This is a genomic window from Shewanella amazonensis SB2B (genome assembly GCF_000015245.1).
Taxonomy (GTDB): domain Bacteria; phylum Pseudomonadota; class Gammaproteobacteria; order Enterobacterales; family Shewanellaceae; genus Shewanella; species Shewanella amazonensis.
On sequence record NC_008700.1, the window covers coordinates 1,132,058 to 1,189,728 of the forward strand.

Genomic DNA, 57,671 nt, shown 5'->3' on the forward strand with positions numbered 1-57,671 from the left:
TCGCCTTTTCCCTTAGGATGTTTTCCAAGGTGTAGAAGGAACCGCATATTCGTTAGAAGCCTTTCAATCAACATATTGTTAACAAAAGATCTTTTGTTTTACCAACTCGCTGCAGCCTCGATGGCGACACACTTTTTTTCAACTCCCAGTTATTTTGTTGTGGTAACGCTGTTAATTATTGTGTAATGTTTGCGCTAGACATGACAGCGTTGTCATTCCTTCGGGAATGGTTATGGATGCAAAAACATAAAAAATAATATGGAAGGGAAACGAGATGCGACCATCTACCTTTAAAAAGAGTGTCCTCGCTACCAATATCGCAATCCTCCTCGGTGGTGCGGTATCAGTAGGTGCAGTGGCTGCCGAAGCTCCGGTTGATACTGCAAATATTGAAAAAATTGAAGTGCGCGGTATCCGCGCGTCCAACAAAGCCAACATCAATGAAAAGCGTTTTTCCAACGCTGTAGTCGATGCCGTTACTGCCGAAGATATTGGTAAACTCCCTGATTCCGATGTGGGTCAAGCACTTGGCCGTGTACCCGGTGTGACCGTAGGTCGCGCTTTTGGCCAGGGCAGTTCAGTATCTATCCGTGGTACTGATCCTCTGATGACGCTTACCACCCTGAATGGCCAAAACGTGGCTTCGACCGGTTGGTACGATCAGATGAACATCGACCGTTCATTCAACTACTCAATGCTGCCAGCAGAACTGATTGGCGGTATGGAAGTGTACAAAACCACCCAGGCCAACCTCGTTGAAGGTGGTATCGGTGGTACAGTTATTGTTAAAACCCGTAAACCACTGGATATGGAAGCTAACTCGATTTTTGGCTCCGTAAAGGGTGAATACGGTTCAATCAATGAAGAGTGGGCCCCCGAAGTATCGGGCCTCTACAGCTGGAAAAACGAAGCCGAAACCTTCGGTATTCTGGTTTCCGGTGCGTACGTAGACCGTGAATATCTGCGTGTGGGTACCGAGGCGGACCTCGATTGGGGTGGCCGCTCTTCTATCCAGCCTTCAAGCTTCCTGCAAAGCCAGGAGCGCACGGCGCTGGATGCCACCTTGCAGTATCGTCCTACTGACAACCTGGAGTTTGGTGCCCACATCCTGTCGCTGAAACTGGGCGCTGACAGCATTGGTGCCAACATGTACATCAATACCGACACCAACTGGGGTGCCGGTGATTCTCACTGCCAGCAGTTTAACGATGCTGGTGTATGTACTTACAGCGATACACCGGAAAGCGATCCATCAGACGTGTTCTTCCAGAACTGGGCACGTAAAGGTGAAATGACTTCTGATACCTTCGAACTGAACATGGAATACGATGGCGATGGTTATGCCATTGCTGCCGTAGCCGGTAAGACCAAGGCGGAAGGTGGTACTCAGATGAGTGCGAACTTCGGTTATGGCTGGTGGGGAGACAAGTTTAAAGATATCAAGTGGGCTGGTGTGGTTGATGCCACCGGAAAGCAAATTGATATCAACGGCCGTGACATGAGCTTCGGTATCGACAATCTTGACACCACAGTGGGCACTTCCCAGTGGACCGGTATCCAGGGCCCAAACACCGACGAAGAGTCTTACGTTCAAATCGACCTGGACTTCGATCTGGATCTGGGTGCTATCAACAAGTTTGAAACCGGTATCCGTTATACCGAGCACACTTTCGAGAAGAAAGAGTATCGTGCCGTGTATGGTACCTTGCCAAACGTGTTCAACAGCACCGATCTGTACAGCGGCACCATGAAGCTGGGCTATGACGAATGGACCATTCCAAAAGCCAACCTGGATGCCATGATAGATGCAACCGTGTCTCTGGTGGATGAGTTTGTCTACAGCCGCCCAGCCTACGGTAAAATCGATGAAGATAACCTGTCTCTGTACGGAATGTTCTCCTTCGAAGGCGAAGGTTTCCGCGGTAACTTCGGTTTGCGTTATGTTCAAACCGACGTGACGTCAAGCGGCCACGTCATCGATAACTCTCCGGCAGACAACCTGGGCATCAACGCCGGTTGGAGCGAAGAAGTTCAAAGCGTAAGCGACAGCTATCACGATGTACTGCCAAGCGTAAACGTGGCATTCGATCTGGCTGATGACGTTATCCTGCGTTTGGCAGCTGGTCAGGCTATCACCCGTCCAAACTACGACAACCTGTTCCTGTCGTCTTCATCTGGTTATCCGGATGACCGTCGTGGCAACGAGCAAATCACCTACGGTAACCCAGGTCTGGAGCCAATGAAGTCGTCTCAGGCTGATGTCAGCATCGAGTACTACTATGGTGATGGCAACCTGTTTGCTGCTACCTACTTCATCAAGGATATCAGCAACTTCATCGTTGCAACTGCCCCGGAAACCAAGGCGATTGGCGTAATCAACAATGACCTGGAAGTGCCTGCGGACAGCTGGATTGTAGACAGCTACATGAACGCCGGTGGTGGCTCTATTGACGGTATCGAACTGCAATTGAACCACGCTTGGGATAACGGCTTTGGTATCAACGCCAACTACACCTTTACCGATGGCACTGCCCCTGCAGAAGTGTACACCGATAATATCGGCGTATTCACCGAAGCGTCCAAGCACACCACCAACCTCGTTGGTTACTGGGAAAATGATACCTTCTCAGCCCGTGCAGCCTACAACTGGCGCAGTGAGTACATGGTGCGTGAATACGGCAAATATTACGGTAACCGCATGCACGATGACTTCGGTACTCTGGATGTGACACTGGGATGGAACGTGACCGAGAACATCGCACTGCGTCTCGAGCTCATCAACCTGACTGCAGAAGATGACGTTCAGTACGGCGCTGCCGGTGTGGGTACTGCCGTTAAGCCTGCGCTGCAGGATGGTTACCCAACCTGGTCGTTCAAAGGTGAAACCACTTATAAGCTGGGCGCAAGCTTCAACTTCTAAGATAAATGTGTAATAAAAAACCCAGTCTCGGCTGGGTTTTTTTATTGAAGGACAGGTCTGCAAATGAAAATAACGAAAATTGCTATCCTGGGTGGTGGTACTGCCGGTTGGTTGGCGGCCAACCATTTGGGGGCGGAGCTGTGTGCCGATAAGGAGGTTGAAATAACCCTTATCGAATCGCCGGAGATCCCAACCATTGGTGTGGGGGAGGGCACCGTGCCCTATATCATGAAAGGCCTCAAACGCTTTGGCATATCTGAGTCCGAGCTGCTGGCAAACTGTGATACCACCTTCAAGCAGGGCATTAAGTTCGTCAATTGGCTCGACCCTGAGCGCCACGGCGATAACCACTATTACCATCCTTTCGACTCACCTTATCCCGGTGGCATGGACATCAGCCATTACTGGCTGACCCAAAAAGATAAGCGCCCCTTTGATGATGTGGGTATACAGGCCCGGATTTGTGAAAAAAACCTGGCTCCCAAGCGTATCAGTGCTCCCGAATATCAGGGTGAACTGGCTTACGCCTATCATTTCAATGCGGTGAAGTTTGCTGCCTTGCTGGCTAAGAACGCCCGGGAGCGCTTTGGGGTCAAGTATCTGAGTGCCACAGTCGCAGGCGCGACGCTGAATGACGACGGCGCCATTGCCAGTCTGAATACCAAGGAAGTCGGTAGCTTGGCGTTCGATTTTTATGTCGATTGCAGCGGTTTTCACTCGGTACTGTTGGACAAGGTGCTTAAGGTGCCCTTTGTGGATAAAGGCAAAGAGCTGTTGACCGACTCAGTGATAGTACAGCAGGTTCCCTTGAAGAGCGGTGAGGCGCTTTCGCCCTATACCAAGGCGACTGCGCATAAGGCGGGCTGGATTTGGGATATCCCTCTAACCACCCGTCGGGGTACCGGTTTCGTGTATTGCAGCCAATACATGAGCGATGAAGAGGCCGTTTCCACCTTTGCCCAATACCTTGGCATGGACGTGAGCGAGATATCGCCAAGAAAGATCCCGATGAAGATTGGTTATCGGGAGAAGTTTTGGGCCAAAAATTGCGCCACCCTGGGGCTTGCTCAGGGCTTTGTGGAACCACTGGAAGCCACCTCGATACTGGTAACGGACTTTTCTGCAGAACTGCTGGCCAAAAACTTCCCCAGGGAAACCTCTGATATTGAGGTACTTAGCCCTTACTACAATGATGTCATTACTTATGTATGGGAAAGGGTCATCGATTTTATCAAGCTGCATTACTGTCTCTCAGACAGGGAAGATACCGGCTTTTGGGCAGCCAATCGCGATTCCGACACCTGGTCCGAGACCCTAAAATCCCGACTGGCAAAGTTTGCACTCAGGCCTCCTCAGCAATCGGACTTTTTAAGCCGTTTTGATTTATTCGATGATAAAAACTTCCTGTATGTGCTCTATGGAATGGGCTTTTCAAGCCGTATCAAGGCGCTCGACCCGAGGGAGATAGAGCAGAGCAGGCAGCTGTTGGAGAGTAACGACAAATTGGCTGACAGGGCGGAGGAGTTGTTGATGGAGCACGGAAAGTGGCTCGCAGGTCTGAAGGCGGCCATGGCACGGGCATCATAGCCGTGATGGTGTAGGTGCGTTAAATAAAAAAGCCGGGTAACCCCGGCTTTTTCTATGCCTTTTGGGATTATTCGCCCATCACCAGGTCGATTTGATTCAGTGATGCCAGGTGAGCATAAATGGCTGACAGGGCGCCCTTGTTGAACAGCTCAAGCTTGGCTTCATCGCTCAGCTCGTGCAGCTTCTTCTCATCAACCATGTAGATGCCGTCGTAGTTGGCTTTCTCGCCGTCTTTGCCATTCACTGTCAGGGTTTTTGGCTGCAGCAAGTCATGATCAGTCAGGGTTTTTACAAACTGCTTGGTCAACTCACGGAAGTCGAACAGCTGGCCGATAAATTTCACGCGGTCTTGCAGGAATTCAGTTTGTTCGCCGTTTTCATTAAACAGCGCGATGCCTTCTTCTTCGCTCAGCAGGGTACTGCTTTGATTAATACCAATCAGCAGCTTTTCCTGAGTTTCATCAGGGCCAGCGATAAAAGGCGCCACGCGCAGCTGCATAGGCACATAGCGCTGGGTCCATTTACCATCTTTGATAAATTTGTTGCTCTCTGGCTTCAGAGAGGTCACAGCCACTGGCTGATACTCACCGCTGTCGGTGTTTTTGGCAAAAATGATGGGGAAACTGGTGGCTGCGGGCATAAATTCCTGAACAACCAAGGGCAGCATGTGATGCTTTTCAAATTCAGCAAGTTCAAGGGCTTGCTTAACTTTCAGGTTTTTGTGAGCGGTATTATTGAGAGGAACGTACTGCGCAGTCATTTGTTATTATCCTTTATTTATAAATCTAGGGTCCTGGCCAACTCTGTACGTCACAGAAGGGCCGTTGAAGCTGACGCTACCGGACACCGAAGGCCCGATGTTATCAATGGTTTTGCAATATGTCACCACATGGTTAATGTTGGCGTGTGTTTGCATCATCGGGGATGTGGCGCGCTCAAATATTCAGTATGACAAGTCGCCAGTTAACCCCTTATTACCAGTTATCTTCCTGGCACAGAGCGTGGGGCACAGGCGGTATCATGGTATCTTTTGCACTCGGTTCTGGTTGGAGCGCTGCCTGGCGACAGTGTTGGGAAGTTAACTCCTTACCCAAACAAGTCACTGCAACGGCTCTTAATAGCACCAGTACCTATCACCGCTTATTAACACATGGGGGCACATAATCGGCAGTTCAATGGTTACATCGTTAAAATCTGGCCAATTTACGGAAAAGGACTTTCTCACGGGCACTGCGGCGGAACAGTGCCTCTGGTATCAGCAGGGCGTCCTGGGCTAGTTACAATCTAGCTGTGCTTTTCACATCAGTTACTTGCATGCTTAATCGACCTGACAGAGCATGCCTATTTCGTTTCCAATGCTAAGCCTCACAAGCGGCATGGGTTTGGCATTGAGTGTCCGCCTTTCTTATCAAAGACTCCGAATACACTGAAAAATAGCGGCCGTGATTGCCTACCGTATCGCTGCCGAAAAAATGTCAAAAAATTGTAGAAATCCTGAGCCACATTGTGTAATGTAGTTAATGACAGCGTTGTCATTTGCTTGTGTGGCTTTGTTGTCTTGTAAGGTCTGCATGAAAAGGATGAGGTCTCCTGTTTCATGTTTATTGGCAAGCGTGTGGCTGTCGGGCGGCTATACGCTTGTATTTAATCTTAAATAGTCTCTCCCCAGAAACTATGGTTGGCTGGGTGCTGTACGCAGTGCCCAGCTTTTTTTTGGGATGATTGAGCGTAAAGCCCGGGTATTGGCGGTAATAAAACAACGACAACCCCCATGGCGTTCGCCATAAAAGAGGGCTGCACAATGCGAACAAGGTCTTGGTTTTACGCACTGTTTTTTTCGGCTTCCTTTGCTGGCGCTTTGCCGTGCCAAGCGGCCGACGCATCGCTTATCACTACCATACCCAACAGCTGGCAATTCACCCTGCTTACTGAGGCGCTCAAGCGCTCGGGCACCAACTATCAGATATCCCAACTAAGCTCAGAGATGAACCAAAAGCGCAAAGTTGAAGAGGCGCTTGAGGGCAACATTGATGTCTTTTGGAGCATGACCTCAGCCGAACTCGAACGCACCGTTTTACCCATCAGGGTGCCCTTGTTCAAAGGGCTGCTGGGTAACCGGTTGCTTATCATCCGTGAAGCGGATCAGGGCCGTTTTGCCAAGGTTAAAAGCAAACAGGATTTCAGTGCTTTTCGAGCAGGTCAAAACCGTTACTGGCCCGACGCTACCATTATCGAATCCAATGGTTTGCCGCTGATTACCAGTTACAAGTACAAAAACCTTTACCCCATGCTCGAAGGCGGTCGTTTCGATTATCTGGCGCTGGGCGCTCAGGAAATCTGGGATGAGTTGGCCAAACATCCTGATCCGGCTCTGAAAGTCGATAGCCACGTCTTATTGCAATACCGCAGTCCTGCGTACTTCTTTGTCTCCCCCAAACGTCAGGCGCTGGCAGAAGATCTAAACCGTGGTCTAGAGGCCATGATTGCCGATGGCAGTTTCGATCGCATGTTCAATCAAGAGCTTAAAATCGATGAGCTTTATCGTATAGCCAAGTTCAATGAACGGGTCATCATCCGCTTGAATACGTCGGATTTGAGCCCACAGACGCCGGTACACCGGCCTGAGTTATGGCTCGATCTGTTCAGTATGGAGGGGGTGAAATGAATAATAATCTGGCACTTAAGGTGCAGATTGGCCTGGCATTGGCGCTGTCAGGCTTGATGGTGTTGCTGTTTGGTGCGACCTTTTTGTTTGAAAAGCAAAAGCTTGAACAGGCCTTTGCCGAATATGAAAAAGATACCCTCGCCAGTCTGGCAGTGACCATGGCTCAGCCAGTGTTTACCTATGATTTTGAACAGATAGAAGCAATTTTGTCGGTGACCCTGGAGCAGGAGCAAATCGCCGCGCTCAAGGTGTTCGATCATCGCGGTAAGCCCATGGCCAGTGTTGGCAGCAATACCGGCGAAGATGCGGGTCTTGAGCAAAAGAGCATTAGCTTTAGCGACAACGGCAAACCCACCGGCAAGATGGAGGTGACCTTTACCCGGGCGCCCATTGAGGCGAGACTCAGCTCCTTGTTGCTTGGGCTACTGGCCCAGGGCGCACTGATTTTGTTGCTGAGTATGGTGGTGATCGTCATTATTCTCAAAAAGTTGGTGATTACTCCCCTTGCTCACGTCGTTTCGGCCATGGAGGATGTAGCCAGCGGTGATGGCGACCTGACCCGTCGGCTGCCGGTGGAAAGTCAGGATGAGATTGGCCGTCTGGCATCGGCTTTTAATGCCTTTATTGAACAAATTCATGCCACCGTAACCAAGGTGCAGGAAACCGCTGCCCAGCTGATTGAAGGGGCGGGCACCCTGGGAAGCCTCAGCGGCGCCAATAATCTGAGGGTGCAGGAGCAGCGTCAGGAGACCGAAGCGGCGGTGACTGCGGTCAGCCAGCTGTCGGCCAGTGCTGCCGAGGTGGCTGGTAATGCCCTGCGTACCTCCGAAGCGGCGGCCGAGGCCGATGCCCAGGTGGATGAGAGTCAGCGCCGCTTCGACCAGAGTCTGGGGCTGACCCGCCAGCTGGTGGATGAGCTCAGCCGCTGCGCCATATCCGTACAGCAGCTGCAGCAGGAAACTCAAAAGATTGATGAAGTGGTAGTGGTGATTAACAGCATTGCCGAGCAGACCAATCTGCTGGCACTGAATGCCGCCATTGAGGCCGCCCGGGCGGGAGAGCAGGGCAGGGGCTTTGCTGTGGTGGCCGATGAAGTGCGCACCCTGGCAAGCCGCACCCAGCAAGCCACCGGCGAAATTCAAAAGATGATCCAGCAGGTGCAAACCCGGGTGAATGATACCGTTACCGTGATGGGGGCCAGTCAGCAGCTGTCGGATAAGTCGTTGTCGCAGGCCGAGGAAATCAAATCCATGCTTGCCAGCGTTACCCGCCTGGTTTCCAATATCAACGCCATGAATACCGAAGTGGCCCATGCTGCATCAGAGCAAACCAGCGTCACTGAAAATATTTCCAGAAGTTTGAACGATCTCGCCGGCATCTCAGGTTCGGCCTCAGCAGACAGTGCCTCGTTGGCGCAGTCCGGTGAGCGCCTGTTCCAACAGGGGGAAAGATTGCGGGCACTTGTAAACTCATTCAGGTTGTAGCCCTGAAAAAACAGGAAAAATGAGGACAACAATGAAATTTTCCTTAGCCGCATCTGCGATTTTTCTCGCCTTGGGTGTCAGTGGGTGCTCACAAGCCCCGGTCGAGCCCGCTGCCGTAGCCGCTGAGCCTTCGGTGTTAACCCAGGCCAGTTTACAGGCCTTCGCCGATGGGCTGGACGTGAAATACCGGGTGGTAACCAACAGACCCGATGAACAGTGCAAAAAAGACGCCGGTGAAGGCCGCTGCTTTCAGGCCGAAATTGTGCTGACATCGCCCATCGACTTCGACGGTCGCGATTTTGAAATCTATTACAGCCAGATGCGCCCGGTGCAGTCGGTGCAAAGCACAGACTTTGTGATTGAGCATGTTAAAGGCGATTTGCATCGCATCAAGCCAACCGGGAATTTCGGCGGATTCAAGGCCAACCAGAGCCAGACCCTGGCGTTTCGCGGCGAGCTGTGGCAGCTGTCCGAAACCGATGCCATGCCCAACTACTACATTACAGCGCCGGGGCTTAAGCCTGTGGTAATTGCCAGTACCAGGCTGGCGGTCGAGGCTGAAACCGGTCTTGAGCTGCGCCCTTACGTCGAAGCCTTTACCGATGCCGACAAGCAGTATCGTCGTACCGATAACGACAAACTGCCATGGGCAACGGCGCCAGTGCTGTTTGAGGCGAATCAGTCGCTTGTAGTTGACCCTGCCGCGGCGGCCCAGCGCATAGTGCCTGCGCCTGTGTCGCAAACATTTGAAGCGGGTCTTGGCACGCTGGACTTGTCCGGCGGTATTGCCGTTGAACTGCCACAGGGGCTGGATAAAGCCGCCATCGACGCTGCGCTGGCACGTCTTGCCCGCCTGGGTATTGAGGAGGACTCATCTGGTGCCAGGATTAAGCTGGTAAGTGATGACTCACTTGGTGCAGAAGCCTATCAGCTGGTTATTCGCCCAGAGGGCGCCGAGATTAAAGCCGCCACCGATGCCGGCTTTGCCTATGGTCTGTCGTCACTGGCAGCGCTTGTGCAGCCAGGCAAGCCAGCTATCAGTGCGCAAACCATCACTGATGCACCAAGATACGGCTTTCGCGGCATGCACGTGGATGTGTCCCGCAACTTCCACTCCAAGGCGTTTATGCTAAGCCTGCTTGACCAGATGGCGGCCTATAAACTTAACAAGCTGCACCTGCACATGGGCGATGATGAAGGCTGGCGCCTCGAAATTGATGGTTTGCCGGAGCTGACCGAGATAGGCAGCAAACGTTGTCACGACCTTGCCGAAGATACCTGCCTGCTGCCGCAGCTTGGCAGTGGGCCTGATGCCGATGTGAAGGTAAACGGGTTCTACAGCAAGGCCGACTATATTGAGATCCTGAAATATGCCTCAGCCAGACAAATTCAGGTGATCCCGTCCATGGACATGCCCGGCCACAGCCGCGCTGCCGTGAAAGCCATGGAAGTCAGATACCGCCGCCTGGCGGAAGTGGGTGATATCAAGGGCGCTGAAGAATATCGCCTTATCGATCCGGAAGATAAGACGGTTTACAGTTCTATTCAGTACTACGACGACAACACCCTCAACGTGTGCATCGAGTCGACTTACCACTTTGTTGACAAGGTAATCGACGAAATTGCCAAACTGCATAAAGAAGCCGGACAGCCGCTGACCCGTTATCACATTGGCGCCGATGAAACCGCCGGTGCCTGGCTTGAGTCGCCAAAGTGCGAAGCCTTTGTTGCAAATAACGACAAGGGAGTGACCAACAAGAGTGAGCTGGGTGCTTACTTTATCGAGCGGGTGGCCAACGTGCTGCATGACAAGGGCATTGAGCCAGCCGGTTGGAGTGATGGCATGAGCCACACCCGCCCGGAAAAAATGCCTGCCATGAACCAGAGCAACATCTGGGATGTGGTTGCTCACAAAGGTCATCAGCGTGCCCACAAGCAGGCTAACCTCGGCTGGGAAATCGTGCTGTCTAACCCTGAGGTGCTGTATTTCGATTTCCCGTACGAGGCCGATCCGAAGGAGCATGGCTACTACTGGGCGAGCCGCGCCACCAACAGCCAAAAGGTTTTCGGCTTTATGCCGGGTAACCTGCCGGCCAATGCCGAGCAGTGGCTGGATATTGAGAACAATCCCTTCGAAGCCGACGACACAAAGCAGCAGGATGAGGCGGGCAAGGTTCTCAGCGAGCCTATGCAGCCTGGTAAGGCCTTCTATGGCGTGCAGGGCCAGCTGTGGAGCGAGACCATTCGCAGTGACGAGCAGGCACAGTACATGATTTTCCCCCGCCTGCTGATGTTGGCGGAGCGTGCCTGGCACAAGCCGGGTTGGGAAGTACCCTACAACCATGAAGGCGCGCTCTATAACCAGAGCAGTGGCAGTTTCAGCGCCGAAGCCCGTGCGCTGCAGGCCGCAGATTGGCAGCAGATGGCCAACACCCTTGGCCATAAAGAGCTGGCCAAGCTGGATTTGGCCGGTGTGCACTACCGTGTCCCCACAGTCGGTGCCCGTATTGAGGATGGTAAGTTGTCGGCCAATATCGCTTTTCCCGGCCTTGGCATCGAATACCGTGAAGCCGATGGCAACTGGCAGCCTTATCTGGCGCCGGTAGTGGTAACCAAGTTACCGGTTGAAGTGCGAGGTATTGCCGCAGACGGTAAGCGTAAGGGCAGAACCCTGAAGGTGAAATAACCTCGATATAACAAAAGAGGCCTGATTTCAAAGTGAAAAACCGGGCCTCTTTTTCTCTGCTCAGGCCAGTGTTTCCGGGCATGAACGCTGATTTTCAATCAAGCTTAAAATTTAAATGACAACGCTGTCATTTTTGCTGTAACATGAGATTAACTTAGAAAATGCATAAGGCGTGGACCAGGCATCCACCCCAAATCCGAATGTGCGAAGAGGAAAGTCATGGCATTTGACCAGACCCTGGAAGGGCAGTTGTACCTGGGTATAGATGGCGGTGGCAGTAAGTGCCGAGCAACTCTGTACAACAACAAACTCGACGTGCTGGGCACTGGTGTTGCAGGGCGCGCCAACCCTTTGTTTGGACTGGAGCAAACTTTCGAATCCATCCTGGCATCAACCGAAATGGCGCTCAGGGATGCGGGGTTGAGCCTCAATGATGCATCCTTGCTGGTGGCCGGTCTCGGGCTTGCGGGTGTTAATGTGCCGCGCCTGCTTGCGGACGTACAGGCGTGGCAGCATCCCTTTAAGACCATGTACGTGACCTCTGATTTACATACCGCGTGCATCGGAGCCCATCAGGGTGGAGACGGCGCTGTGATCATCACGGGAACCGGCTCCTGTGGCTATGTGCATGTGGGTGATGAAAGTCTTAGCCTTGGTGGCCATGGTTTTGCGCTGGGCGATAAAGGCAGTGGCGCCTGGCTTGGGCTCAGGGCCGCTGAACATGTGCTATTGCAACTCGATGGTTTTGCCGAGCCCACCGCGCTAACCGAGCGCCTGTTCGCTAACCTCGGTGTATCCGATGCCCTGGGCATTGTTGAGAATCTGGCAGGCCGCTCTTCCAGCTGCTACGCCACACTCGCCCGAGAGGTGTTTGCTGCCGCCGATGAGGGGGACAAGGTTGCCGTGGGCATTCTGCGTGAGGGCGCGGCCTACATCAGTGAGATGGCGCGCAAGCTTTTTACCCTGGAACCTGCTCGTTTTTCCATGATTGGTGGGCTGGCCGAGCCACTGCAAAAATGGCTGGACGCCGACGTGGTTGCGCGTTTGGAGCCTTCCCTGGCGGCGCCTGAAACGGGCGCAGTGCTATTCGCTATTCAGCAACATAACAAACAATCGGCTGCCTGACGCGACCGAGGTTACTCATAATTGCGAGACTTAAGGTGACACAGATGACCAATACCATCATGGAGCAGGAAGCCCGCACGGCTCCCGCCAAAATCGCGGCCCAGCTGGCTGCCAACGCTCAGATCACAGCCGAACTCGGCGCCAAGCTCAGAGAGCTTAATCCCCGCTTTGTGATGATTGTGGGTCGTGGCAGCTCCGATCACGCCGGTGTATTCGGAAAGTACCTGTTTGAAATCGAAACCGGTGTGCCTACGTTCGCCGCCGCACCTTCTGTTGCCAGCGTTTACGGTAAATCGCTGAAACTCGAAGGCGCGCTGGTGATTGTGATCTCCCAGTCCGGTCGTAGCCCTGATATTCTTGCCCAGGCCCGTATGGCCAAAAACGCCGGTGCCTTCTGTGTGGCGCTGGTGAACGACGAATCAGCGCCCATCAAAGACATAGTAGATGTTGTGCTGCCACTGCGCGCCGGTGAAGAAAAGGCCGTAGCCGCTACCAAGAGCTACCTGTGCACCCTGTCTGCGCTGATCCAACTGGCAGCTGCCTGGACCCAGAGTGAGTCGTTGGCCAAGGCAGTTGACACCATGCCAACCGCGCTGGAAGCCGCAGTAAACGCTGAGCCTCAGCTTACTGCAGAAGGTATTGGCGCCGTGCGTAACCTGGTGGTGCTGGGCCGTGGCCTTGGTTATGCCGTCTCCAAAGAGATTGCCCTCAAGCTTAAAGAAGTGTGCTCTATCCACGCAGAAGCCTTCTCCAGCGCCGAGTTCCTCCACGGTCCTGTGACCCTGGTTGAGAAGAAGCTGACCATTGTGGATGTTTGCGTGGGCGATGAGTCTTATGCCAGCCATATCGAACAGATTGAGAACGTCAGCAGCCGCGGTGCCGATTTGGTTCACCTGAACCAAACCTCCACCGACATTCACCCACGGGTGGCACCACTTGCGCTGCTGCAACGCTTCTACATTGATGTGGCCGCCGTAGCCGTTGCCCGTGGCATCGACCCGGATGCACCGGCGGGCCTGAAAAAGGTTACCCAGACCCTGTAATTGATTGCCCGGAGCGTCCATGAAAACGACCCTTATCGCCGAGCGCCTGTTTGATGGCGAGCAGTTTCACCACAATGTGCCTTTGACTGTGGAAGACGGCCAGGTGTTGGCCCTCGATACTGTCGCCGGCTGCGCCGAGGTAAGATTGCAGGGCACCCTGGTGCCCGGTTTTATCGATGTGCAGGTTAATGGTGGTGGCGGTGTGCTTTTTAACGACACCCCAACCGTGGCTGCCATTGAGGCCATTGGGGCGGCGCATGCCCGCTTTGGCACCACAGGTTATTTGCCGACGCTCATCACCGATAAGGTAGAGACCATGGCCCGGGCCGCCGATGCGGCCGCAGAGGCTATCGCCAAAGGATCCACCGGGGTGCTCGGGGTTCACTTTGAGGGGCCGCATTTGTCGGTACCCAAAAAAGGCGTGCATCCCGAGTCGCACATTCGCCGTATCGGCGATCGCGAACTGGAGATTTTTGCCCGTCAGGATTTGGGGCTAAAGGTAGTGACCCTGGCGCCTGAGAATGTGTCTCCTGAGGTGATCTGCGCTCTGGTCGATGTGGGAGTCAAGGTCTGCTTGGGCCACTCCAATGCTGATTACGCGACCACTGTCGCGGCGCTGGAAGCCGGTGCCACCGGTTTTACCCACCTTTATAACGCCATGTCGGCGCTCACTTCCCGAGAGCCAGGCGTTGTCGGCGCTGCCATCGACAGTGATGAAGCCTGGTGCGGTTTGATTGTTGACGGTCACCACGTGCATTCGGCGGCGGCCCGTATTGCTATCAAGGCCAAGCCCCGCGGCAAGGTGATGTTGGTGACCGATGCCATGCCTCCGGTTGGCATGGATGATAACGCCAGCTTTGAACTCTTTGGTATTCAAGTGGTACGTCAGGGGGACAAGCTTAATGCCCTGACCGGAGAGCTTGCCGGCTGCGTGTTGGACATGGCTGGTGCAGTGCAAAATACAGTCGACATGCTGGGACTGCCTCAGGCCGAAGCCATTCGCATGGCATCACTTTATCCTGCCGCCTTCCTTGGTATCGACAACAGGGTGGGAACCCTGAGTGTCGGTAAGCAAGCCGATATGGTACTGCTCGATGATAACGGCCGTTGCCGCGGAACCTGGATTGGCGGTAGGCAGGTGTTTGGCCTGTGACCCACACTAGACGACTACCGGCCCTGGTGGAGTCAGCTCCTCCGGGGCCTGTTTTTATCTGTAAAAAACTGAAAGACTGAACAGATAACAAAAATAAAGGATAGAAGCATGCAAGCAACACAGACCAAGGCCGCTAAGCCGAGGTTAATGTCACTGGACGCCCTGAGGGGCTTTGACATGTTCTGGATCTTGGGTGGGGAGAAGCTGTTTATTGCGCTCTTTGCCCTGACAGGATGGTCCTTCTGGCAGCTCGCCGATGCCGAGATGCATCATAGTGAGTGGCATGGCTTTACTTTTTACGATTTGATTTTCCCTCTGTTTATTTTTCTCTCCGGTGTGGCGCTGGGACTGTCGCCCAAACGGCTCGATAAACTGGCGCCAGCCGAGCGCAATCCAATTTATCGTCACGCGGTAAAGCGCTTGTTTTTGTTGCTGGCGTTGGGCGTGCTCTATAACCACGGCTGGGGAACGGGCATTCCGGCTCATTCAGACGAAGTACGTTATGCCAGCGTGCTGGGCCGCATTGCCTTTGCCTGGTTCTTTGCTGCGCTTTTGGTTTGGCATACCAGCCTGCGTACTCAGATAGCGACCGCCCTGGCTATTTTGTTTGGGTACGCTGCCATTCAGCTGTGGTTGCCGGTTCCCGGAGGTCAGGCAGGTGTGTTGACACCAAGTGGCTCCATCAACGCCTGGGTAGACACCCATTTTCTGCCGGGGATCACCTATCAACACCGTCCCTACGATCCTGAAGGTATTCTTTCCACTCTGCCGGCAATAGTGAATGCGCTGATGGGCGTGTTTGTTGGTCGCTTTATTGTGAAGCCAGACGCCAGGGGCGACTGGGCAAAGGCGGGAATTCTGACCGGGGCAGGGGGACTGTCGCTGGTGCTCGGTTGGAGTCTCGACTCGGTATTGCCGGTGAACAAAGATTTGTGGACCTCCAGCTTTGTATTGGTGACCACCGGCTGGAATTTGTTGTTCCTCGCTCTCTTTTATGTGCTGGTGGATGTGCTTGGTGCCAAGCGTCTGGCATTTCCGTTTGTGGTGATTGGGGTGAACTCCATCATTATTTATCTGGCATCCAGCCTGATGAACTGGGAATACCTCAGTAAGAGCCTCTTTGGTGGAGTTATCCATGCCTTACCTATGCCTGCCCAGGCGTTGGCGGCAGCCATCGGATTTTTGCTGGTACAGTGGGCCCTGCTTTATTGGATGTACCGTAAAGGCATATTCATCCGGATTTAATTCAAGGTTGTTAGCATGTTGGCGATCCGATGTGCATCTGGCAGCCCTGTTACATGTATTTTAATAAAATGACAGCGTTGTCTTTTTGGGCTTGGTGCTTTAACATCGGTGAAACATCAGACTAAAAGCCGCGCCAGATTGGCACAATGGTGCGGTGATATAACGAGTGCCGTTGGATGGATGGGATTGGGCTTACCCTGATCTTGATAAGAAACTATTAAAAGAAGCAGGCATATGAACATGACAGTTGCGAGCGAGGCTCAGGTGAGCCGCAGAAGCAGCGTACTGCCGATGACCATTATCGGCATACTCTTCTTCATCTTTGGATTTGTGACCTGGCTGAATGGTTCACTGATCCCTTTTCTGAAGGTTATCTGTGAGCTGAACGAGTTTCAGGCACTGTTTGTCACTTTTGCCTTCTACATAGCCTACACGGTAATGGCCTTGCCTATGTCCTCCATTCTACGCCGTACCGGTTACCGTAATGGTATGGCCATTGGTTTGGGCATCATGGTGGTGGGTAGCCTGGCTTTTATTCCAGCCGCATACAGCGCCAACTTCCTGCTGTTTTTGGGTGCCCTGTTTATTCTGGGAACGGGTTTGACCATTCTGCAAACGGCATCCAACCCTTACGTGGTTCATATCGGTCCCAAAGAAAGTGCGGCCATGCGGATCTCCATCATGGGAATTATCAACAAGCTCGCTGGTGTAGTGGTTCCGCTGCTGTTTACTGCGTTGGTGTTGTCGGGGCTTGAAAACTTCGATGAAGCTCACCTGTCGGCATTGAGCGACGCAGACCGAGCGGTGCAGATAACCGAGCTCTCAAGCCGCCTGGTGATGCCTTATATCTATATGGCCGTGGCGCTGCTTGCGCTGATCGCGCTGGTGAAGTTCTCTGGTCTACCAGAACTTGAATTTGAAGAAGCCGAATCCGCCGAAGGCGAGAAGGGCAGTATCACCCAGTTTCCTCAGGTTATTCTGGGCGCCATAGCACTCTTTGCTTATGTGGGTATCGAGGTGATTGCCGGCGATACCATTGGTCTGTACGGTCAGTCGCTTGGGGTGGCCAATTTCGCGTCGCTTACTTCATACACCATGGTATTTATGGTGATTGGTTATGCCATAGGTGTGCTCTGTATTCCGCGTTTTATCAGTCAGGAAAGGGCGTTGCTTGCCTCCGCCATTGCTGGTGGTCTGTGTGTGCTTGGTGCTGTATTTGGTTCTACCGAAAGCACCACACTGGCCTCAGCCCTCTGGGGATGGATGGGGGTGCCTTTGGTCCCCAACTCGGTAGTTTTTGTTGCCATGATGGGCCTAGCCCACGCGCTGGTGTGGCCTGCCGTTTGGCCTTTGGCATTGGATGGCTTGGGCAAGTTTACCGCCCAGGGTTCGGCGTTGCTTATCATGGGGATTTCCGGTGGCGCCATTTTGCCCCTGCTCTTTGGCAAGGTGGCCCATTTCAGCGGTGAGACTCAGCTGGGTTACTGGGTAGGCCTGCCATGCTATCTGTTCATCCTCTTCTATGCGGTGAAAGGACATAAGATGCGTAGCTGGAAATAACCGCGGGTATCTGAAATATTGTCGGTTAAAAGGAGGCTAAGGCCTCCTTTTTGATGGGCGAGTTTTCCCCTTAAGCTGATAAGTGTCTGAGTTTGGGTGCATAAAGGCGGGGAATGAGATAGAAATGCCAAAACGAAAAAAGCCACTCAAAGAGTGGCTTTAAACTTTTTATGGTGCCGGCACCAAGAGTCGAACTCGGGACCTACTGATTACAAGTCAGTTGCTCTACCAACTGAGCTATGCCGGCCTTAAAGGTGGTGCCCGAACCCGGAATCGAACCAGGGACACGCGGATTTTCAATCCGCTGCTCTACCAACTGAGCTATTCGGGCAACTAAGCTGAGCGTTAGTCGTCTACTTCAGACCGGGTCATTGTGCCCGTCTCGTCTGGAGTGCGCGTATAATATAGCGGTCGTTTTTTTCCTGCAAGCGCTTTTTCCTGAGTTGCAGCGTGTCTGGCCAGATAATCACCAAACCCCATAAAAAAGCCACATAATTGCCGAATTAACCAACAAAATGACGGCGTTGCAGCGCTACTCTTTGGCTGATTCGCGCCGGTTTAATGCATTGGGCCTCTGAAACTCTTGTCTCTTCCTTTCTTATTTCTAAAAAATCGAACCATATGGGCGATTTTTAGCGATTTTATTATTTCTGACACCGATTAAGATGAAAACCATTCTCGTTAGTCGGTGTGTTGATGATATGTGGCGAAATCGCGCGTCAGGTTATGGCTGGATTGCTATTGGAATTCACTGGATGATGGCCGTCCTGATCCTGGGGCTCTTCGCTTTGGGGTTGTGGATGGTGGAACTTAACTATTACAGCCAGTGGTACCAAGTCGCCCCATACTGGCACAAGGGCTTGGGAGGCGTTGTATTTGCCTTATTGTTACTGAGGCTGGGGATTCGGTTGGGGGACCAACAGCCCAGCGCCTTGGGGAAAGGCGCCGAAGTGGTGCTTGCCAAAATAGTGCATCTCGCGCTGTACCTGTTGCCACTGGGATTGGTGATAAGTGGCTACCTAATTTCGACAGCCGATGGCCGTGCCCTGGAGCTGCTGGGGCTGGTATCCATTCCATCGCTTGTGTCATTTCCGGGTCAGGAAGATACGGCTGGACAAATCCACGGTGTGCTTGCGTGGCTATTAATCGCCCTGGTGAGTGCCCATGCGCTGGCTGCCATCAAACACCACCTTATTAACAGAAACGCCACTTTATTAAGAATGCTAAGGCCCCAAAAGGAAATCTGAACATGAAAAAGACTCTACTTTCTGCCCTGTTTGTTACGTCACTTATCGCTGTGCCAGTCTCGGCTGCAGACTATGTGATTGATACTCAGGGAGCACACGCTTCCATCAACTTTAAAGTCAATCATCTGGGCTACAGCTTTGTGGTTGGCCGCTTTAACGACTTCGGTGGCGAGTTCAGCTTTGATGGCAAGTCACCTGAAACTGCCAAAGTAAAGGTGACAGTAAACACCCAGAGTCTGGACTCCAATCATGCCGAGCGTGATAAGCATTTAAAGAGTGCCGACTTTATCAATGCGGGTAAGTATCCTGAGGCCGTGTTTGAGTCTACATCTGTGAAGGCGGGCAGCGACGGCACTTTGGTTATCGAAGGTAACTTTACCCTTAACGGCGTAACCAAGCCGTTAACCATAGATGCCGTTGCCATCGGTGAAGGCAGCGACCCCTGGGGTGGCTACCGCGCGGGCTTTACCGGCAGTACCAGCTTTGCCCTCAAGGATTACAACATCAACTATGATTTGGGGCCAGCCTCTACCCATGTGACCCTGGACCTGGTAGTTGAAGGCATTCGTAAATAACGCGATATACACCTGTTAAGACGCCCCGAAAGGGGCGTTTTTCATGGGGAATTGTCGTGCATCGGCGACGGATTTCAGGGTACACTAGCGCCAATTTCACGCATCGTTTTCCTGTGCTGGTAGATTACCGGCATCAGGTTGCTTTTGTTTTAAGGAGACGAAAGACACTATGAATAAGGTGCCTATGACGGTGGTTGGAGCCGAGCAGCTCCGCAAAGAACTGGACATTTTGAAGTTTGACCGCCGCCCTAAAATCACTGAAGCCATTGCTGCGGCAAGAGAGCTTGGCGATCTGAAGGAAAATGCCGAGTATCACGCTGCCCGTGAAGAGCAGGGGATCTGCGAAGCCCGCATCCGTGATATTGAAGGCAAGCTGTCCAATGCCCAAATCATTGATGTCACCAAGATGGCCAACAATGGCCGCATTATCTTCGGTGCAACTGTCACTATTTTGAATCTGGATACCGATGCTGAAGTGACCTATCGCATCGTGGGTGACGACGAGGCCAACATCAAAGAAAACCTGATTTCGGTGAACTCCCCCATTGCCCGTGGCCTGGTGGGTAAAAACCTCGGTGACGAAGTTAACATCACCACTCCTGCCGGCGTGACTGCTTATGAAGTGGTGGAAGTGCAATACATCTGATTGCTTTCGGTGCTGACAAAACAAAAAAGCCGCTATTTAGCGGCTTTTTTGTTGATGCTCTTAATTAAAAAGAGCGAAAGATTATCGCGCCTTTGGCAGGGCAATCTTTTGTTCTTCGGACTGGCGATACAGCACCAGTACGTGACCGATAAGCTGCACCTTGGCGGCTTGGGTTTCACGTACAATGGCGTCAACGATGGCGTTTTTCATTTCACGATCGCTGCTGGCCACTTTCACCTTGATAAGTTCATGGTGACTCAGGGCTCCGTCGATTTCAGCCAGTACTCCCTCGGTCAGGCCATTGGCCCCGAGCAGCACCACCGGCTTTAAATCGTGCGCCAGTCCTTTGAGATGCTGTTTTTGTTTGGTGGTCAGATTCATTTGTACCAACTTTTGCTGAGTTACTGTTGAAAGTTGGGTATTCTACCCTTATATAGCCCTTGTGTAACTCTCATTGTCGCGGATTTTTAATGACAGCTAAAAAACGTTCGGCCAGCTCCACCCGTTGGATGCAGGAGCATTTCGATGACCACTATGTGAAATTGGCACAAAAACGGGGCTTACGCTCTCGTGCCGCCTTCAAGCTCGAAGAATTACAGGAAAAGGATCATCTGATAAAGCCCGGCATGACGGTGGTGGATTTGGGAGCAGCCCCCGGTGGCTGGTCTCAGGTTGCGGTCAAACTCGTGGGTGATAGGGGTAAGGTGATAGCCTGTGATATCCTGCCTATGGACCCCATTGTTGGCGTTGATTTTCTGCAGGGTGATTTCCGCGAAGATGCCGTGCTTAACGCATTGCTCGAGCGGGTGGGTGACGAGAAGGTAGATGTTGTGCTGTCTGATATGGCACCCAACATGAGTGGTTCTGATGGGGTCGATCAGCCCCGAGCCATGTATCTGGTGGAATTGGCACTGGATATGTGTCATCAGGTATTGGCGCCCAATGGCAGCTTTGCCGTAAAAGTCTTTCAGGGGGAGGGCTTTGACGAGTACATGAAAGCGGTCAGAGAGGCGTTTAAGGTCGTTAAGACACGTAAACCGGACTCATCACGGGCACGTTCCCGTGAGGTCTATCTGGTGGCGACCGGGTATAAGTTGTAGTACCCTAACGCTTAGCTTCGACAGACTTTAAAGAGGTCTATTAATTTGAGTGATATGGCAAAAAATCTCATTCTCTGGGTCGTCATCGCCGTTGTGCTGATGTCGGTATTCCAGGGTTACTCCCCCTCTTCTTCCTCATCGCAGAAGATGGAATACTCCACGTTCCTCGAAGAAAACAAAGCCGATCAGATCCTGTCGGTTGAATTCAAGAGTGACCAACGCACGATTGAAGGGCAAAAACGTAGCGGTGAAAAGTTCACCACTATCATGCCCATGTATGACCAGGACCTGATCAATGATCTGGTACGTAAAGGCGTTGTGATTAAAGGGGAAGAAGCGCAGGAATCCAGTTTCCTGACTCAAATTTTCATCTCCTGGTTCCCCATGCTGCTGCTTATCGGCGTGTGGATTTTCTTCATGCGCCAGATGCAGGGCGGCGGCGGAAAGGGCGCCATGTCCTTCGGCAAGAGCAAAGCCAAGCTGATGAGTGAAGATCAGATTAAAACCACCTTCGCCGATGTCGCTGGCTGTGATGAAGCCAAAGAAGAAGTGAAGGAAATGGTTGACTATCTGCGCGACCCGACCAAGTTCCAGAAACTGGGTGGCCGTATTCCTACCGGTGTGCTGATGGTTGGTCCTCCAGGTACGGGTAAAACCCTGCTGGCCAAAGCCATTGCCGGTGAAGCCAAGGTACCTTTCTTTACCATTTCAGGCTCTGACTTCGTCGAAATGTTTGTGGGCGTGGGTGCGTCCCGTGTTCGTGACATGTTTGACCAAGCCAAAAAGTCGGCTCCCTGTATCATCTTTATCGACGAAATCGATGCCGTGGGTCGCCAGCGCGGCGCTGGTCTCGGTGGTGGTCACGATGAGCGTGAGCAAACCCTGAACCAGATGCTGGTTGAGATGGATGGCTTCGAAGGCAACGAAGGCATTATCGTGATTGCCGCGACCAACCGTCCTGACGTACTGGATGCCGCGCTCTTGCGTCCAGGCCGTTTTGACCGCCAGGTGGTGGTGGGTTTGCCAGATGTTCGTGGTCGCGAGCAAATCCTGAAAGTGCATATGCGCAAAGTGCCGCTGGCTGAAGACGTAAAAGCCAGCGTTATCGCCCGTGGTACGCCCGGTTTCTCCGGTGCTGACCTGGCCAACCTGGTAAACGAAGCCGCACTCTTTGCCGCACGAGGCAACCGCCGCGTGGTGAGCATGGAAGAGTTTGAGCGCGCTAAAGACAAGATCATGATGGGCGCCGAGCGCCGCTCCATGGTGATGTCCGAAGCTGAAAAGGAAATGACCGCATACCATGAAGCGGGTCACGCCATCGTGGGTTATCTGGTACCCGAGCACGATCCTGTGCACAAGGTCACTATCATTCCCCGTGGCCGTGCACTGGGTGTCACCTTCTTCCTGCCAGAGGCTGACGCCATCAGTCAGAGTCGTCGAAAGCTCGAGAGTAAAATTTCGGTTGCCTACGGTGGCCGCCTGGCCGAAGAGCTGATTTACGGTACCGAGCAGGTATCCACTGGCGCGTCGCAGGACATCAAGTATGCAACTTCCATTGCCCGTAACATGGTGACCCAGTGGGGCTTCTCGGAAAAACTCGGTCCGCTGCTTTATGCCGATGAAGAAGGCGAGGTGTTCCTCGGCCGCTCCATGGCTAAGGCCAAGCATATGTCCGATGAGACAGCTGCGCTGATTGATGCAGAGGTCAAAGTCATCATTGACCGTAACTACGAGCGAGCCAATCAGTTGCTGGTTGAAAATATGGACATCCTGCATGCCATGAAAGACGCTCTTATGAAGTACGAAACTATCGACTCACGTCAAATTGAAGATTTGATGGAGCGCCGTGAAGTCCGTCTGCCCGCTGACTGGCAGAAGGATGAACAAAATGGTGATAAAGGTGACAAGGGTAATAAAGGCGTTGAAGCTGCAGCACAAGATAATGAGCCTGCAGAGCCTACCGATCTGAACCCTGATGAACCTGTGATCAAACATTGATAGTGCTTAGCGATTGATGTTACTTAGAAAACCCCGAACCCGGGGTTTTCTTGTTTAAGGAGTATCCGTGTTTACGCTAACTGCCAGAGAGAAAACCCTCGACCTGAGCCGCCCCGTGGTGATGGGGATTTTGAATGTGACTCCGGATTCATTTTCCGACGGAGGCCAATTCGCCGCTTTTGAACGTGCCTGTGAACATGCTGACCAGTTGGTAACAGAAGGCGCGGCCATCATCGACATCGGTGGCGAGTCTACCCGCCCCGGCGCTGCCGAGGTATCGCTGGATGAAGAGATCAGCCGCGTCATCCCGCTGGTAGAGTATGTCAGCAAGACACATGATGTATGGGTGTCAGTGGATACCAGTAAAGCCGGAGTGATGAGTGAAGCCGCCAAGGCAGGTGCCCACTTAATCAATGATGTGCGTGCGCTGATGGAGCCGGGAGCGCTTGAAGCAGCCGCGGTTTCGGGATTAGCCGTATGCTTGATGCATATGCAGGGTCAGCCGCGCACCATGCAGCAAAATCCGGAATATGACAATTTAATAGAAGATGTATGCACGTTTTTTGAACATCGTATTGCTGCCTGTGTTGACGCGGGGATCCCACGGGCGCAGATTATCCTTGATCCCGGTTTTGGATTCGGTAAAACAGTTTCGCACAACTATGAGCTGCTCGCCCGATTTGCAGAGTTTGAGCGATTTGGTTTACCGCTGCTGGCAGGCTTGTCCCGAAAGAGCATGCTTGGCAATTTGCTTGGCCGTGATGCAACTTCGCGTCTTGCTGGCAGTCTTGCTGGTGCCTTATTGTCGGCGCAGCAGGGCGCAAACATAATCAGGGTGCATGATGTCGCAGAGACGATAGATGTCCTCAAGGTGCTTGAGGCCACCCGGGAATATAAACACCTGTAATGATATTGGAGCAGGGACCAACAAACGCTCTTCAGTGAGTGTGGATGTGAATGGGGTAGAGAGTGTCACAACGTAAATTTTTTGGAACTGACGGGATCCGCGGCAAAGTGGGCGCGGATCAGATGACGCCCGAATTGGCATTGAAGCTCGGGTGGGCGGCAGGCAGGGTACTGGCACGAACCGGGACTAAAAAGGTCATCATCGGTAAAGATACCCGTATCTCGGGATATATGTTCGAGTCGGCGTTGGAGGCGGGCTTTTCTTCCGCTGGGCTTAACGTGCTGTTAATGGGACCCATGCCCACACCTGCCGTCGCGTATCTTACCCGCACTTTCCGTGCAGAAGCGGGTGTCGTTATCAGCGCTTCCCATAATCCATATTACGACAACGGGATTAAGTTTTTTTCCAATGACGGCAGTAAGCTGGATGATGAAATCGAGCTCGCCATTGAAGCCGAATTGGAAAAACCGCTGATCTGCGCCGAGTCCCAGTTTTTGGGCAAGGTATCCCGCATCGATGATGCCCGTGGTCGTTATATCGAATATTGCAAAGGGAACTTCCCGGCAGACCAAACCTTGAGTGGCCTGAAAATTGTGGTGGATTGTGCCCACGGTGCGACTTACCACATAGCGCCAGCAGTATTTCGTGAACTCGGTGCTGAGGTAGTGGCCATAGGGGTTGAGCCCAATGGCATGAACATCAACGATAAGTGCGGTGCGACCTCGATGGGCGCTATTCGTGACAAGGTGCTCGAAGTCAACGCCGATCTTGGTATCGCCCTGGATGGCGATGGCGACCGGATCATGATGGTTACCCAGGAGGGTGACATCATAGATGGGGACCAAATTCTCTACATACTGGCACTGGATGCAAAAGAGCGGGGTCTGTTAAAGGGCGGTGTCGTGGGTACCCAGATGGCAAACCTAGGCCTTGAATTGGCACTGAAAGACGAGGGTATACCCTTCGCCCGCTCTAAAGTGGGCGACCGCTATGTGATGGAACTTCTGAAAGAGCTGGGTTGGCGCATCGGTGGGGAAAACTCCGGGCACATTCTCAATCTTGACCACGGCACTACCGGTGATGGCATTGTCGCCGGCATTCTGGTGCTCGCGGCAATGCGCCGCAGCGGAAAAGGTCTGCAACAGCTGATTGCCAAGCTCAAGATGTTCCCACAGGTGCTTGTGAATGTGCGCTTTGAAGGCGATAAAAATCCGCTGGAAGCGGATACTGTGACTGCAAAAGTGGCTGAAGTGGAACGAGAGCTCGGTGAACGCGGCCGGGTGTTGCTGCGTAAGTCCGGTACGGAGCCGCTGCTGCGGGTGATGGTTGAGGGTGAAGATAAAGAGACGGTGACGCGTCTAGCCAACGCCATTGCCGATGCAGTAAAAGCGGCCACTTGAAAGCGTAAATGTATAAATTTTAGTGGCTTAGCGCGCATTTTAAGCAAAAATGGGCTCGCTGGAATAAAAAAGCAACAGTCGGGCCTGTTTTTGCCAAAAAGTCGAAAATAGGTGTTGTAACTTAAAACGCGGTTCGCTATTATTCGCTCCGCTTTCAGAGGAGATGGAGATGGCACTCAGACGTCCAATGGTAGCAGGCAACTGGAAGATGAATGGCAGCGCAGCGCTGGCACAGGAACTCTTCAAAAAGTTTGCCGTTAAGCTCCAAAACGATTCAGCGGAAGTTGTCCTGTGTCCGCCGACAATTTACCTCGAGAGCGTCAGGCAGTTGCTCGAAGCGAATAAAGAAGCCCTAAATGGTTGTCTTGTTCGAATGGGGGCTCAGAATTTGAGTCAACATGACTTCGGTGCTTACACCGGGGAGATTTCCGGGCAGATGCTGAAAGATTCCGGATGCCGATATGTGATTGTCGGGCATTCAGAGCGGCGAAGAATGTATGGTGAAACCAGTGATATAGTTGCTGAGAAGTTCGCCGCCGCCCAAAAGCACGGCTTGACTCCAATACTTTGTGTTGGTGAGTCAGGCCCAGCTCGAGAAGCCAGAAGAACCTTTGAGGTGATAGCTGAAGAGCTGGACGTGGTAATCGAAAAGAACGGTACCATGGCTTTTGATAACGCCATTATCGCCTATGAGCCCCTGTGGGCAGTAGGGACAGGTAAAAGCGCTACACCAGAGCAAGCCCAGGAAGTTCACGCGTTTATTCGCAGGAGGCTCTCTGAAGTTTCTCCCTTCATTGGGGAGAATGTCAGGATTCTGTATGGCGGAAGTGTAACGCCAAGCAATGCGGCGGATTTATTCGCCCAACCTGATGTTGACGGTGGACTGATTGGCGGAGCCAGTTTAAACTCGACCGAGTTTTTAACTCTGTGTTCCATAGCAATGAGCGCATAATATGTACGAAGTACTGATAGTTATCTACTTGTTGGTTGCACTTGGCCTGATTGGTCTGGTTCTCATCCAGCAAGGTAAAGGGGCTGACATGGGTGCGTCATTTGGCGCAGGCGCTTCAGGCACCCTGTTTGGTTCCAGTGGTTCAGGCAACTTTTTGACCCGTTCCACTGCAATCCTGGCTGTGGCCTTCTTCACTCTAAGCCTGATCATTGGCAACCTGAGTGCGAACCACATCAAGCAGGAAGATAAATGGAACAACATCGGTTCTGAACCTACTGCAGAGGAAGTTCAGCAAACCGAAAAGTCAGAAACCAAAATTCCTGACTAAAAAGCAAGATTAGCCGAGGTGGTGAAATTGGTAGACGCGCAGCCTTGAGGTGGCTGTGTCCTAACGGACGTGCGGGTTCAAGTCCCGCTCTCGGCACCAATTAAAATGATTGTAACCAGTTAAACAGGTGGCAATCATTGCAAGTAAGTTGCTAAGTCAATATACTTGCAGCAGTTGACGCGGGGTGGAGCAGCATGGTAGCTCGTCGGGCTCATAACCCGAAGGTCGTCGGTTCAAATCCGGCCCCCGCAACCAGCTCCCAGTTTCGAATTTATGGAAGAATTCGCTACTGTAAACAGGTTCTTATAAGCAATGGCCTCGTTATTACGGGGTTTTTTGTTATATGGACTTTCAGATCCACCGCAGTATTTTGCGGTACAGTTACTGGGGCTTTATAGCCCTTTTTTGTTTTTTCGGGGGTCACTTTGGCGACATTGGAAACCAGACTGGCAGAAATGCTGACACCGGCTGTCGAAGCCGCTGGCTATGTGGTGTGGGGCATTGAATACGTGCAGGCAGGAAAGCATTCAATCCTGCGTGTTTATATCGACAGCGAGCAGGGTATTTCCGTTGACGACTGTGCTGATGCCAGTCGCCAAATCAGTGCAATCCTCGATGTGGAAGACCCAATTTCCAACGAATACACTCTCGAAGTGTCTTCTCCTGGGCTGGACAGACCGCTGTTCAACGCAGCCCAATACGCCCGCTATGTGGGTGAAGATGTAAAAGTACAACTGACCATGCCTGTTGAAGGCAGTCGGAACTTGAAAGGTGTTATCGACAAGGTTGAAGGCCAGATGCTGACCATCAAAGTCGATGGCAAGACATTGGTCGTTGCCCTGGACAATATCCGCAAAGGCAACATTATTGCGAAGTTTTGATGGTTTCAAGGTGAACGAGGCAAGACAATGAATAAAGAGATTCTGCTGGTCGCTGAGGCGGTTTCAAACGAGAAAGCCGTTCCGCGTGAAAAGATTTTCGAGGCGTTGGAGACAGCTCTGGCCACGGCAACCAAGAAAAAGTACGAAGGTGATATCGACGTTCGTGTAGCCATCGATCGCAAGACCGGTGACTATGAAACCTTCCGTCGCTGGATGGTGGTAGAGGATAACGGCGAAGCGCTGGAAAATCCTTACCGTGAGATCACCCTCGAAGCCGCCCAATATGAAAATCCTGAAATCCAGGTGGGCGAGTTTATTGAGGACGAAATCGAGTCTGTGGTTTTCGACCGTATCACTACCCAAACTGCCAAGCAGGTTATCGTGCAAAAAGTGCGCGAAGCCGAACGTGCTCAGGTTGTTGAACAGTTTTACGACAAAGAAGGCGAAATCATCACTGGCGTGGTGAAGAAGAGCAATCGTGACAGTGTCATTGTGGATTTGGGCAACAACGCCGACGGCGTGCTGTACAAAGAAGACCTGATTGCCCGCGAATCTTTCCGTCCAGGCGATCGCGTTCGCGCACTGCTCTATGCTGTGCGTCCTGAGGCCCGCGGTGCTCAGTTGTACCTGACCCGTACCAAGCCTGAAATGCTGATTGAGCTCTTCCGTGTGGAAGTGCCTGAAATCGCAGATGAGATGATCCAGGTGATGGGTGCTGCCCGTGATCCAGGCAGCCGCGCCAAGATTGCTGTGAAGTCTAACGACCGTCGCATCGATCCTATCGGCGCCTGTGTGGGTATGCGTGGTGCCCGTGTTCAGGCCGTGTCCAACGAACTCGGTGGTGAGCGCGTGGATATCGTGCTGTGGGACGATAACCCAGCGCAATTCGTGATCAACGCCATGGCGCCAGCCGATGTGGCTTCTATCATCGTGGATGAAGATAACCACTCTATGGACATCGCCGTGGAAGCTGATTCTCTGGCCCAGGCTATTGGCCGTAATGGTCAGAACGTGCGTTTGGCCACTCAACTGACCGGTTGGGAGTTGAACGTGATGACAGTGGCAGACATGAATGCCAAGCACCAGGCAGAAAGTGCCAAGGTGGTTGCGCTGTTTATGGCGTCACTGGATGTAGATGAAGATTTTGCTCAGGTGCTGGCCGATGAAGGCTTCACCTCACTGGAAGAAGTGGCTTATGTACCGGTTGCCGAACTCTTGGCAATCGATGGCTTCGACGAGGACATCGTTGAAGCGCTGCGTGAGCGCGCCAAAGCGGCCATTTCTACCCGTGCGTTGGCGTCTGAAGAAGCGCTGGACGGTGCAGAGCCGAGTGAAGAATTGCTGAATCTTGAAGGCATGGATCGCCACCTCGCGTTTGTACTTGCAAGCCGTGGTGTAGTGACGCTGGAAGATTTGGCCGAACAAGGCATTGATGATTTGATCGAAATAGAAGAATTGACAGAAGAGAAAGCCGGTGCGCTGATCATGGCTGCCCGTAACATCTGTTGGTTTGGCGAAGAGTCTTAAGTCGATCAACAGGGGAGGTAACCTATGACGGAAATTACGGTAGAGAAACTAGCCACAGAAGTCGGTAAAACTGTTGACAGACTTATTGAACAGTTTGCCCAGGCCGGTATCAAGAAGGCCAAAGCTGACACTGTGTCTGAATCAGAAAAGCAGCAACTGCTGGACTTTTTGAAGAAGCAACACGGCGCTGACGCCCAGCCAACCAAGATGACACTCCAGCGTAAGACTGTGTCTACGCTTAGCGTGTCCAGCGGTGGTGGACAGTCTAAAGACGTGAAAGTGGAAGTGCGCAAGAAGCGTACTTTCGTGAAGCGTGACGGTAACGAAGCAGCCCTGAAGGCTGAAGAAGAAGCCCGTGCTCAAGCCGAAGCCCAGGCAAAAGCCGAAGCCGAAGCCAAGGCTAAAGCTGAGGCCGAAGCCAAGGCAAAAGCAGACGCAGAAGCCAAGGCAAAAGCCAAGGCTGAAGCCGAAGCCAAAGCAAAAGCCAGCGCCAGTGCTGCCAAAGAGCAACCAAAGCCAGTTGAGTCAGAAGAAGCCAAGGCTGAAGCTGCTCGCCTGAAGTCGCAGCAGGAAGAAGCTGCCAAGAGCAAGGCTGCCCAGGAAGAAGCCGCTGCCAAAGAAAAGGCGCGTCTGTTGGCTGAAGAAAACGCCGCTCGTTGGGCTGAAGAAGAGCGTCGTCGTATCGAGGCTGAGCGTTATGGCGATCACCATGTAACCACTTCCAAGGTAGCCCGTGCCGCTGAAGACAGTGCCGACCTGGATGATGAAAAACGCGGCCGTCGCAACCGTAACAAGACTCAGACCAAGAGCAAGCGTGGTGGTAAAGACGCTCGCGAAGGTCGTGAGAAGCACATGAAATACAAGAGCACTCCCGAGTCCATGGCACACGGCTTTAACAAGCCAGTGGCCGCTGTGACCCGTGATGTGCGCATTGGTGAGACTGTGACTGTGGCCGAGCTGGCGCAGAAGATGGCAGTCAAGGCCACCGAAATCATCAAAGCCATGATGAAGATGGGCTCCATGGTAACCATCAACCAGGTACTGGATCAGGAAACTGCCCAACTGGTTGCTGAGGAAATGGGTCACAAGGTTGTACTGCTGCGTGAAAACGAGCTGGAGCATCAGGTTCTGGCAGATCGTGACGATGAAGGTACCACCAAGCTTGAGCCTCGCGCTCCTGTGGTAACCATCATGGGTCACGTTGACCACGGTAAGACCTCGCTGCTCGACTACATCCGTCGCACCAAGGTTGCGGCTGGTGAAGCCGGTGGTATTACGCAGCACATCGGTGCCTACCACGTAGAAACCGATAACGGCATGATCACCTTCCTGGATACCCCTGGTCACGCGGCCTTTACCGCAATGCGTGCCCGTGGTGCCAAGGCAACTGACATCGTTATTCTGGTTGTGGCCGCCGACGACGGCGTAATGCCACAGACCATCGAAGCTATCCAGCACGCCAAGGCCGGTAATGTGCCTTTGATTGTGGCTGTGAACAAGATGGACAAGCCAGAAGCCGATATCGACCGCGTGAAGAACGAACTGTCTCAGCATGGCGTAATGTCAGAAGACTGGGGCGGAGAGAACATGTTCTGTTACGTGTCTGCCAAGACTGGTCAGGGCGTTGATGAACTGCTGGAAGCTATCCTGCTTCAGGCTGAAGTTCTCGAACTCAAAGCTGTCCGCGATGGTATGGCGGCTGGTGTGGTTATCGAATCTCAGCTCGACAAGGGCCGTGGTCCGGTAGCGACCGTTCTGGTTCAGGAAGGTACGTTGCGTCAGGGCGACATCGTTCTGTGTGGTCTCGAGTACGGTAAGATCCGTGCCATGAAAGATGAAAACGGTCGCCCAATTATGGAAGCCGGTCCATCTATTCCTGTGGAGATTCTCGGTCTGTCAGGTGTGCCTTCTGCCGGTGACGAAGCGACTGTGGTGCGTGACGAGCGTAAAGCCCGTGAAGTGGCCCTGTACCGTCAAGGCAAGTTCCGTGATGTGAAGCTGGCGCGTCAGCAAAAGTCCAAGCTCGAGAACATGTTTGCCAACATGACCGAAGGCGAAGTGCAGGAACTCAACATCGTGCTCAAGGCCGACGTACAGGGTTCTCTGGAAGCCATTACCGACTCGCTGCGTAAGCTGTCTACCGATGAAGTGAAGGTGAACATCATTGCTTCCGGTGTAGGTGCACTGACCGAAACCGACGCGACTCTGGCTGCAGCCTCCAACGCCATCATGGTTGGCTTTAACGTACGTGCCGACGCCCAGGCCCGTAAGACCATTGAATCTGAAGCCGTTGATCTGCGTTACTACAGCGTGATCTACGACCTGATTGACGAAGTGAAGTCTGCCATGAGCGGTATGCTGTCACCTGAGTTCAAGCAGCAGATCATTGGTCTGGCCGAAGTGCGTGACGTGTTCAAGTCGCCTAAGCTTGGCGCTATCGCCGGCTGTATGGTGATTGAAGGTATCGTGAAGCGCAGCGCGCCAATCCGTGTACTGCGTGAGAACGTGGTAATCTACGAAGGTGAGCTGGAGTCTCTGCGCCGCTTTAAGGACGACGTGAACGAAGTCCGCAACGGCATGGAGTGTGGTATCGGCGTTAAGAACTACAATGATGTTCGCGTAGGCGATCAAATTGAAGTGTTCGAAACTATCGAAGTCGCACGAACACTCTAACAACCAAAAAAGGGCGGCTCAGGCCGCCCTTGTTGATTTTATGGTAAGTAATCATGGCAAGAGAATTTAGTCGTACCCGCCGCATCGGTCAGCAGCTGCAACAGGAGCTGGCCTTTGTACTGCAGCGGGACATGAAAGATCCTCGCATCGGCATGGTAACCGTCAATGACGTGGATGTATCCCGCGATCTGAGCCACGCCAAAGTATACGTGACCTTTTTCGAGGAAGATCCTCAAGTTATCGAAGCCAAGCTGGCAGCCCTGAATACGGCTGCACCTTATGCCCGTACTCTGGTGGCTGGTCGCATGAAGCTTAGGGTCATGCCTGAGCTGCGCTTTATCTACGATGCGTCTCTGGTTGAAGGTATGCGCATGTCAAACCTGGTGAGTAAGGTCATTCGTGACGATGAGGCCAAGAAAGGTCACATTGGCGATGAACCCCAGGAAGGGCAGCGCGAGGAAGACTGATGGCAAGACGCACCAAAGGGCGCAATATCGACGGTATCGTCCTGCTGGATAAACCCACGGGCATGAGTTCCAATCATGCCCTGCAGCGGGTTAAGCGCATTTACAATGCGTCCAAAGCAGGCCATACAGGCGCGCTCGATCCTCTGGCGACCGGCATGTTACCCGTGTGCCTGGGTGAGGCAACCAAGTTTTCTCAGCACCTGCTGGATGCGGATAAACGTTATCTGGTTACTGCCAAGCTTGGTCAGCGCACTGACACCAGCGATTCCGACGGCGAAGTGGTCAGTGAGCGGCCATTAAACTTCACCCAGGAAGCGCTGGATGCTGCCTTGGACAGTTTCCGTGGTGATACCCTGCAGGTACCTTCGATGTTTTCGGCGCTTAAGTATCAGGGCCAGCCCCTGTATAAGTATGCCCGTGAAGGTAAGGAAGTTCCGCGGGAAGCCAGACCCATCACAGTGTTCGAGCTTAACTTCATCAAGCTTGAAGGTGATGAGCTGACGCTGGATATTCACTGCTCCAAGGGTACATACATACGTACCATCATTGACGATCTCGGTGAGAAGCTTGGCTGTGGCGCCCATGTGATTATGCTCCGACGCACCGCCGTCGCCGGTTACCCCTACGAGCGTATGGTGACCATCGAAGCGCTTGAAGCATTGCTGGAGCAGGCTGAAAAGGAGGGCGTTGAACCCAAGACCTTGCTCGACCCGCTGCTGCTGCCGATGGATACCGCTGTCGCCAATTTTCCGGAGGTCAATATTCCGGATGCGGTTGCGCCTTATTTGATGAACGGTAACCCGGTGCGCGTCGCAGGCGTGTCCAGCGATAGCCTGTTGCGTATTACCCTTGGTGAGGCGCGACGGTTCGTTGGTGTGGGCGCCATCAATGACGATGGCCTGCTGGCGCCCAAGCGCCTGGTTGTCTTTTACGACGATGAAGCCTAAAGCGGTTGCTACGGCAGTCGAATGTGGCTAAAATATCGCGTCTTCTTGGCTGAGTTAGTGATCGGCTGAGACAATTTACTGATATTTTGGAGATATTCATGTCACTAAGTACTGAAGCTAAAGCAAAAATCCTGGCTGAGTTTGGCCGTGGTGAAAACGACACTGGTTCAACTGAAGTTCAGGTAGCTCTGCTGACTGCTCAGATCAACCACCTGCAGGATCACTTCAAGACTCATATTCACGATCACCACTCACGTCGTGGTCTGCTGCGTATGGTTAGCTCTCGTCGTAAGCTGCTGTCTTACCTGCAGCGCACCGAGAATGAGCGTTACAACGCTCTGATCCAGAAGCTGGGTCTGCGTCGCTAATCCAGCGAAGCAAGAAAAAAGGAGGCATTTGCCTCCTTTTTTCGTTTTTGGGATCAGCTTTTATTGGTTAACCGTGGAGGTTTTGTATTTCTGCTGTCTGTGAACGAATGTATTTCTCTTCAAACTCTTCCATGGGTAATGGCGGGCTGAAGTAAAAGCCCTGACCGATACCGCACCCGGCAGTTTTTAACCACTGCAGCTGCTGTTCATTCTCAATACCTTCCGCGACAATACGAAGATCCAGCTGTTTCCCCAGCATCAGGATGGTCGAAGCGATGGCACTGTCGTTGGGCAGGTCGGTCACGAAGCAGCGGTCAATCTTCATGGTGGTAATCGGCAGGTGTCGCAGGTAAGAAAGCGACGAGTAGCCGGTACCAAAGTCATCTACTGCAATACCAAAACCGGCATTTTTAAGCTGCTCCAGTTTGCTGATAGCCGTTTCGACGTCGCTCATCAATGAGGTTTCGGTAATTTCGATTTCCAGTAAATCTGGTGATATTTGATAGCGTAGCGCCATCTGCTTGATGTCGGGCACCAGGCTGGCATCGGCAAATTGCTGTGATGCCACATTGACTGCGATGGGAATGGCAAAGTTGTACTGCTTTTGCCAGTGGCGCAGTGTTTTACAGCTTTGCTCCAATACCCAGCGGCCTATGGGAACGATAATGCCGGTTTCTTCGGCGACTGGAATAAACGACATGGGGCTTATCAGGCGGCCATCTTTTTGCCAGCGGATAAGTGCCTCGCAGCCCATGACTTTACCTGTGGTCAAATCCAGCTTGGGTTGAAAGTGCAGGACAAACTCGTCGTTTTTCAGCGCATCGTGCAAAGACGCTTCAGTGCGTAAGCGCACGGCAGCACGCTCTGTCATTTGCTGTTTAAAGAAGGCCCACTGGTTCGAGCCGGAGGCCTTGGCGCTGTACATGGCGATATCGGCGTGTCGGATAAGGTCCTCCGCACTGTTGCCATCTTCAGGGTAGAGGGATATCCCCACAGAGGCAGCAGGGTGGATGGAGTGATCACCAAGCTGGATTGGGTTGTTGAGTTGGACCAATAGCTTATCTACAAAGTCTGCTGCCATATCGGCGCAGTGGATTTCGTCCGCCAGGATCACGAACTCATCACCACCGAGGCGCGCAACCGTGCCTTTATCGCCCACCACCCGCTCCAGTAGCCGCGCGATACGGGCAAGAAACTGATCGCCCAGAGCATGGCCCAGGGAGTCGTTGACGTTTTTAAAACGGTCCAGGTCGATAAACAGCAGGGTGAATGAACGCTTGTGAACCCTGGCGCGCTGTATGGTCACTGCTATGGTCTCAAGCAGCAAGGTACGGTTTGGCAGGCCGGTGAGGGGGTCTCTGGTCGCCATCTTACGCAGCTTGCTTTGTGTCTGGCCGAATTGCAGCAGAATTTGATTCAGCTTGGTGCTTACCAAGCCGAGTTCGTCGTCCTTGTGGGCGTCTGAAATAGGCAGCAGGTTTTCATCGGGTGACTCGGGCTCAATCTTGTCGATGGCTTCACTTATTCGGGCAATCGGCTGAGTGAGAAAGCGGTGAAACACGATGGACAATACCAGCGTCAGAAACAGTGCTCGCGCCAGGGTTGCCAAAAAACCCACTTTCAACTGGCCGAACAGGGTATTGGCCAGCTCCTGGGTATCGTAAAAGATGGTCAGGCTACCAATCAATTGCTGTTGTCTTGAGCCTTCAAAGTAAAAAGGGCGGTACAAAGGACGGGAAATTTCCCGTAAATCCCCGAAGAGTTCTTCACTTAAACTATTAAAAAAATTTGAGTAGGTGTTCTTGCCGTTGGTGACTGAGACGAACATCGAACCATCGTCCAGTTCGATAACCGAGGCGCCCACATGTTCGACTTTGAGCACCCCTTCAAGAGTTTGGCGGGCGAGGTTGTCGTCTAACGCCCACACGGCATTGGCTGCAGGTTGTTCAACCGAATCAAGCAGTTCCTGCTGGCTGGAGGTCAGGGCTTCCCGGGTCGACATTACCATTAGAGCCAGCTCGATGATAAAAATCGCAACAGCAAAAAACAGCGCTGTGAAGACAACGAGATTGGTTTGTTTCCAGGTAAGTGATTTGAACCGAATCGCCATCAATCAGTTTCCGGGCTAATAGAAGCGTTAGGGCAGGTCCGTTCAGGGACGGATTTCGCCAGTCCGATAAAAGCCACTGTAGTGAAAAGTTAAAGATTTGTCACCAGATTCCACTCTTTAACTATCTACTTGACTTGCAGTATACTTACGCGCGTATTTCAAGGTCATTAATTAAGGAATGGGTCACGTGAATCCTATCGTAAAAAGTTTTGAGTATGGTCAGCATACAGTCACTCTGGAAACAGGCGTAATCGCTCGTCAAGCCGATGGTGCCGTAATGGCAAGCATGGGCGACACAACTGTACTGGTTACCGTTGTGGGCAAGAAGGAAGCAGACCCAGGCCGTGACTTCTTCCCACTTACCGTAAACTACCAGGAAAAAACTTACGCAGCTGGTAAGATCCCCGGTGGCTTCTTTAAGCGTGAAGGCCGTCCATCTGAAGACGAAACTCTGATTGCCCGATTGATCGATCGTCCAATCCGCCCCCTGTTCCCTGATGACTTTACCAACGAAGTACAGGTCATCATCACAGTGGTCTCGGTAGACCCTCAGATTGAGCCGGACATTGTTTCTATGATCGGTACTTCTGCTGCCCTGGCGATTTCAGGTATTCCATTTAACGGTCCTCTGGGTGCTGCCCGCGTGGGTTATGTGAATGGCGAATACGTGTTGAACCCAGGTGCCGCTGAACTGGCTGGCAGCGAACTGGATCTGGTGGTTGCCGGTACCCAGAGCGCCGTACTGATGGTGGAATCTGAAGCCAAATCTCTGCCAGAAGAAGTCATGCTGGGTGCCGTAGTGTACGGTCATGACCAGCAGCAGGTTGTTATCAATGCCATCAACGAGTTTGCTGCCGAAGCCGGTAAGCCACGTTGGAACTGGACTGCACCTGTTAAAAATGAAGCCCTGGTAGCACAAATCAAAGAGCTGGCCGAAGAAGGCCTGACTGCGGCTTACCAGATCATGGCCAAGCAAGAACGTTACGAAGCCGTTGGTGAAGTAAAGAAAGCCACTATCGCCAAGCTGCAGGAAGCCAATCCTGACGTGAACGTACGTGAAGCTGCCGATCTGCTGGGTAGCCTGGAGAAGAACGTCGTTCGCGGCCGCATTATCGCTGGCATGCCACGTATCGACGGCCGTGAGCCAGACATGATCCGTGCCCTGTCTGTCATGGCAGGTGTACTGCCACGTACCCACGGCTCTGCCCTGTTCACCCGTGGTGAAACTCAGGCGTTGGTAACCTGTACTCTGGGTACCGAGCGTGATGCCCAGAAGATTGACTCCATCATGGGCGAGCGCACCAATCGCTTCATGCTGCACTACAACTTCCCTCCATACTCTGTGGGTGAAACCGGTATGGTTGGCTCGCCAAAGCGCCGCGAAATCGGCCACGGTAAGCTGGCATGGCGCGGTATCAACGCGGTAATGCCATCTGCCGAAGAGTTCCCATACTCTGTACGTGTGGTATCTGAAATCACTGAGTCCAACGGTTCTTCTTCCATGGCCTCTGTGTGCGGTACCTCTCTGGCGCTGATGGATGCCGGTGTACCTATCAAGACTTCTGTGGCCGGTATTGCCATGGGTCTGGTGAAGGAAGGTGACAACTTCGTGGTTCTGTCTGACATCCTGGGTGACGAAGACCACCTGGGTGACATGGACTTCAAAGTAGCCGGTACCCGTGATGGTGTTACTGCACTGCAGATGGACATCAAAATCGAAGGTATCACCAAAGAAATCATGGAAATCGCTCTGCAGCAGGCTTACGGCGCCCGCGTTCACATCCTGAACGTGATGGACCAGGCCATCGGTAGTGCCCGTCCAGATATCTCTGACTTCGCGCCACGTATCACCACCATCAAGATCAACCCAGAGAAGATCCGTGATGTTATCGGTAAAGGCGGCGCCGTTATCCGTGCGCTGACTGAAGAAACCGGTACCACCATCGAGCTGGAAGATGACGGTACTGTGAAGATTGCCTCTAACAATGGCGACGCTACCCGCGAAGCTATCCGCCGCATCGAGGAAATCACCTCAGAAGTGGAAGTGGGTCGTCTGTACACAGGTAAGGTTATCCGTATCGTTGACTTCGGTGCCTTCGTGAACATCCTGCCCGGCAAAGATGGTCTGGTACACATCTCGCAAATCAGCGATGAGCGTGTAGCCAACGTATCTGACCACCTGCAACTGAACCAGGAAGTGACCGTGAAGGTCATGGAAGTGGATCGTCAGGGTCGTGTGCGTCTGTCTATCAAGGAAGCTCAGGTTAAAGAACCTGCTGCCGAATAACAGATAGCCATAACGGTTAATTAAAGGAGACCTCAGGGTCTCCTTTTTTATTGGACAGTGAAAACCGGGCGGACAATTTATAATAAATATCAATGGCTGATGGCGGGCTACAGTATGGATTGCTATGATGGAGCGACACAGGGCCCATTAGGGTTTCTAAGGTCGAAAGGTGAGAGTTGGATGGAGCTAAAACTCAGAACATTGTTGGTGTCGGCCCTGATTGGGGCAAGTATGATGTCTGGCGGCTGTGCGTCGACCAGTGGCAACACCTCGCTCAATGATGCAGATGGTCGCTTGGTAGTGGCCCCTCTGTTGCCGGACTACAAGCACGAAGTCAGCCTTGCTCGGCTGAACGAAGTACTTTCCACCATGGACCTCAACGAAGAGCAATTGGCTCGGGTTTATTACGAGCGCGGCGTGCTTTACGATACTCTGGGGCTGAGGTTGATGGCGCGACTCGATTTCCATCAAGCACTGAAAATCCTGCCTAATATCGCTGATGCTTATAATTTTCTGGGTATTTATTACACCCAGGAAGGCGATTTCGATAATGCTTACGAAGCCTTTGATGCCGTACTCGAGCTTGAACCCAATTATGACTATGCCTATCTGAACCGCGGTATCGCCCTTTACTATGGTGAGCGCAGCGATTTGGCCGTCAGTGATATGGACATGTTCTTAAGACGCGACCCCTCGGATGGTTACCGGGCGCTTTGGTATTATTTAATTGATACCGAGCTTGACCGACAGAATGCGCTGAAGAATCTTGCCGAACACAGGCAGTTGCTAAAAGATGACTGGGCCGCCGCCATCGCCGATTTTTATTTGGGTAATGTGAGCAAAAAAGCCCTGTTTGAAAAGGCGAAACTTGGCCTTAACCATCCGCGTGAATACGCCGAAAGGTTGTGTGAGGCTTACTTCTATGTTGCCAAGGCGGAAGAGTCGTTGGGCAACAAAGATGCTGCTGCCAACTACTTCCGTTTAGCGCTGGCGACCAACATCTACGACTTTGTCGAACACAGATATGCCAGGGTCGAACTGGCACGTATGGCCGAGCAGGCTCAGACATCAATTGACAAGCCTTAAGCGCTGTCGTTGTACTCAAGGCCAATTTAGGCGAAAATACCCCCCAATTTAGTGCCATTCGAGTCGCCGCCTTCGGGCGGCGACGCTACTTGAAAGAAAGCTATCCATGTCAAATACATTGCTTGCCGAAGTGGCTTCGCGCCGCACCTTCGCCATTATTTCTCACCCGGACGCCGGTAAAACCACCATTACCGAAAAGGTATTGTTGCACGGCCGCGCCATTCAAAGCGCCGGTACTGTAAAGGGGCGGGGCAGCGGTCAGCATGCCAAGTCTGACTGGATGGAAATGGAAAAAGAGCGGGGTATTTCGGTTACCACCTCTGTGATGCAGTTTCCTTACAACAGCTGCCTGGTGAACCTGCTCGATACCCCAGGTCACGAAGACTTCTCGGAAGATACCTACCGTACCCTGACGGCGGTAGATTCCTGTTTGATGGTGATTGATGCCGCCAAGGGTGTGGAAGACCGTACCCGCAAGCTGATGGAAGTCACCCGTCTGCGTGATACGCCCATCGTGACCTTTATGAACAAGCTTGACCGTGATATCCGCGATCCCATGGAGCTGCTCGACGAGGTGGAGACAGAGCTTAACATCCTCTGCGCCCCCATCACCTGGCCTATTGGTTGCGGTAAATTGTTCAAGGGCGTTTATCACCTGCACCGTGATGAAACCATCCTGTATCAGACTGGCCATGGCCATACCATTCAGGAACTGCGCATTGTAAAAGGCCTGGATAATCCGGATCTGGATGCTGCTGTTGGCAGTGACTTTGCCGAGCAGTTGCGTGAAGAGCTGGAGCTGGTGCGCGGCGCCTCCAATGAGTTCGACAAGGAACTGTTTTTGAGTGGTGAGCTGACACCGGTTTATTTCGGTACCGCCCTGGGTAACTTTGGTGTAGACCATATGCTTGATGGCTTGACCGAATGGGCGCCTGCACCCATGCCACGTGAGACCAGCGAGCGCACCGTGGAAGCCGGGGAGGACAAGTTCTCGGGCTTCGTGTTTAAAATTCAGGCCAACATGGATCCCAAGCACCGTGACCGTATCGCCTTTATGCGCATAGTGTCGGGCAAGTACACCCAGGGCATGAAGATGAAGCACGTGCGCATTGGCAAAACCGTGAACATCTCAGATGCCGTGACTTTTATGGCCGGTGATCGTGAGCGCGCCGAAGAAGCCTTTGCGGGCGATATTATCGGTCTGCACAACCACGGCACCATCCAGATTGGTGATACCTTTACCCAGGGTGAAGATCTCAAGTTCACCGGTATTCCCAACTTTGCACCTGAAATGTTCCGCCGTATTCGTCTGAAAGATCCGTTGAAGCAAAAGCAGCTGCTTAAGGGCCTGGTACAACTTTCTGAAGAAGGTGCCGTACAGGTGTTCCGCCCGCTGGACACCAACGATCTTATCGTTGGGGCTGTGGGGGTGCTGCAGTTTGAAGTGGTAGTTGCCCGCCTCAAGTCCGAATATAACGTTGAAGCTATCTACGAGGCGGTCAACGTGGCGACAGCGCGTTGGGTCTATTGTGAAGATGGGCGTAAACTGGAAGAATTCAAACGTAAGTGTTCCACCAATCTGGCATTGGATGGTGGTGACAATCTCACTTACATTGCCCCCACTATGGTTAATCTGAATCTGTCGATGGAACGTTATCCCGACATTCAGTTTGCCAAGACCCGCGAGCATTAATCGCGGAACCAAAAGGCGGGGATACCCGCCTTTTTTATTGCCTGTTGTCTGGAGGTGAGTATGTTGTCCTGGATAAAGCGTGGTTGGAAAGCGTATACGGATTGGTGTGACCGCATGGGACTGACACCGGAAAATCGACGCTGCTGTGCCCCCAGGTTGGAAGAGCCCGAACTCGCGTCAAAGCGCGCAAGACATTCCGGGGCAGAACATTCAGGGATGTCCCATGTCACGGTCGCATCTGACGAGTGCCTGACAAAAAACACTGCAAAGAGTGACAGAAGCAGTGAATAAGGTTTTAGAGGGCTGATTTACTGCGCTTATCTGACTACAAGAATTACTTCATCATGAGTACCGGAGGAAAAACCTTTGACGGCATCCCTGAGGCTCATTGACAGCCATGCACATCTGGATTTTCCTGAGTTTGACTCCGACCGAGACGCAGTGTTTGCGGCCATGTCAAAGGCTAACATCTCGAGCTGCATTATTCCCGGTGTTTCTCCTGCCCATTGGGACAGGCAGCTTCAGGTTGCCCATCAATATGCCTGTTCTTATGGATTGGGTCTGCATCCCTGGTATGTGGATGCCAATTGGCAGAGCGCCATAGACGATTTATCAGAACGATTGGACCGCCACCGCAGTGATAAGAAGTTGGTTGCTGTGGGTGAATGTGGTCTCGATAAGATCCGCGATAATAACTGGCAATGGCAGCTGCAGGCGTTAGAAGCCCAGTTGTTGCTTGCCAGCAAACATCAATTGCCGGTTATTCTCCATAGCGTTAAATCTCACGAACCACTGATTTCCCTGCTTTCCAGTCATTCGTTACCCCGCCGCGGTGTGATACATGGTTTTTATGGCAGCGTTGAAGTAGCCAAGCGCTATATTGAGCTGGGATATCTACTGGGGATTGGTGGCTTATTGTTGAATGAGGATGCAAAAAAGCTGCATAAAGTTGTTGAAACATTACCGATAGAAAGTTTCATTTGCGAGACAGATTCGCCCTCAATGGCACCCAAAAGTGCTAGAGGAAGTCGTAATTCTCCCCTTTTAATTGGTCAAATTGTCACCAAAATGGCCCATTTGCAAAAAAAATCCAATGTTCTAATATCAGAACGACTGTTAAGCAATGTGTCGCAACTGTTTGAGCTATAGGTTTTTTCACTTAAACAGGTGTTTGTCGCAATGTTTATTGTTGCTAAGCATTTGAAATTTAAGTTCAAAAATTTGATCAAAACGACGATTTTCAGCAAGGGCTAAGGTATAATCTTGCTCGGAAATAGGTTGGTTAACAACATAACTAAAAAGTGTTAACAAAAGGGTGATGGTTAATGAGTATATTAATGAGCTTGGTAGGCGTTGCAGTCCTACTTGGAATAGGTTTCCTCCTTTCCAATAACAAAAAGGCGATCAGTGTACGTGCCGTTGGTGGTGCGCTGGCTATTCAGGCTGCCTTCGGTGGCTTCGTTCTGTATGTACCTTGGGGTAAAGACATCCTGAAGACTGTGTCTGACGGTGTATCTGCCGTTATCGGTTACGGTCAGAACGGTATCAACTTCCTGTTCGGTGATCTGGCTCAGTTCAAAGTTGGCTTCATTTTCGCCATCAACGTGCTGCCAGTTATCATTTTCTTCTCTTCTTTGATTGCTGTGCTTTACTACCTGGGCATCATGCAGTGGGTCATCCGTATCATCGGTGGTGGTCTGCAAAAAGCTCTCGGTACAAGCCGTACAGAGTCCATGTCTGCTACTGCGAACATCTTCGTAGGTCAGACAGAAGCGCCTCTGGTAGTACGTCCATTCATCCCAACCATGACTCAGTCTGAACTGTTCGCCATCATGGTGGGCGGTCTGGCTTCTATCGCGGGTTCTGTACTGGCCGGTTACGCCTCTATGGGCGTTAAGATTGAGTACCTGGTAGCTGCATCATTCATGGCTGCTCCTGGTGGTCTGTTGATGGCCAAGCTGATGCACCCTGAAACTGAAAATACCAAGAACGAAATGGATGAGCTGCCAGAAGATCCTGACAAGCCAGCCAACGTTCTGGACGCTGCCGCAGCTGGTGCCTCTTCCGGTATGCACCTGGCTCTGAACGTAGGCGCGATGCTGATTGCCTTCGTGGGTCTGATTGCCATGATCAACGGTATCATCGGTGGCGTAGGTGGCTGGTTCGGTGTTGAAGGTCTGACCCTCGAGCTGATCCTTGGTTACATCTTCATGCCACTGGCATTCCTTATCGGTGTTCCATGGAACGAAGCGTTGGTTGCCGGTTCTTTCATCGGTCAGAAGATCGTTGTGAACGAGTTCGTTGCTTACCTGAACTTCGCTCCTTACCTGAAAGACATCGCTGACGGCGGTATCGTGGTAGCTGAGACTGGTGCTGCTATGTCTGACCGTACCAAGGCTATCGTGTCCTTCGCTCTGTGTGGATTCGCTAACCTGTCTTCTATCGCTATTCTGCTGGGTGGTCTGGGAGCGATGGCGCCTAACCGTCGCCACGATCTGGCCAAGCTGGGTATCCGTGCCGTTATCGCCGGTTCTCTGGCTAACCTGATGAGTGCGACTCTGGCAGGTCTGTTCCTGGCGATTTAATCGCGCAGAGGGGCCCTGATATCGGGGCCCCTGTTAATACAACCATTTTCCAACGAATCGTCTGAAACTTATCCATCACTGTGATACAGAGCGATGGGGCTTGATGTAAACCAATTGTAAAAATGGTTAATTGGGCTAAGGGGTCGTTTCACGACGTTGTTCACAAATAAGAATTTAATGTTCGTGTTTTCTGCCAATGATATTGTGCTTTCGCACGGGCAAGGTAGAATACCCGGGCAAAATAAAAACGCTGCCTCGAGCAGTAAACCTAGATAAATGGGGTTGATGATGAAAAACGTTAAAATGATGGCTGTTGCCGCCGCTACTTTTGCTGCTCTGTCTACCGGTGCCGCTCAAGCTGAACAGTTCTACGGCTTCTCTAACATGTCTGTTAACTACCTGGATTGGACTGCCAAAGCTGAAGAGCGTTCCAATGGTGGTTACGGTGGCGCCAAAGAAGATTTCGTATACCTCGAAATCGAAGGCGGTGCTGGTTACTCTTGGGGTGACGTATACGGCTTCGTCGATCTGGAAAACCCAGAAAACATCAACAAGAGCGAGCGTGACTTCAGCGGTAACCCAGTTACTGACTCTTTCCGTATCGCTGCCAAAGGTTCTATCGCTGCCAACATCGGTAGCAGCAACTGGAACGTTTACTCTCACCTGTACAGCCTGACTGTTGCCGGCGAAGGTTTCTTCGACCAGAACCTGGTTGTGGGTGTGAGCTACGACGTGTTCACTGATTCAGGTTTCTGGATCAAGCCATTCCTCGGCGTACACTACGAAAACCAAACCTTCGCTGGTTCAGGCTTCAACGGCTACATGGCTGGTTGGGTTCTGGGTTACAACTTCGAACTGGGTGGCCAGAAGTTCATGGTTACCAACTGGCACGAAACTGAATTCGCCCGTGAAGACCAGTTCCGTGGCAACGGTACCCAGTACACTCTGAAGTCTACCGGTCAGAACGGTGCAGTATCTCTGTGGTGGAACGCCACTCAAGAGCTGACCTTCGGTCTGCAGTATCGCTATGCTGATCACAAGCTGGGCACTGCTGCTTACCACGATGCGGCTATCTTCACTGCCAAGTACAACTTCTAATTGTACTGTGGAGCCGTGCGTTGCACGGCTCCATGCTTAATGCTTAGGTCTTAATCTTTACTCAAGCATGGTTTTATCCCAAAGAGCATGTTTAAGTAAGGTTTGTGAGCTCTCGCGTTAAAAGGGATTTTTCGCGGAAAGCAGAAACACGCTGTTTCCCCTTTCCGGTCTTCAAGGATTCAAGTCGTGGTAAACATTATCGACACTGAATACCTGTAGCTATGTCGTCATGACATCTGGCATCGCCTGAAGGCCCGGCCATAATTATTCCAACAACCTGCCACCTCACGGCGTTGCCCAGGACAAGATTTCTGTTTCATTTGAATTACGTCTCGGAGAACAACTATGAGCGATCTTAAAAAAGCAGCCCAGCGTGCCATTGAGTTGATGGACCTCACTACGCTGAACGACGACGATACCGCTGAAAAAGTGATTGAGCTTTGCAAAAAAGCCGTTACTCCAGCTGGTCACACCGCCGCTATCTGCATCTATCCCCGTTTTATTCCCATCGCCCGCAAGACTCTGATTGAACTCGATGCCGAAGACATCCAAATCGCCACTGTGACCAACTTCCCTCACGGTAACGACGATATCGCGATTGCTGTGCTCGAAACCCGCGCGGCCGTTGCGTACGGTGCTGATGAAGTGGACGTGGTTTTCCCATACCGCGCCCTGATGGAAGGCGATGAAACCGTGGGCTTTGAGCTGGTTAAAGCTTGTAAAGAAGCCTGTGGTGACGATGTGCTTCTTAAAGTCATCATCGAGTCCGGTGAACTGAAAGATCCAGCCCTTATCCGCAAGGCCTCTGAAATTTCTATCGATGCCGGTGCTGATTTCATCAAGACCTCCACCGGTAAGGTCCCAGTTAACGCCACTTTGGAAGCCGCTGAAATCATGCTGACCGTGATTGCCGAAAAGAACCGTGCTGTAGGCTTCAAGCCAGCCGGTGGCGTGCGTGATGCCGCTGCGGCTGCCGAGTTCCTGGGGACTGCGGCTCGCATCCTTGGTGAAGACTGGGTGACCCCACGAACCTTCCGTTTCGGTGCTTCCAGCCTGCTGTCCAGCTTGCTGCATACACTGGAACTGGCCGATGCGCCTAAAGGTGCCCAGGGCTACTGAGCCCCGGTCTGATTTGTGATCCGCGTCGAAACGAAGCGATTTAACTTTGGCTAATATGAGTCTGTAATATTTTTACAGTTTCGACGTTCCAGAGGACGAATTGTCGGTAGAAACTGAAAGCTACCGACATTCTTGGAGACAGCAGTATGTTTCTGGCACAAGAGATTATTCGCAAAAAACGCAACGCAGAGGCCCTCAGCAAAGAAGAAATTCAATTCTTTGTGAAGGGGATTACCGACAACAGCGTATCCGAAGGACAGATTGCCGCGCTGGGTATGGCGGTATATTTCAATGACATGACCATGGACGAGCGTATTGCGCTGACCACGGCCATGCGCGATTCAGGTACCGTGCTCAACTGGGATAGCCTGGGGTTGAACGGCCCTGTTATTGATAAGCACAGCACAGGCGGTGTGGGCGATGTGATTTCGCTGATGCTCGGCCCCATGGCCGCAGCCTGTGGTGGTTATGTGCCCATGATTTCGGGCCGGGGGCTGGGTCATACCGGTGGCACACTGGATAAGTTTGACGCCATTCCCGGTTACCAAACCGAGCCCTCCAGCGAGCTGTTCCGCAAAGTGGTAAAAGAAGCCGGTGTTGCCATTATTGGCCAAACCGGGGATCTGGTGCCCGCCGACAAGCGTTTCTATTCCATTCGAGACAACACCGCCACAGTTGAGTCCATTTCACTTATCACCGCATCGATTCTGTCCAAGAAGCTGGCCGCAGGCCTGGATGCGCTGGCAATGGACGTCAAGGTAGGCAGCGGCGCCTTTATGCCGACCTACGAAGCCTCGTTGGAACTCGCGCGCTCCATTACCGCCGTGGCTAACGGCGCCGGCACCAAAACCACAGCGCTGCTCACCGACATGAATCAGGTGTTGGCTTCCTGCGCCGGTAACGCGCTGGAAGTGAAAGAAGCCGTGGATTTCCTGACCGGAAAATACCGTAATCCTCGCCTTTACGAAGTCACCATGGGCCTGTGCGCCGAGATGCTGGTGCTGGGTGGTCTGGCCGCCAATGACGCCGATGCCCGTACCAAGCTCAACACAGTGCTGGATAACGGCCGTGCTGCCGAGATTTTTGGCAAGATGGTGTCCGGCCTGGGCGGCCCTGCTGATTTCGTTGAAAGTTACGATAAGTATCTGCCCAAGGCATCCATAATACGCCCCGTGTACGCAGAACGTGACGGCTTTGCCTATAGTATGGTGACCCGTGAGCTGGGTCTTGCCGTGGTCACTCTGGGTGGTGGCCGTCGCAAGCCCGGTGATGCACTGGATTACAGTGTAGGCTTGTCCAACGTGTGTGCCCTTGGTCAGCCAATAAACAAAGACACGCCGCTTGCCGTAATCCATGCCCAGTCTGAGGCCGCTTTTGAAGAAGCCGCCAGGGCCGTTCGTGGGGCTATCACTGTCAGCGACAAGCAACCCGAAAAAACACCTGAGATCTATCAGTACGTACGTGCTGAAGATCTGTAAGGGGAAGAGTTATGAAACGTACCATTATTTTGATGCTGGACTCCTTCGGCATCGGTGCTGCCGATGATGCAGACAAGTTCGGCGACGTGGGGTCAGACACCTTTGGTCACATTGCACAAATGTGCGCTGAGGGTAAGGCCAACAACGGCCGTGAAGGCGAACTCAAGCTGCCAAACTTAAGCCGTCTGGGCCTGGCCCATGCTGCCAAAGAAGCGACAGGTGCATTTGCCCCTGGATTTGGCGACAACGTTGATATCATTGGCGCTTACGGTCACTGTCAGGAGCTGAGCTCAGGTAAAGACACGCCCAGTGGTCACTGGGAAATGGCCGGTGTGCCCGTGCTGTTTGAGTGGGGCTATTTCAGCGAGCATCAGAATTCTTTCCCGAAAGAACTGACCGACAAAATTCTTGAGCGCGCTGGCTTGACCGAGTTTTTGGGTAATTGCCACGCCTCTGGTACCACCATTCTGGAAGAGCTCGGCGAAGAGCATATGAAAACCGGAAAGCCGATTTTCTACACCTCCGCCGACAGCGTGTTTCAGATTGCCTGCCATGAAGAAAGCTTCGGGCTTGAGAACCTCTACCGCCTGTGTGAAATCGCCCGGGAAGAGCTGGAGCCATACAACATCGGCCGTGTTATTGCCCGTCCCTTTGTCGGCACAGGTCCAAGTGACTTTGCCCGTACCGGCAACCGTCGCGATTATGCGGTTGAGCCACCATCAAAAACCGTGCTGGATAAGCTCAAACAAGCCGGTGGTGAAGTGGTGAGTGTGGGTAAGATTTCTGACATCTACGCCCACTGCGGTATCACCAAAAAGGTGAAGGCATCAGGACTTGAAGATTTGTTCGATGCCACACTGGAGCAAATCAAGCAGGCCGGTGACAACACCATAGTGTTCACCAACTTTGTGGATTTTGACTCCCACTACGGTCATCGCCGCGACGTGTCTGGTTATGCCAAGGCACTGGAATACTTCGACGCCCGTCTGCCTGAGCTGATGGCGCTGCTGGAAGAAGGCGATTTGCTGCTGCTCACTGCCGATCACGGCTGCGACCCAACCTGGCAGGGCACCGACCATACCCGTGAATTCGTGCCTGTATTGGCTTATGGTGCCGGCCTTGAGGCAGGCTCACTGGGCAAGCGCGGCAGCTTTGCGGATATTGGTCAGTCGATTGCCAGCTACTTCGGGTTGGCGGCAATGGAATATGGCGAGTCATTCATGCCGGCCCGCTAAGGTCTGCTGAAAAAGTTTCGTTTTGGCGACTTCCTTTGAGTCGCCTATTATCAAAGACTTAAGTCTTAATCAAAAATACAGGGGTTATACAGATGGCTACACCACACATTAATGCTGTAGAAGGTGCATTTGCTGAAACCGTACTTTTCCCGGGCGATCCGCTGCGTGCCAAGTACATTGCCGAAACCTTCCTCGAAAACGTTGAGCAGGTTACCGATGTACGTAACATGTTGGGCTTCACCGGTACTTACAAGGGCAAGCGCATCTCTGTGATGGGCTCTGGCATGGGTATCCCAAGCTGTTCTATTTACGCTACCGAGCTTATCAAAGACTATGGCGTGAAGAACCTCATCCGTGTGGGTACCTGTGGTGCCATCAGCACTGACGTTAAGGTTCGTGACGTGATCATCGGTATGGGCGCCTGTACTGATTCTCAGGTAAACCGTCTGCGCTTCAAGGGCCAGGACTTTGCCGCCATCGCCGACTACAGCCTGCTGAGCGCCGTGGTTGAGTCTGCCAAGACTCACGGTATCCAGACCCGCGTTGGTAACGTATTCTCTGCCGACCTGTTCTACACGCCAGATCCTGAAATGTTCGACGTGATGGAGAAGATGGGTGTTCTGGGCGTTGAGATGGAAGCCGCCGGTCTGTACGGTGTGGCTCACGAGTTCGGTGCCCGCGCGCTGTGTGTGGTAACTGTATCTGATCACATCCGTACCGGTGAGAAGACTACCTCTGATGAGCGTCAGACCACCTTCAACGACATGATCATCATGACCCTGGATGCGGCCATCAACCTCTGATGCTGGATCTGTGACAGGCTAAAGCCTGTCAGGTACGAAAAAGGCTCCCTCGGGAGCTTTTTTGTTTACATGCTTTTGCTTCAGCCTGCATTGCAGCATCCCTATATTTACTGCGTTGACGGCCATTCTCAGCGGCCTTTACCTGCAGCATCCTCTTTATCGGTATTAGTCGCGTTGCTGATTTCTGAATCCGCCATCGCGGCCGAATCCAGGGCCTGACACGCTTTTTCCGTCTCTGACGCATCTTGTTCCGGCTGCATTTCCATCGGGCGCATCACTTCTTCCGGTCTTTCACCCGTCATAGTGGCAAGCAAGCGTTTGGCTTTAAATTTGCGTCGGTCAAAGTGGGCGCGCTTAAATGACATAGAGCGAGACAAGAGCATGCCAATCAAACCCGCCACCAACAGCATAATTTGCTGCTGCTCCATATTAAGTTTGTGAGCTTCTTCAATCTCGGCCAAAAACAACTTGGGTTCCAGGCGTACCTCGACATAACCCAGGTTTCTGTCTCCCTGCATTACGGGTTCTACATAGGGAGGAAAAGGCGCGAGCAGGTCTTTCAGCTCCTCAGAATCGGGCTCCAGCCACTCGGACGACAAACTCTGGGCGAAGGAGAGGCGAGTGCCCTGTTCGCCATAGATGGCTGCCGCCATCACCTTGGGATCTTCCACCAGGGCTGTGGCTAGCCACTGCAACTGTTCATCGTTCTGTAACAGCAACGCCGGTGCAGCGCCATAGGCCGTCTGTTGTACCAACAATCTTGCCATCTTTTCGGTTTGGGACTTCAGAAGCTGCTGGCCTTGTAGTAGGCTTGACTGCCACAGCTGGACAAGCCCCGCCAGCAGCGCCAGTGCAATGGCAATCTGCAGCAGTCGGCTGATTTTCTGGCTTTTCTTTAGTCCTTTAAGATACAACACCTTGACCCTTAAAAATTGACGCTTTGAGCTAATCATAAAGGATAAGGCATAAAGCGGATAGCCGGAGAACTCTCACCCATGGAAAACACCTCTGAGTATGTGCTGCAAAACCGTCTTCACGCTTTGGCGACTTCCGGTCAGTGCCAATTGAGCCTGTATGAAGAAGGGCAAGCGCCACAAGGAGAGCGGGTGCGATTGGTGTGGGCAACCAAAGCAACTGAGGAGCTGATTTTTGCTCGTCTGGCAGAGCTTAACTGCGCGGCTGCCCCCTTGGTGAGACGCAATGCCCTCAGCGGGCTGGAGTTGGTATCCAAGGGAGAGGGTAATCTGTCGGCCGCATTTGATGGCATAGCCGGTCTTGAAGTTTTGCCTGTGACCGAATCCCTGCCGTCACTGCGACATCCGGGACTACTGGTGATGGATATGGACTCTACCGCTATCAAGATTGAATGTATCGATGAGCTTGCCGCCATGGCGGGTGTGGGTGAAGCCGTCGCCGAAGTTACCGAGCGGGCCATGCAGGGTGAGTTGGATTTCAAGCAGAGCCTGCGTCAACGGGTGGCCAAGCTTGCCGGTGCCGATGCCGGTATTATCGATACCCTGTGCGCCCGCTTGCCGCTGATGGACGGGTTGACCGAGATGCTGGCCGAGCTAAAGGGGCATGGCTGGAAGCTGGTGGTCGCCTCAGGCGGCTTCACCCCTTTTGTGGGGCACCTCAAGGCGACTCTTGGGTTGGACGCCGCCTTTGCCAACGAGCTGGTCATTGCCGATGGTAAGCTGGTGGGCGAAGTGACTGGCACAGTGGTGGATGCCAACTTCAAGGCCGATGTGGTCAGTCGCCTTGGCGATGAATACGGTATTAAAGACGGCCAACGCCTCGCCATCGGCGATGGTGCCAACGATATACCCATGGTGCAGCGAGCCGACTTTGGTATCGCTTTTCATGCCAAACCCAAACTGGCCGCCGCTGCCGATGCCCGTATTCACACTCTGGATTTGCGGGTGCTTCCCTTCTTGCTGCAAGCGTGAACTCCGAGGGTTTGAGTAATTGCTCTTGAGTTTTGTCTGTGCTCTGGTTTAGCCTGATTGAATATAGGCCCAGGCACAGACCTTGATAACCATGACAGCGATTTTGACTCAAGCTTCATCCAACTCTCTGCAAAAAGACACGATTTTCCAGCAATCGTTGTTTTTACCTTACGACGGCGGTCAGTTGCACCTGAGGCATATCAGTCCCGCTTCCCCTGCTGCTGCGCGCTCCCCCTTGCTGATGCTTCATGGTGCCATGTCCAACGGCCGGGTGTTTTACAGTGAGTCCGGGCGGGGGCTGGCGAGCTTTTTGGCCCGGCAGGGGTTTGAGGTGTATGTCCTCGATACGGCGGGACGGGGCCTCAGTACTCCCAAGCTGTCCAAAGGCGTTGATCCGGGGCAGGGCAAGGTGATCCGTGAACAGTTACCCCTGGTACAGGCATTCATTCTTGAGCGCCATCCGTTAACGCAGGGGGTACACTGGTGTGGCCACTCCTGGGGTGGGGTTCTCATGGCAAGCAGTTTGGTGAGATACCCGGATATGGCCGCCAGGGTACGATCTTTACTGACTTTTGGCAGCAAAAGAACCATACGAACCCGCTCATTGAAAAAATGGTGGATGGTGGACATGTTCTGGAACCGGCTTGCACCTGCCATCGCCACACAGCGCGGTTATTTACCCGCCGATAGCCTGAAACTCGGTATGGATAACGAGAGTATCAGTTCCCTGTGCGAGAGTATCGACTGGGTCCGTGGTGATTGGATAGATCATGATGACGGCTTTGATTACGCAGCAGCCGCAAGGGTTAAAGGTATACCGCCAGCCTGGTTTATTGCCGGCGCCCGGGATACTGTGCTGGGTAACCCCAGTGATGTGAAAGACATGATGGCAGAATGCTGCGCTGCTGATGCCCGCTTTACCTTGCTGTCCAGGGCGCATGGATATCGCCACGACTATGACCATGCGGGCATGCTGACACATCTTGATGCCCCATCAGATCATTTTATGGAGGTAGCAGACTGGTTGCTTGGTTTTGATATGACGGCGCTCAAAGACCCGGTTAACTGAGGGCGCAATTTACTGACTGAGTGCGCTGAAACGCAGCACAACTTCGTCTGTGACATCCAATAATTCACCTACACCGACAATGCGCCACAATTGCTCTTCAAGTTGCTTGGCCTTGTGCTGCGCGTGTATGTGTATGTATTCCAGCTCGCGGCGAATACAGCTGTTGTCTGGTTTGCCTGTGGCACCGCGGTAAAGACGGATAGCCATAAACTTACCCACCTGATTACTCTGGTTGATAAAGTTCAGTTGCGCCTCGACCGATGCCAGATCGTCTGAAGGGACAAACTTCAGCAGTATGCCGCCACGGGACTGACGTATGACCTGGACAAACAGCTCAACGTAGCTCATTTCATCGTTAGGGCGCAGGGTTCGTATGGGGTCCAGTACAGCCTGTTTCAGTATGCCATTGCCAAGCAGAGGTGCCAGATTATAGTGCTGGGGCTCAGTGCTCAGCGCGGCAAACATGTCGGTTATGTCATGGCCCTGCACGCTGGTACCGAGGAAGCTGACAACCTGAGTCTTGGCGGTTTTTTCGATAAAGAAAGGTACGCCATACAGCTTTCGCATCACCAGATTTTTCAGACCGTCCGACAGCTCTTTAATGTCGCTGTTGTTTTCGCTCAGCTGGGTCAGCTTCTCCCGATTGTGGACAATCAGCTTGTTGAGAAACTCGACCCCGGGATGCACTTCATGGCCAATGATGGCGGCAAGGTGCAGTACCATGCCGTCCTTGCGTGATTTCACCAGGCGATAGGGCAGGTCGACCAAGCGACTTTTACCGGCAATCGCCTGCAGCTTTGGCAGCGACAGCGTCACCGGCTTACCTTCTTCAAAGGCTGCGGCCTTATCCAATATCACCTGTAGTCCACGACTTGAAATGTCGTTACTCAGTCCCTGTACCTTCAAACCGCCCTGGTGAATTTCTGCCAGGGTTTTAAAGGCAAACCTGGCCTCCCGTCGCCGCTCGCTGAATTCCAGTGACACCTGTTTAATGCTGCTTTGAACAGCCTTCTTTTGACCATAGACTTTAAGCGCGTTGGCGTTGGCATTGTTATACCAGCCTTTATATTGCGATTTGGCCGGTTCGTGGGTCAGGTCCATCAACTGCAGCACGTGGCTGAAGCTGGCGAGCTGCTGCTCTGTCAGGGCGGAATAGTTTTCCGCGTCTCCGGGGATCACCGAACTTTTGTATCGCTTGCCGTGGTCTATGGTATCCAGGGTTAACTTAAACACCCGCCAACTGGGTTTACCTGCACCGAAACCGAAAAAGAGCTCCCGCTCTTTACGGTGTTTGAGCTCCGCGAGGGTAGCTGAATAGAAAAACAGTTTGCCGTTGGCATTATGGGTGAAGCAAAAAAAGGTGCGGTGATCGGCGTCTTCGGGATAACGAAGTGCCATGCCCATTCGGCCTTGGGTCAACATGCCTTCCAATTGGCTGATGTCGTTCTCATCCTGGAAATAATGCAAAATTGCCTGATTATCAGGACTTAACAATAAATGGCTTAACCTGGGTTTATCGCCCCGGTTGTCCAGAAACAGCGGTAAATGTGGTAAATGAGGCAGGTAATGGCGCTCAAACCCAAGACCTGTGGCCGTGACCAGCACGTCGTTGATATCAACCTTGTAGCGAAACTTATAGCCACGAATGAGATTGGCGAGCATCTCTGACAGGCCTTCAGAGCCGCCAAGTCGCTTGAGTCGCATCCAGGTAAATTCGCCATTGCCTTCGGCACTGACTATCTGATATTCCACCCCATGCTGCAGATCTTCGTAATAAAACTCCTGGCTGAGCTCAACCAGTTTTACCTTTAAAGGTATGTCGAGGGAAAACGGGTGTCTCGACGGCAATCGTATGCGGGCACCACCCACCGACAGATCGGCTGTGATCCCGGGGATTTCACCTCGCCCCGGCTGGGACACCAGAATTTTCATGCTGTAATTCATCCGCTCTTCGGTGCGGCTGAAATAGTTGCCAAGCACTATGCCCGGCACAGTAAATGGCTGAGATTCTGCAGGGGAAACGGCTGAGGGATTTCCCTGGGATTTTTGCCGGCGTTTACGATGGGCGTTCATCACCTCTTCATACACGCCAAGGGTGTATTTGCCCTGATACAGGGCCAGCGCCTGCTGGAAAATCTGTTTGGCTGGCTGGTCGAGGAAATGGGTTTGACGCCCCGCACGCAGCTCTTCACAGGGCAATTCAGATTTGTCACGCAAATCAATCAGACGGGTGCACTCTGAGCCGAGGCGATTTAATTCCATTTTCAGCAAAAAGCGGGTCGAGTTGGACTCTCCCGCAGTCAACTGCTCGAACACCTGCGGGAAGTTGGGTTCCAACATCAGGGGTTTGAGCTGTTCTATCAGTGCTGAATGTTCGGTCAGGCTCATGGGTATTTGTCTTTTTGCCGTGCCATTGGAGAGAGGAATTGCTAGTCTATTATCGGCAGCTTTTCTGGGTTCTATACTCAATTTTATACAGAATTTAGGCAGTTATGGCAAAAAATAAAACCGCGTACGTATGCAATGAGTGTGGTCAGGACTTTCCCCGCTGGCAAGGGCAGTGCAGCGCTTGCCTGGAGTGGAACTCCATCACCGAAGTGAGACTGGGCGCCGCCACTGTGGCACGCAGCGGACGTTTCAGCGGATATGCTGGTGCCGGGGTATCTGAGGTCAAAACTCTCGACCAAATTGATTTGAATGAGCTGCCCCGAATCCCAAGCTCCTTTACCGAGTTTGACCGGGTTCTGGGCGGAGGCATAGTGCCCGGCAGCGCCATCCTGATTGGTGGTCATCCGGGAGCGGGTAAAAGTACGCTGTTATTGCAGACCCTGTGTCAGTTAGCGGAGGTCATGCCGGCTCTCTATGTGACCGGCGAAGAGTCGCTGCAGCAGGTGGCCATGCGGGCTCATCGACTGGGGCTGCCTACTTCCAAATTAAAGATGCTCTCTGAAACCAGTGTCGAAACCCTCTGTGACATTGCCCTGAAAGAACAGCCCAAGCTGATAGTGGTGGACTCCATTCAGGTGATGCACATGAGTGATGTGCAGTCCTCCCCCGGCAGTGTGGCACAGGTGCGTGAATCAGCGTCATTCCTTACCCGGTTTGCCAAGCAAAACGGTATCGCCGTGATCATGGTCGGTCACGTCACCAAAGACGGCAGTCTCGCTGGCCCCAAGGTGCTTGAGCACTGTATCGACTGCTCTGTGATGTTTGAAGGCGACTCCGACAGCCGTTATCGCACCCTCCGTTCCCATAAAAACCGTTTTGGTGCCATCAATGAGCTTGGCGTCTTTGCCATGACTGAGCGGGGCCTCAAAGAGGTGGCCAACCCGTCGGCAATTTTCCTCTCCCGTGGAGAAGAGGCTTCCAGTGGCTCCCTGGTGATGGTGGTCTGGGAAGGTACCCGGCCGCTGCTGGTGGAGCTGCAGGTGCTGGTGGATAACTCGGCGCTGTCCAATCCGCGGCGGGTGGCGGTGGGGATGGATGCCAACCGTCTGGCCATGTTACTGGCGGTGATGCATCGCCATGGCGGCCTGCAAATGTCGGATCAGGACGTGTTTGTGAACGTAGTGGGTGGGGTAAAGGTCACCGAAACCAGCGCCGACCTGACCTTATTGCTGGCCATGGTGTCCAGTTTCCGTGGCGAAGTCTTGCCAAGGGATCTGGTGGCCTTTGGTGAGGTGGGACTTTCGGGCGAAATTCGCCCCGTGCCCAACGGTCAGGAGCGATTGGTGGAAGCGGCCAAGCACGGCTTTAAACGGGCGATTGTGCCAAGAGCCAATATGCCGAAAAAGCCACCCGAAGGCATGGAAGTGATTGGCGTATCAAAGCTAGCTGAAGCCTTGGCAGCCCTTTAAACAAAAGTGTCAATCACATGAAAAAGGGGACATCAGTCCCCTTTTTCATGGCTCTCGATAAAGTGTTCCAGCTCTCGATTGAGCAGGGATGCATCCCCCAGATTCAGCTCCACCATGCGCCTTAGGTGACTGATACTCTCCACGTCAATATGCTCGCATTTTAAGCCAATCATCCCGGGCTTTTGATGGGCAATAAGGGTTTGCATCTGCACTTCCACATCTGATTCAGGCAGCGAAAATGCCAGTGAAAGGCTGTTACCCTCAGGGGAGAAATCGTTGGGAGACGCGACCAGAGCGCCATTGAGGCTCAAGTCCAGAATACGGGTTTCCCAGACCTGGGATTCGGTAAAAAGACGGGCCTTGGTATCAAACAGAATTCGGGAGAACTTACGCCTCTCGTCCATGGTGTGTCCTTTTGGCTGGCCGCTGAAACTTGTTTAAGCATAAAACATGCGGTACTTGCTGTAAAAGTGCAAGCCCACTTTTACGCATGATATCCGTTATTTCAGCATTGGGGTTGCAAGCGGGATCTCAGTTCTTTCTCCCCGAATGTGAAATATGAAAAATTATGAATATACTGGTGCCAATCACGTTCCCGGAGATACCCCATGGCCTACACAGTTTTGGTCGTCGATGATGAGGCGGTTATTCGCACCCGCCTGAAAGGCTACTTCAGCAAGGAAGGCTATCGGGTGTTGGAGGCCGCCAATGGGGAAGAAATGTGGCAACAATTGGCGCTGGCCCATGTGGATTTGATTATGCTGGATATCAATCTGCCGGGAACCGATGGTCTTTCGCTGACCCGGGAGCTCAGAAGTCGCTCTGACGTGGGCATCATTCTGGTGAGTGGCCGGGATGAGACCGTCGATAGAATCGTTGGCCTTGAGATGGGGGCTGACGACTATGTCACCAAGCCCTTTGAGCTTAGAGAGCTGTTGGTGCGGGTAAAAAACCTGCTGTGGCGTATCTCCTTGGTGGAAAAGGCTAAACAGCAGGCTGTAGCCGCCATGGATGAGGGCGATGACAGAATCGAGTTCGACGACTATGTGCTTGAACTTGGCAGTCGCAAGTTGTCCCGGGGCGAGGCGGTTATCAAGCTCACCAAGGCGGAATTCGAGCTGCTGGTGGCTTTTGCGTTGCACCCACGGCAGGTGCTGTCGCGGGAGCGTTTAATGCAGCAAACCAGCCATCGCAGTGAAGATGCCAACGACCGTACCATAGACGTGATTATCCGCCGCCTGCGCGGTAAGCTCAATCCAGAGCTGTTTGTGACAGTTCATGGCGAAGGATATCTCTTTGCTGCCAGCGTCAGGGATTAAAGCGATAAACAGGATAAAACTCGGCAGGGGGTAAGGATTCAATCAGCGCTGCGGCATCGCTGTTGTTGGCCGTTCTGACTACAATCGCCGGTCCTATATCACCAAAGGCAGTTTCGCCCTGCAATTGCCTTACCGCCAATTCCACTGCCACCATGCCCTGCAATACCACCTTGTCGTCACAGGCTGCAGCGATTTTGCCTCGCTGCAGTGCGCGGGCGATAGCCGGGGAGAAGTAACTCGCCCCCAGTACTATGGGATAGGATGGCGGGGTTTGGCCGAACTGATTGACCGCCACTTCAATGGCCACAGCGCTGCCCACAATGGCGTCAGGACGGCTCGATTCCAGCAGCTGTTGCAGCTGTTCCCGCTGCAAATGGCGGTTGTTGTCGGCGTGGCGAATGGCACCAATACTGAGCTTGCTGCCGCTGAGGCTCTGCCCTATGCCCTGCTCAACAAGGTCAGTGCCACCCACAGACTCGGGCCCGGCCAGCAGCGCCAGACT

General features: G+C 52.7%; 46 protein-coding genes and 4 tRNA genes (1 of these 50 cut by a window edge). 41 read left to right on the forward strand and 9 right to left on the reverse strand.

Translation table 11 applies throughout. The features are described from left to right. The first annotated feature begins 274 nt into the window (after positions 1-274). Both SAMA_RS04895 and SAMA_RS04900 read left to right on the forward strand, forming a co-directional pair. Positions 275-2,920, forward strand: a complete 2,646-nt coding sequence (locus tag SAMA_RS04895) for a TonB-dependent receptor (RefSeq protein WP_011759054.1) — start codon at positions 275-277, stop codon at positions 2,918-2,920. Positions 2,921-2,983: 63 nt separating this feature from the next. Next, positions 2,984-4,507, forward strand: coding sequence for a tryptophan halogenase family protein (locus SAMA_RS04900; protein ID WP_011759055.1), 1,524 nt, complete (start codon positions 2,984-2,986; stop codon positions 4,505-4,507). 67 nt (positions 4,508-4,574) lie between these two features. Here the strand turns inward: SAMA_RS04900 and SAMA_RS04905 are convergent, their stop codons facing one another. Beyond that, complete coding sequence (locus SAMA_RS04905; protein WP_011759056.1) at positions 4,575-5,267, reverse strand: SapC family protein; 693 nt, start codon at positions 5,265-5,267, stop codon at positions 4,575-4,577. 1,041 nt (positions 5,268-6,308) lie between these two features. Between SAMA_RS04905 and SAMA_RS04910 the strand changes: the two genes are divergently transcribed. The 8 genes from SAMA_RS04910 (at position 6,309) to SAMA_RS04945 (ending at position 17,468) form a co-directional block, all read left to right on the forward strand. Then, positions 6,309-7,172 carry a substrate-binding periplasmic protein gene (locus SAMA_RS04910; protein ID WP_011759057.1) on the forward strand — a complete coding sequence of 288 codons (864 nt, stop codon included), beginning with the start codon at positions 6,309-6,311 and terminating at the stop codon, positions 7,170-7,172. After that, the gene (locus tag SAMA_RS04915) at positions 7,169-8,656 is read left to right on the forward strand and encodes a methyl-accepting chemotaxis protein (protein ID WP_011759058.1); all 1,488 of its coding nucleotides are present in this window, start codon (positions 7,169-7,171) and stop codon (positions 8,654-8,656) included. Before SAMA_RS04910 ends, SAMA_RS04915 begins: the two co-directional genes overlap by 4 nt. A gap of 31 nt (positions 8,657-8,687) precedes the next feature. Then, on the forward strand, positions 8,688-11,342 hold the full coding sequence (locus tag SAMA_RS04920; RefSeq protein WP_011759059.1) for a family 20 glycosylhydrolase: 2,655 nt from the start codon (positions 8,688-8,690) through the stop codon (positions 11,340-11,342). Between the two features lie 219 nt (positions 11,343-11,561). Beyond that, entirely contained in the window at positions 11,562-12,467 is a 906-nt protein-coding gene (gene nagK, locus SAMA_RS04925; RefSeq protein WP_011759060.1) for an N-acetylglucosamine kinase, read from the forward strand. 44 nt (positions 12,468-12,511) lie between these two features. Further along, a complete protein-coding gene (gene nagB-II, locus SAMA_RS04930) occupies positions 12,512-13,510 on the forward strand; it encodes a glucosamine-6-phosphate deaminase NagB-II (protein ID WP_011759061.1) in 999 nt (332 codons plus the stop codon). A 19-nt stretch (positions 13,511-13,529) separates the two neighbouring features. After that, a complete protein-coding gene (gene nagA / locus SAMA_RS04935; protein ID WP_011759062.1) occupies positions 13,530-14,663 on the forward strand; it encodes an N-acetylglucosamine-6-phosphate deacetylase in 1,134 nt (377 codons plus the stop codon). Between the two features lie 108 nt (positions 14,664-14,771). After that, positions 14,772-15,908: a transmembrane glucosamine N-acetyltransferase NagX gene (gene nagX / locus SAMA_RS04940; protein WP_011759063.1), complete on the forward strand. Its 1,137-nt coding sequence runs from the start codon at positions 14,772-14,774 to the stop codon at positions 15,906-15,908. 234 nt (positions 15,909-16,142) lie between these two features. Beyond that, a complete protein-coding gene (locus SAMA_RS04945) occupies positions 16,143-17,468 on the forward strand; it encodes a sugar MFS transporter (RefSeq protein ID WP_011759064.1) in 1,326 nt (441 codons plus the stop codon). A gap of 171 nt (positions 17,469-17,639) precedes the next feature. On the opposite strand, the gene SAMA_RS04950 is transcribed toward SAMA_RS04945, so the two are convergent. Beyond that, a tRNA-Thr gene (locus SAMA_RS04950) sits at positions 17,640-17,715 on the reverse strand. A gap of 8 nt (positions 17,716-17,723) precedes the next feature. Then, a tRNA-Phe gene (locus SAMA_RS04955) sits at positions 17,724-17,799 on the reverse strand. 370 nt (positions 17,800-18,169) lie between these two features. Here SAMA_RS04955 and SAMA_RS04960 point away from each other — a divergent pair. The 3 genes from SAMA_RS04960 to greA all read left to right on the forward strand — a co-directional run bounded on the left by SAMA_RS04960 (position 18,170) and on the right by greA (position 19,936). Continuing rightward, positions 18,170-18,715 carry a cytochrome b gene (locus SAMA_RS04960; RefSeq protein WP_011759065.1) on the forward strand — a complete coding sequence of 182 codons (546 nt, stop codon included), beginning with the start codon at positions 18,170-18,172 and terminating at the stop codon, positions 18,713-18,715. 2 nt (positions 18,716-18,717) lie between these two features. Then, positions 18,718-19,290 (forward strand): YceI family protein, encoded by a 573-nt coding sequence (locus SAMA_RS04965; protein WP_011759066.1) that lies wholly within the window; start codon positions 18,718-18,720, stop codon positions 19,288-19,290. A gap of 169 nt (positions 19,291-19,459) precedes the next feature. Further along, on the forward strand, positions 19,460-19,936 hold the full coding sequence (greA, locus tag SAMA_RS04970; protein ID WP_011759067.1) for a transcription elongation factor GreA: 477 nt from the start codon (positions 19,460-19,462) through the stop codon (positions 19,934-19,936). Positions 19,937-20,017: 81 nt separating this feature from the next. Here the strand turns inward: greA and yhbY are convergent, their stop codons facing one another. Next, positions 20,018-20,317, reverse strand: coding sequence for a ribosome assembly RNA-binding protein YhbY (yhbY, locus tag SAMA_RS04975; RefSeq protein WP_011759068.1), 300 nt, complete (start codon positions 20,315-20,317; stop codon positions 20,018-20,020). Between the two features lie 89 nt (positions 20,318-20,406). Between yhbY and rlmE the strand changes: the two genes are divergently transcribed. The 14 genes from rlmE to rpsO all read left to right on the forward strand — a co-directional run bounded on the left by rlmE (position 20,407) and on the right by rpsO (position 33,484). Beyond that, complete coding sequence (gene rlmE, locus SAMA_RS04980; protein WP_011759069.1) at positions 20,407-21,036, forward strand: 23S rRNA (uridine(2552)-2'-O)-methyltransferase RlmE; 630 nt, start codon at positions 20,407-20,409, stop codon at positions 21,034-21,036. A gap of 45 nt (positions 21,037-21,081) precedes the next feature. Continuing rightward, entirely contained in the window at positions 21,082-23,034 is a 1,953-nt protein-coding gene (gene ftsH / locus SAMA_RS04985; protein WP_011759070.1) for an ATP-dependent zinc metalloprotease FtsH, read from the forward strand. Between the two features lie 67 nt (positions 23,035-23,101). Next, positions 23,102-23,941, forward strand: coding sequence for a dihydropteroate synthase (gene folP, locus SAMA_RS04990; protein ID WP_011759071.1), 840 nt, complete (start codon positions 23,102-23,104; stop codon positions 23,939-23,941). 62 nt (positions 23,942-24,003) lie between these two features. Beyond that, a complete protein-coding gene (glmM, locus tag SAMA_RS04995; RefSeq protein WP_011759072.1) occupies positions 24,004-25,341 on the forward strand; it encodes a phosphoglucosamine mutase in 1,338 nt (445 codons plus the stop codon). 169 nt (positions 25,342-25,510) lie between these two features. After that, complete coding sequence (tpiA, locus tag SAMA_RS05000) at positions 25,511-26,293, forward strand: triose-phosphate isomerase (RefSeq protein ID WP_011759073.1); 783 nt, start codon at positions 25,511-25,513, stop codon at positions 26,291-26,293. 1 nt (position 26,294) lies between these two features. Next, positions 26,295-26,621, forward strand: a complete 327-nt coding sequence (gene secG, locus SAMA_RS05005; RefSeq protein WP_011759074.1) for a preprotein translocase subunit SecG — start codon at positions 26,295-26,297, stop codon at positions 26,619-26,621. Positions 26,622-26,633: 12 nt separating this feature from the next. After that, positions 26,634-26,720, forward strand: a tRNA-Leu gene (locus tag SAMA_RS05010). A gap of 79 nt (positions 26,721-26,799) precedes the next feature. Further along, a tRNA-Met gene (locus SAMA_RS05015) sits at positions 26,800-26,876 on the forward strand. A gap of 170 nt (positions 26,877-27,046) precedes the next feature. Then, positions 27,047-27,502, forward strand: coding sequence for a ribosome maturation factor RimP (gene rimP / locus SAMA_RS05020; protein WP_011759075.1), 456 nt, complete (start codon positions 27,047-27,049; stop codon positions 27,500-27,502). 27 nt (positions 27,503-27,529) lie between these two features. Beyond that, positions 27,530-29,029 (forward strand): transcription termination factor NusA, encoded by a 1,500-nt coding sequence (gene nusA, locus SAMA_RS05025; protein WP_011759076.1) that lies wholly within the window; start codon positions 27,530-27,532, stop codon positions 29,027-29,029. A gap of 24 nt (positions 29,030-29,053) precedes the next feature. After that, positions 29,054-31,702, forward strand: a complete 2,649-nt coding sequence (gene infB, locus SAMA_RS05030; protein ID WP_011759077.1) for a translation initiation factor IF-2 — start codon at positions 29,054-29,056, stop codon at positions 31,700-31,702. 53 nt (positions 31,703-31,755) lie between these two features. Further along, entirely contained in the window at positions 31,756-32,169 is a 414-nt protein-coding gene (gene rbfA, locus SAMA_RS05035) for a 30S ribosome-binding factor RbfA (protein ID WP_011759078.1), read from the forward strand. Further along, complete coding sequence (gene truB / locus SAMA_RS05040; RefSeq protein WP_011759079.1) at positions 32,169-33,116, forward strand: tRNA pseudouridine(55) synthase TruB; 948 nt, start codon at positions 32,169-32,171, stop codon at positions 33,114-33,116. Before rbfA ends, truB begins: the two co-directional genes overlap by 1 nt. A gap of 98 nt (positions 33,117-33,214) precedes the next feature. Next, a complete protein-coding gene (gene rpsO / locus SAMA_RS05045; RefSeq protein ID WP_011759080.1) occupies positions 33,215-33,484 on the forward strand; it encodes a 30S ribosomal protein S15 in 270 nt (89 codons plus the stop codon). A 67-nt stretch (positions 33,485-33,551) separates the two neighbouring features. Here the strand turns inward: rpsO and SAMA_RS05050 are convergent, their stop codons facing one another. Then, positions 33,552-35,594 carry a putative bifunctional diguanylate cyclase/phosphodiesterase gene (locus SAMA_RS05050; RefSeq protein ID WP_011759081.1) on the reverse strand — a complete coding sequence of 681 codons (2,043 nt, stop codon included), beginning with the start codon at positions 35,592-35,594 and terminating at the stop codon, positions 33,552-33,554. 187 nt (positions 35,595-35,781) lie between these two features. On the opposite strand from SAMA_RS05050, the gene pnp reads away from it, so the two are divergent. The 10 genes from pnp to deoD all read left to right on the forward strand — a co-directional run bounded on the left by pnp (position 35,782) and on the right by deoD (position 48,978). After that, a complete protein-coding gene (gene pnp, locus SAMA_RS05055; protein ID WP_011759082.1) occupies positions 35,782-37,881 on the forward strand; it encodes a polyribonucleotide nucleotidyltransferase in 2,100 nt (699 codons plus the stop codon). Positions 37,882-38,061: 180 nt separating this feature from the next. Next, positions 38,062-38,967, forward strand: coding sequence for a lipoprotein NlpI (gene nlpI / locus SAMA_RS05060; RefSeq protein WP_011759083.1), 906 nt, complete (start codon positions 38,062-38,064; stop codon positions 38,965-38,967). A 106-nt stretch (positions 38,968-39,073) separates the two neighbouring features. Further along, positions 39,074-40,660, forward strand: coding sequence for a peptide chain release factor 3 (prfC, locus tag SAMA_RS05065; RefSeq protein WP_011759084.1), 1,587 nt, complete (start codon positions 39,074-39,076; stop codon positions 40,658-40,660). 366 nt (positions 40,661-41,026) lie between these two features. Then, positions 41,027-41,809: a TatD family hydrolase gene (locus SAMA_RS05070; RefSeq protein WP_011759086.1), complete on the forward strand. Its 783-nt coding sequence runs from the start codon at positions 41,027-41,029 to the stop codon at positions 41,807-41,809. Positions 41,810-41,985: 176 nt separating this feature from the next. Beyond that, the gene (locus SAMA_RS05075) at positions 41,986-43,245 is read left to right on the forward strand and encodes a NupC/NupG family nucleoside CNT transporter (RefSeq protein WP_011759087.1); all 1,260 of its coding nucleotides are present in this window, start codon (positions 41,986-41,988) and stop codon (positions 43,243-43,245) included. A 285-nt stretch (positions 43,246-43,530) separates the two neighbouring features. Continuing rightward, positions 43,531-44,343, forward strand: a complete 813-nt coding sequence (locus SAMA_RS05080) for a nucleoside-specific channel-forming Tsx family protein (RefSeq protein ID WP_157608304.1) — start codon at positions 43,531-43,533, stop codon at positions 44,341-44,343. 345 nt (positions 44,344-44,688) lie between these two features. Continuing rightward, on the forward strand, positions 44,689-45,462 hold the full coding sequence (gene deoC / locus SAMA_RS05085; RefSeq protein WP_011759089.1) for a deoxyribose-phosphate aldolase: 774 nt from the start codon (positions 44,689-44,691) through the stop codon (positions 45,460-45,462). Positions 45,463-45,608: 146 nt separating this feature from the next. Beyond that, complete coding sequence (gene deoA / locus SAMA_RS05090) at positions 45,609-46,940, forward strand: thymidine phosphorylase (RefSeq protein ID WP_011759090.1); 1,332 nt, start codon at positions 45,609-45,611, stop codon at positions 46,938-46,940. Positions 46,941-46,951: 11 nt separating this feature from the next. Further along, the gene (locus tag SAMA_RS05095) at positions 46,952-48,175 is read left to right on the forward strand and encodes a phosphopentomutase (protein ID WP_011759091.1); all 1,224 of its coding nucleotides are present in this window, start codon (positions 46,952-46,954) and stop codon (positions 48,173-48,175) included. A gap of 92 nt (positions 48,176-48,267) precedes the next feature. Beyond that, positions 48,268-48,978, forward strand: coding sequence for a purine-nucleoside phosphorylase (gene deoD, locus SAMA_RS05100; protein ID WP_011759092.1), 711 nt, complete (start codon positions 48,268-48,270; stop codon positions 48,976-48,978). Positions 48,979-49,106: 128 nt separating this feature from the next. On the opposite strand, the gene SAMA_RS05105 is transcribed toward deoD, so the two are convergent. Beyond that, positions 49,107-49,895, reverse strand: a complete 789-nt coding sequence (locus tag SAMA_RS05105; protein ID WP_086015241.1) for an AhpA/YtjB family protein — start codon at positions 49,893-49,895, stop codon at positions 49,107-49,109. Between the two features lie 78 nt (positions 49,896-49,973). Between SAMA_RS05105 and serB the strand changes: the two genes are divergently transcribed. Then, on the forward strand, positions 49,974-50,924 hold the full coding sequence (gene serB / locus SAMA_RS05110) for a phosphoserine phosphatase SerB (RefSeq protein ID WP_011759094.1): 951 nt from the start codon (positions 49,974-49,976) through the stop codon (positions 50,922-50,924). Positions 50,925-51,015: 91 nt separating this feature from the next. After that, positions 51,016-51,993, forward strand: a complete 978-nt coding sequence (locus tag SAMA_RS05115) for an alpha/beta fold hydrolase (RefSeq protein ID WP_011759095.1) — start codon at positions 51,016-51,018, stop codon at positions 51,991-51,993. A gap of 9 nt (positions 51,994-52,002) precedes the next feature. Here the strand turns inward: SAMA_RS05115 and SAMA_RS05120 are convergent, their stop codons facing one another. Next, positions 52,003-54,381, reverse strand: a complete 2,379-nt coding sequence (locus SAMA_RS05120; protein WP_011759096.1) for a PilZ domain-containing protein — start codon at positions 54,379-54,381, stop codon at positions 52,003-52,005. A gap of 104 nt (positions 54,382-54,485) precedes the next feature. Here SAMA_RS05120 and radA point away from each other — a divergent pair, with 104 nt between their 5' ends. Beyond that, positions 54,486-55,850, forward strand: coding sequence for a DNA repair protein RadA (radA, locus tag SAMA_RS05125; protein ID WP_011759097.1), 1,365 nt, complete (start codon positions 54,486-54,488; stop codon positions 55,848-55,850). A 32-nt stretch (positions 55,851-55,882) separates the two neighbouring features. On the opposite strand, the gene SAMA_RS05130 is transcribed toward radA, so the two are convergent. Then, positions 55,883-56,254 (reverse strand): PilZ domain-containing protein, encoded by a 372-nt coding sequence (locus SAMA_RS05130; RefSeq protein WP_011759098.1) that lies wholly within the window; start codon positions 56,252-56,254, stop codon positions 55,883-55,885. Positions 56,255-56,458: 204 nt separating this feature from the next. On the opposite strand from SAMA_RS05130, the gene torR reads away from it, so the two are divergent. Continuing rightward, positions 56,459-57,169 carry a two-component system response regulator TorR gene (gene torR, locus SAMA_RS05135; RefSeq protein ID WP_011759099.1) on the forward strand — a complete coding sequence of 237 codons (711 nt, stop codon included), beginning with the start codon at positions 56,459-56,461 and terminating at the stop codon, positions 57,167-57,169. Here the strand turns inward: torR and torT are convergent. After that, a protein-coding gene (gene torT, locus SAMA_RS05140; RefSeq protein ID WP_011759100.1) for a TMAO reductase system periplasmic protein TorT crosses the window boundary here: on the reverse strand, positions 57,159-57,671 show its 3' end. 525 nt of this gene lie beyond the right edge of the window; the window shows 513 of its 1,038 coding nt (coding positions 526-1,038); the start codon falls outside the window, past its right edge; it ends in the stop codon at positions 57,159-57,161. The two genes, torR and torT, sit on opposite strands and share 11 nt — an antisense overlap.

Coding starts and splice junctions, on each gene's coding strand:
- SAMA_RS04895 (WP_011759054.1), top strand. CDS start 275: ATGCGACCATCTACCTTTAAAAAGAGTGTCCTCGCTACCAATATCGCA.
- SAMA_RS04900 (WP_011759055.1), top strand. CDS start 2,984: ATGAAAATAACGAAAATTGCTATCCTGGGTGGTGGTACTGCCGGTTGG.
- SAMA_RS04905 (WP_011759056.1), bottom strand. CDS start 5,267: ATGACTGCGCAGTACGTTCCTCTCAATAATACCGCTCACAAAAACCTG.
- SAMA_RS04910 (WP_011759057.1), top strand. CDS start 6,309: ATGCGAACAAGGTCTTGGTTTTACGCACTGTTTTTTTCGGCTTCCTTT.
- SAMA_RS04915 (WP_011759058.1), top strand. CDS start 7,169: ATGAATAATAATCTGGCACTTAAGGTGCAGATTGGCCTGGCATTGGCG.
- SAMA_RS04920 (WP_011759059.1), top strand. CDS start 8,688: ATGAAATTTTCCTTAGCCGCATCTGCGATTTTTCTCGCCTTGGGTGTC.
- nagK (WP_011759060.1), top strand. CDS start 11,562: ATGGCATTTGACCAGACCCTGGAAGGGCAGTTGTACCTGGGTATAGAT.
- nagB-II (WP_011759061.1), top strand. CDS start 12,512: ATGACCAATACCATCATGGAGCAGGAAGCCCGCACGGCTCCCGCCAAA.
- nagA (WP_011759062.1), top strand. CDS start 13,530: ATGAAAACGACCCTTATCGCCGAGCGCCTGTTTGATGGCGAGCAGTTT.
- nagX (WP_011759063.1), top strand. CDS start 14,772: ATGCAAGCAACACAGACCAAGGCCGCTAAGCCGAGGTTAATGTCACTG.
- SAMA_RS04945 (WP_011759064.1), top strand. CDS start 16,143: ATGAACATGACAGTTGCGAGCGAGGCTCAGGTGAGCCGCAGAAGCAGC.
- SAMA_RS04960 (WP_011759065.1), top strand. CDS start 18,170: ATGTGGCGAAATCGCGCGTCAGGTTATGGCTGGATTGCTATTGGAATT.
- SAMA_RS04965 (WP_011759066.1), top strand. CDS start 18,718: ATGAAAAAGACTCTACTTTCTGCCCTGTTTGTTACGTCACTTATCGCT.
- greA (WP_011759067.1), top strand. CDS start 19,460: ATGAATAAGGTGCCTATGACGGTGGTTGGAGCCGAGCAGCTCCGCAAA.
- yhbY (WP_011759068.1), bottom strand. CDS start 20,317: ATGAATCTGACCACCAAACAAAAACAGCATCTCAAAGGACTGGCGCAC.
- rlmE (WP_011759069.1), top strand. CDS start 20,407: ATGACAGCTAAAAAACGTTCGGCCAGCTCCACCCGTTGGATGCAGGAG.
- tpiA (WP_011759073.1), top strand. CDS start 25,511: ATGGCACTCAGACGTCCAATGGTAGCAGGCAACTGGAAGATGAATGGC.
- secG (WP_011759074.1), top strand. CDS start 26,295: ATGTACGAAGTACTGATAGTTATCTACTTGTTGGTTGCACTTGGCCTG.
- nusA (WP_011759076.1), top strand. CDS start 27,530: ATGAATAAAGAGATTCTGCTGGTCGCTGAGGCGGTTTCAAACGAGAAA.
- infB (WP_011759077.1), top strand. CDS start 29,054: ATGACGGAAATTACGGTAGAGAAACTAGCCACAGAAGTCGGTAAAACT.
- rbfA (WP_011759078.1), top strand. CDS start 31,756: ATGGCAAGAGAATTTAGTCGTACCCGCCGCATCGGTCAGCAGCTGCAA.
- truB (WP_011759079.1), top strand. CDS start 32,169: ATGGCAAGACGCACCAAAGGGCGCAATATCGACGGTATCGTCCTGCTG.
- rpsO (WP_011759080.1), top strand. CDS start 33,215: ATGTCACTAAGTACTGAAGCTAAAGCAAAAATCCTGGCTGAGTTTGGC.
- SAMA_RS05050 (WP_011759081.1), bottom strand. CDS start 35,594: ATGGCGATTCGGTTCAAATCACTTACCTGGAAACAAACCAATCTCGTT.
- nlpI (WP_011759083.1), top strand. CDS start 38,062: ATGGAGCTAAAACTCAGAACATTGTTGGTGTCGGCCCTGATTGGGGCA.
- prfC (WP_011759084.1), top strand. CDS start 39,074: ATGTCAAATACATTGCTTGCCGAAGTGGCTTCGCGCCGCACCTTCGCC.
- SAMA_RS05075 (WP_011759087.1), top strand. CDS start 41,986: ATGAGTATATTAATGAGCTTGGTAGGCGTTGCAGTCCTACTTGGAATA.
- SAMA_RS05080 (WP_157608304.1), top strand. CDS start 43,531: ATGATGAAAAACGTTAAAATGATGGCTGTTGCCGCCGCTACTTTTGCT.
- deoC (WP_011759089.1), top strand. CDS start 44,689: ATGAGCGATCTTAAAAAAGCAGCCCAGCGTGCCATTGAGTTGATGGAC.
- deoA (WP_011759090.1), top strand. CDS start 45,609: ATGTTTCTGGCACAAGAGATTATTCGCAAAAAACGCAACGCAGAGGCC.
- SAMA_RS05095 (WP_011759091.1), top strand. CDS start 46,952: ATGAAACGTACCATTATTTTGATGCTGGACTCCTTCGGCATCGGTGCT.
- deoD (WP_011759092.1), top strand. CDS start 48,268: ATGGCTACACCACACATTAATGCTGTAGAAGGTGCATTTGCTGAAACC.
- serB (WP_011759094.1), top strand. CDS start 49,974: ATGGAAAACACCTCTGAGTATGTGCTGCAAAACCGTCTTCACGCTTTG.
- SAMA_RS05115 (WP_011759095.1), top strand. CDS start 51,016: ATGACAGCGATTTTGACTCAAGCTTCATCCAACTCTCTGCAAAAAGAC.
- SAMA_RS05120 (WP_011759096.1), bottom strand. CDS start 54,381: ATGAGCCTGACCGAACATTCAGCACTGATAGAACAGCTCAAACCCCTG.
- radA (WP_011759097.1), top strand. CDS start 54,486: ATGGCAAAAAATAAAACCGCGTACGTATGCAATGAGTGTGGTCAGGAC.
- SAMA_RS05130 (WP_011759098.1), bottom strand. CDS start 56,254: ATGGACGAGAGGCGTAAGTTCTCCCGAATTCTGTTTGATACCAAGGCC.
- torR (WP_011759099.1), top strand. CDS start 56,459: ATGGCCTACACAGTTTTGGTCGTCGATGATGAGGCGGTTATTCGCACC.